This window comes from Pseudomonas fluorescens (assembly GCF_000968015.1).
Taxonomy (GTDB): domain Bacteria; phylum Pseudomonadota; class Gammaproteobacteria; order Pseudomonadales; family Pseudomonadaceae; genus Aquipseudomonas; species Aquipseudomonas fluorescens_W.
Window position 1 is genome coordinate 1 of the sequence record NZ_LACH01000038.1, and the last position, 42,271, is coordinate 42,271.

A 42,271-nucleotide genomic window follows, 5' to 3' on the forward strand; every position below is an offset into this window, starting at 1 on the left:
GTTCGGCTGCGTAGCAGTCGTAAATCCTGCATCCACGATTAACCTGAAAGACCGAGGCGTTTGATTTTACGACTGCTACGCAGCCGAACGCAGGCTCCGCCAGCTGCTACAAAATTGTGTGAAGGCTGATCTGCGCGGCACTGGCAATCCGTAATTCGCGACTATCATGAAGGCTATGGAGCTTGGCGCTGCGACACCACACCGCACGCCGCTTTTTTACTTATCGGCCCTGATCAGGCTAAATAGCCGCGCCTGATCGCCCACTCAACCGGATTTTTCCCATGTCCCGACAACGGCTCGCATTTGCCTGGATCGCCTGCTTCGCAGTGCTGTTCAACATGCTTGCCATGCCGATGTCCGGAGCGATGGCACAGACAGCAAAATCGCCAGCCGAGCAGTTGTTGTGGGGCAGTTTCTGCTCTGCCAGCGGCACGAAGATGGTGGCGATTTCCCTGGGTGATGTCGAACAGAAAACCCCGCAGAACGACGATCATTCCAACATGCAGCATTGCTGGTGCTGTTCAGGTTCCGCGCCACTGGTGGCGCTGCCCGGGCATGTGCCGCAACTGTACTTCGCGCATTTCGAGGCCAATCGAAGCCTGCCTCACGCCTCTCTCGATACACCGACACCGCGCCAGCAATGGCCGAGCCTTAACCCCCGCGCATCCCCTCTGGGGTGATTCCTTCTCGCAATTGACCTGCGTTTTGAATCGTTCTGGAGAACTGCCATGTTGAACAAACTCATCGTCCTGGCCGTGTTGCTGCTGCCTGCCTGTTTTGCCAATGCCCACGAATACAAGGCAGGGGAGCTGGAAATCGCTCATCCGTGGTCGCAAGAGTTGCCGCCCAACGCGCCAACGGTCGCGGCGTATTTCGTGATTCACAACAACGGTAAAACAGCCGACCGACTGCTCAGCGTCGACTCGCCGATTGCAGGCGAAGCCCAGCTGCACGAGCATGTGATGCAGAACGATCTGATGAAAATGCAGCAGGTGCCGAGCGTCGACATTCCTGCCAGTGGCAACGTCACTTTTGCGCCGATGGCCTACCACGTGATGCTGGTAAATCTGAAAGACCGCAGCCTGTTGAGTGACGGCAAACGCTTCCCGCTGACGATGCACTTCGAAAAGTCCGGTGACGTGACGGTCGACGTATCAGTGCAGAAGAAGCCGCCGGAAGGCATGCAGATGCACGCCCACGCCCAGTAAGCGACTGAGCAAAAACGCCCATGCGCCCGCTTAGCGCCAGGTCATCCGCACACCGTCGTCAGCCGTCAAGCCTGACGCGCGGTAGCTGTATCAGCCTGTTCGCCATGTTGATGATCTTTATCGGCCCGCTGATTTCTCAGTCGATGCCGATGGATCAACGCGCCTCCTCGATGACCATGAGCATGTCGATGGACATGAGCATGGACATGTCGGCGACGGAGCACGCCGATCACGGCGCGCAACCCGCAGCCGAACACTGCCCGCCCAAAACCTCACATCACGCGCTCTGGGAAAAATGCGGCTATTGCAGCCTGCTGTTCAATTGCCCGGCGCTGACCGGCGGCCAGTCCTTCGTCGCATTCGACACGCCAACAGCCACCACCTTCACCACACCCTCCCCTCGCCTGGGCCACGCCCGGCAAACCTTCTTCCCCGGCGCCCGCACCCGCGCCCCACCCATCGCCGCGTAAACCCTCACATCCGATCTCACACGGTTTAGAAGACAACCAAAGCAACCTGTGGGAACGAGCTTTGTGGCGAGGGGATTTATCCCCGTTGGGTCGCGAAGCGGCCCTAAAAAACGGGACTGCTGCGCAGTCCAACGGGGATAAATCCCCTCGCCACAAAGCTCGCTTCCACATGGATTGCGCAGGCTGCCGGCCGTGTCGTTTACGACTGTTCGATGGAAATTGTCATGTCCAGGTTTTCTGCTGACACACGCTTGAGCACTGCCCAAGCTTCTTTTGCCCCGAACGAATCCAGCATTCGTTTCAGGCACGCCACCGCCTTCCTTTGCGGGGCAATGCTGACACCCATGGTGCTGGCCGATGAACACGCCGGGCACAGCGAAGAACTGAGCCCGACGGTGATCACCGCCATCGCGCCGAGTTCGCCACTGACCATTGTCACCAACCCCAAGGACCCGCGCCAACCGGTGCCGGCCAGCGACGGTGGCGACTACCTGAAAACCATTCCCGGCTTCGCCCTGGTGCGCAACGGCGGCACCAACGGCGATCCGGTATTGCGCGGCATGTTCGGCTCGCGGCTGAACATCCTCACCAACGGCGGCCAGTTGCTCGGCGCCTGCCCCGGCCGAATGGACGCACCGACCTCATATATCTCGCCGGAAACCTACGACAAACTCACCGTGATCAAAGGCCCGCAAACCGTGCTCTGGGGACCCGGCGCGTCGGCCGGGACCATCCTCTTCGACCGTGAGCCGGAAAGTTTCGGCGAACTCGGCACCCGGGTAAACGCCAGCGTATTGGCCGGTTCCAACGGCCGCTTCGACAAAGTGCTGGACGCTGCTGCCGGCGGGCCATTGGGTTACGTGCGAGTGATCGGCAACACCGCGCATGCCGACGACTACCAGGACGGTAACAACAACACCGTGCCGTCGCGCTATGACAAGTGGAATGGCGACGTCGCGGTGGGCTGGACCCCGGACGCCGACACCCTGCTGGAACTCACCGCCGGCAAGGGCGATGGCGAAGCGCGTTACGCCGGGCGCGGCATGGACGGCTCGCAGTTCAAGCGCGAAAGCCTGGGCCTGCGGTTCGAGGAGTCGAACATCGGCGATGTGCTGGACAAGGTCGAGGCCCAGATCTACTACAACTACGCCGACCACGTGATGGACAACTACACCCTGCGCACGCCGTCCGGCACTGGAATGATGGCCGGCCCGATGGCCTCAAACGTCGACCGTCGAACCCTCGGCGCACGGATCAAAGCCACCTGGCGCTGGGCCGATGTGCAGTTGATCAGTGGCATCGATGCGCAGACCAGCGAACACCGCCAACGCAGCGCCATGGGCATCGACGTCTACAAGGAATTGCCACGCAACAAGGACGCCGACTTTCACAACTACGGCGTGTTCAGCGAATTGACCTGGTACGCCGCCGACCGTGACCGGCTGATTACCGGTGCGCGCCTGGACCGCGCGTCGGCCAAGGATTTCCGGCAGACCACTGGCTCCGGGATGATGGCGCGCCCTAACCCGACCGCCGACGACACCCGTGCCGACACATTGCCGAGCGGCTTCGTCCGTTACGAGCATGACCTAGCTGACAGTCCGACCACGCTGTATGCCGGCCTCGGTCACACCCAGCGTTTCCCGGATTACTGGGAGCTGTTTTCACCCAAGTCCGGCCCCGCCGGCTCGGTGAATGCTTTCGATTCGATCAAGCCTGAAAAAACCACCCAGCTCGACTTCGGCCTGCAATACCAGACCGAAGACCTCGAAGCCTGGGCTTCGGGTTACGTCGGGCAGGTGCGCGACTACATCCTGTTCAACTACACGCCAACAATGATGGGCATGACCTCGCAAGCACAGAACATCGACGCGCGAATCATGGGCGGCGAATTGGGTGCGGCCTACAAGCTGACCAGCAAATGGAAAGCCGACGCGACCCTGGCCTACGCCTGGGGCAAGAACAGCAGCGACGGTAACGCACTGCCGCAGATGCCGCCGCTGGACGCACGTTTCGGCCTGACCTACAGCGAAGACAACTGGAGTGCCGGGGCCTTGTGGCGGGTGGTCGCGGCACAAAACCGCATCGACCAGAACAAGGGCAACGTAGTCGGCAAGGACTTCGACAAGACCCCTGGGTTTGGCGTGTTCTCGCTCAACGGTGCGTACCGGATCGACAAGCACTGGAAGGTCAGCACTGGCGTCGACAACCTGTTCGGCAAGGCGTACGCCGAGCACCTGAACCTGGCCGGCAACGCCGGTTTCGGCTACCCGGCCAATGACCCGCAAGCCATCAAAGAACCGGGGCGAACGCTCTGGACCAGAGTGGACATGAGTTTCTAACAAGAAAAAGTCAAAAGATCGCAGGCTACGCCAGCTCCTACATTGGAACGCGTACCCCCTGTAGGAGCTGTGTAGGAGCTGTCGAGTGAAACGAGGCTGCGATCTTTCCAAGACAATTGAATCGCCAAAGCGGAGCACAACCGATGAAACAGCCCAAACCGAATTTCTACAACCTGGCCTGGCGCTGGCATTTCTATGCCGGTCTGTTCGTCGCGCCTTTCATGGTGATGCTGGCCCTGACCGGCATCATTTACCTGTTCAAGCCGCAACTCGACCCGTTGATGTACGGCAGCCTGCTGAACGTCCCGGCCGGGCATCACAGCGTCCCGGCCGATGACCTGCTCAAGCGGGTGAAAGAGGCTTATCCACACGCCACGATCAAGCAGTATTTGCCACCGGTCAACGCTGAACGCAGCGCACAATTTGTCGTGCTCAATGGCGGTAACGAGCTCAACGTTTTCGTCGATCCCTACCACGCGGACATCCTCGGCGAGCAAGACGCCAAGAAGAATCTGCAAGCCGTCGCGCGAGCGATTCACGGCGAATTGATGATCGGCACCGTCGGTGATCGACTGATCGAACTGGCCGCCGGCTGGGGCGTCGTGTTGGTGGTCTCCGGCGTCTTTCTGTGGTGGCCGCGCGGTCAAGCGGCCGGCATCCTGTGGCCACGCTTGAACAGTCGCGGTCGAGTGCTTTGGCGTGACCTGCACGCGGTGACCGGGTTCTGGGGCGCGTCGTTGCTGCTGGTGATGCTGCTCAGCGGCATGACCTGGACCGGGTTCTGGGGCAAGCAATACGCCGAAGTGTGGAATGTCTTTCCGGCAGTGATGTGGGACGACGTTCCCAAGTCCGATGTCGAGGCGCGTACCCTCAACACCGCCACCCGCCAGACCGTGCCTTGGGCGATGGAAAACACACCGATGCCAATGTCCGGCGACCACGCCGAACACATGGCCCACGGTGGCGCGCAAGCGGGCCCCGCCGCGCCGACCATCAGCCTGCAGGACGTGCAGAACATCGCTGCGCAACGCCAGGTCGAACCGGGTTACAGCATCACCTTGCCGACCACGGCAACTGGCGTGTTCACCATCGCGGTGTTCGCCGACGACCCGCGCAACGACGCCACGCTGCATGTGGATCAGTACACCGGCGACGTCCTCGCCGACGTGCGCTACGCCCAATACGGCACCGTCGCACGCGCGACGGAAATCGGCGTGATGCTGCACGAAGGCAAGATGTTCGGTGTGTTCAACCAGATCATCGTGCTGCTGATCTGCCTGATGATTCTGCTCAGCGCCGTCAGTGGCGTGGTGATCTGGTGGAAGCGTCGCCCGCAAGGAAAATTCGGTGTCCCGCCGCTGCGCCACGACTTGCCGAAATGGAAAACCGCGATGGTCATCATGTTCGGGCTGGCGGTGGCGTTTCCGTTGGTGGGCGCTTCGCTGGTGGTGGTGTGGCTGCTGGATCGGGTGCTGCTGTCGCGATTCAATCGGCAAACTGAATCGGCCTCACCTTCATCATGAAACAGGCGAGATGCGTGGTTTAGAGAGGCCTGTAGACTTCCCGCACTTATCTCGCGGTCATTTTTAGTGTTACTGTGTAACGCAAAATAACGTTCTGATCCAAAGGCCCCATCGCGAGCAAGCTCGCTCCCACAGGTATTGCGCTGTCCCTGTGGGAGCGAGCTTGCTCGCGATGAGGCCGTCAGCAACACCGACAATTTCAGAGTAAATGCATGACCTCGCTGAACCTCACAAACCTCGCCTGGACACCTCTGGGCCACGGCCATTGCCATCACCAGTTCCAACTGCGTGATGCAACCTTGCACGTGTCCCCCGGTGAGTTCGTCGGTCTGATCGGCCCCAACGGCAGCGGCAAAACCAGCCTGCTGCGTTGTGCCTGGCGTTTCAGCAAACCCGAGCGCGGCGAGGTCAGGCTCGACCACCACAACGTCTGGAAGCAATCCTCGCGCTGGTGCGCGCAACGCATCGCCGTGGTCCTGCAGGAATTCCCCGATGCCTTCGGCCTCACCGTCGACGAAGTCGTCGCCATGGGCCGCACACCGCACAAAGGTCTGTTCGACGGCGATACCCTGGAGGACAGAGAACTCGCAACCGAGGCCCTCGAGTCAGTCGGTCTGAAGGGCTTCGAGGATCATGCCTTCGCCACCCTCTCCGGCGGTGAAAAACAGCGCGTGATCCTCGCCCGTGCCCTGTCTCAGCAACCGCAAATGCTGATCCTCGACGAGCCGACCAATCACCTCGACCCGCGCTATCAGCTCGAACTGCTGCAACGGGTCAAACGCCTGAAGATCGGCACCCTGGCGAGCATCCATGACCTCAATCTGGCGGCGGCTTTCTGCGATCGGCTGTACGTGATCAATCACGGGCGCATCGTCGCCAGCGGCACACCCAAAGAAGTCCTGACCGCCCCACTGCTGCGCGACGTGTTCGGCGTCGAAGCGCTGATCGATGAACATCCTTTGCACGGCTACCCACGAATCACCTGGATAACCCAACCATGACTTTGCGTTCCCTGCTTTGCGCCGCTCTATTGCTGGGCAATGCCCAAGCATTTGCCCAGGCCACTCACTACCCGTTGACCGTGCAGAGCTGCAACCGCGAAGTGACCTTCAAGCAAGCGCCGAAACACGCGGTCAGCCACGACATCAACATGACCCAGATGATGCTCGCCCTCGGTCTGAAACCCAACATGGCCGGCTACAGCGGCGTAACTGGCTGGAAGTCGGTCACGCCCCAGATGCAGACCATCCTCGATGGCTTGCCGGAGTTGGCAGCCAAATACCCCTCGGTGGAAACCCTGCTCAACGCCAACGTTGATTTCTTCTTCGCCGGTTGGGATTACGGCATGCGCGTGGGCGGTGACCTGACGCCGCAAACGTTGCAGCCGCTGGGCATCAATGTCTACGAACTGACTGAGTCCTGCGCGTTCGTGATGAAGCGTCCGCCGGCCAGTCTGGAAGACACCTACAACGACCTGCGCAACCTCGGCAAAATCTTTGACGTGCAGGATCGCGCCAATGCCTTGATCGCCCAGATGCAGGCTCAAGTCACCGAGGTGCGCAAGGACCTGCCGGCAGACAAACCTCGCGTGTTCCTCTATGACAGCGGTGAAGACCGCGCCATGACCTCCGGCCGTCTCGGTATGCCGCAAGCGCTGATCGACGCGGCTGGCGGGCGCAATATTCTGGATGACGTCGAAGCGAGTTGGACCCGAGTCAACTGGGAGAACGTGGTCGAGCGCAATCCGCAGGTGATCGTGATCGTCGACTACGGCGAAGTCACCGCCGAACAGAAAGAGCAATTTCTGCTCAACAACAAGGCGCTGCAATCGGTGGACGCGATCAAGAACCAGCGCTTCATCGTGATTCCGTATGTGCAGGCCACGCCGGGTATCGACAACGTGCTGGCGGTTGAAACCCTGGCCAAGGGTTTCCACGGCGAATGATCAATCGTCGCTACGCCTTGTTGCTGGTGGCCCTCGGCGCGTTGTTGCTGGTGTCGTGCGTGGTGTCGCTGGGCTTTGGCCCGGCGCGGGTGCCGGTGGACGTTGTGTGGCGGATTTTGCTGCACAAGATTTTCGGTTTCGGCGTGCCGGACTGGGCCGCGGGGCAGGAACATATCGTCTGGCTGATCCGCGTTCCGCGCATGTTGCTTGGCGCGTTGGTGGGGGCCGGGTTGGCGCTGATCGGTGCGGTGTTGCAAGCGGTGACGCGCAATCCATTGGCCGACCCGCATTTGCTCGGAGTCACCTCCGGCGCGACACTCGGCGCCGTGATTGTGGTGCTGCATGTCGGTGAAATCGTCGGCTTGCTGACCTTGCCGATCGCGGCGTTTATCGGCGCGTTGCTGAGCATGCTGATCGTGCTGATGATCGCCAACCGCAACGGGCGGCTGGACAGTGATCGGCTGCTGTTGTGCGGCGTGGCGGTGTCGTTTGTGATGATGGCGATCGCCAATCTGCTGCTGTTTCTCGGCGATCACCGCGTGAGTTCGGCGGTGATGTTCTGGATGCTTGGCGGGCTCGGGTTGGCGCGTTGGGAGTTGCTGGCGGTGCCGGCGGCCAGCGTGTTGCTCGGTTTGGTGTTGTTGCTGGGAATGGCCCGACCACTGAATGCGTTGATGGCGGGAGAACAGACGGCGGTGACCCTTGGGCTCAATGCTCGCACCGTGCGGTTGCGGGTGTTTTTGATTGCCTCGCTGATGACCGGGGTGTTGGTGTCGATCAGTGGGTCTATCGGATTTGTCGGGCTGATGGTGCCGCACATTGCGCGGCGTTTGGTCGGGGCGGAGCATCGGCGATTGCTGCCAGTGTGCGTGTTGTTGGGCAGTGGATTTCTCGTCTGGGTCGACGTCGCCGCCCGCACCCTGATCGCCCCCGAAGACTTGCCCATCGGCGTCGCCACCGCGGCCATCGGTGGCTTGTTTTTCATCGGCCTGATGCGCCGCCGCTAGCCTCCAGTGGCCAACACTAAACCCTGTGAGAGCGAGCTTGCTCGCGGTGGCGGCAGCACATCCAGCCTATCTGTGACTGAACCACCGCTATCGTCGGATCGCCGCCCGGAGCAAGCTCGCTCCCACAGGGATTTGTGGCCCTCCGCCCCGATGTGGCGCATCCTGACGCACCGCCGCCCCAGCTCCGTCCTCTTCTGGTGCGTCGCCCAAACCGCGCAACCGCTCTAATACGACATTTCCCTGCCTTTTGCCGACCAGGCACAGCCCTTGCTAAAGACCCTTCAGTAGTCCGCATCTGCCAACCAAGAAAATTCATAAGTTCATGGAGATCGCACAATGAAGCGTCGCAGCTTGATCAAGGCTTTTACACTTTCGGCAAGCATTGCCGCGATGGGCATGACCTGGAGCCTCCAGGCCGCCGAGACCATCAAGGTCGGTATTCTGCATTCGTTGTCCGGCACCATGGCGATCTCCGAAACGTCGCTCAAAGACATGGCCTTGATGACCATCGACGAGATCAACGCCAAGGGCGGCGTCAACGGCAAAATGCTGGAGCCTGTGGTCGTCGACCCGGCATCGAACTGGCCGCTGTTCGCTGAAAAGGGTCGTCAGTTGCTGACTCAGGACAAGGTGGCGGTGGTGTTCGGTTGCTGGACGTCGGTGTCGCGTAAATCGGTGTTACCGGTGTTCGAGGAGCTCAACGGCCTGCTGTTCTACCCGGTGCAATACGAAGGCGAAGAGATGTCGCCGAACGTGTTCTACACCGGTGCCGCGCCGAACCAGCAAGCGATTCCGGCGGTGGAATACCTGATGAGCGAAGAAGGCGGCAGCGCCAAGCGTTACTTCCTGCTGGGCACTGACTACGTTTACCCGCGCACCACCAACAAAATCCTGCGCTCGTTCCTGCACTCCAAAGGTGTGGCGGACAAGGACATCGAAGAGGTCTACACCCCGTTTGGTCATAGCGATTACCAAACCATCGTGGCCAACATCAAAAAATTCTCGGCCGGTGGCAAGACAGCGGTCATCTCCACCGTCAACGGCGACTCCAACGTGCCGTTCTACAAAGAGCTGGCTAACCAAGGCTTGAAAGCCACCGACGTTCCGGTCGTGGCGTTCTCGGTCGGCGAAGAAGAACTGCGCGGTATCGATACCAAGCCACTGGTGGGCAACCTCGCGGCATGGAACTACTTCGAATCGGTCGAGAATCCGGCGAACAAGAAATTCGTCGCCGACTGGAAAGCCTACGCCAAGAAACACAACCTGCCGGGCGCCGACAAAGCGGTGACCAACGACCCGATGGAAGCCACGTACGTGGGCATCCACATGTGGGCGCAAGCGGCTGAAAAAGCCAAGTCCACCGACGTCGACAAAGTCCGCGAAGCATTGGCCGGCCAGACCTTTGCCGCGCCGTCCGGTTACACCCTGACCATGGACAAGACCAACCACCACCTGCACAAGCCGGTGATGATCGGTGAGATTCAGGCGGACGGTCAGTTCAACGTGGTGTGGCAGACCGAAGGGCCGATCCGTGCCGAGCCGTGGAGCCCGTTCATCTCGGGTAACGACAAGAAGCCGGATTATGCGGTGAAAAGCAACTAAGCCACTGGATGTCGGGCCCGAGTACTCCACTCGGGACCGACACATATCTCTGTAGGAGTGAGCCTGCTCGCGATAGCGGTGGGACAGACAACATACCTGTTGATTGATAGACCGCTATCGCGAGCAGGCTCACTCCTACATTTAGCCCGCGCAAGGCCTTACATATGCCCACCGCCCTTTACCGCTTGATCTTTGCACTCACGCTTTTACTGCCGATGGCCGTACAGGCCGGCGACGCCGAAGACTTCGTCGCCGCCAATCCCGTGCAGCAAGCCAAGCTTTTGGAAGCCTGGGCCGCGCAGCCCGATCCGGGCCGTATCGAGCTGATCAACGCCCTGCAGCAAGGCGAGTTGACCGTCGACGGCCAACCGAAAACCCTGCGCCTGAACAACCGCCTGCGGGGTCTGATCGACACCGCTCTGGCCAGTCACCAATTGCTCGCCACCGACGCCAAAACCCGTCTGGCCGCCGCGCAGCAATTGCAGAAAAGCGCCAAACCGGCGCAGTTGAAATTCCTCGACCAGCAACTGGCTGGCGAACAAGACGTAAGCGTTCGCGCGGCTTTGAGCCTGGCGTTGGCCAACCTGCAACTGGTGGACACCGACCCGGCCGTGCGCCTTGCCGCTGTGCGTCTGCTCGGTGAAACCGGCGATCCGCTGGCCCGCACTCGACTCGACAGCCTGCTGCAACCCGGTGTCGAAGCCGACGCCGGCGTACGCACCGCTGCTGAAACCAGCCTCGCTCAGGTCAAACGCAAATTGCTGATCGGCGAGATCCTCGGCCAAGCCTTCAGCGGCATGTCCCTCGGCTCGATCCTGTTGCTTGCCGCACTCGGTCTGGCGATCACCTTCGGCCTGCTCGGCGTGATCAACATGGCCCATGGCGAGATGCTGATGCTCGGCGCGTACTCGACGTACGTGGTGCAGCTGATGTTCCAGCGCTTCGCCCCGCAAGCCATCGAGTTCTACCCGCTGATCGCCTTGCCGGTGGCGTTTTTCGTCACCGCCGCCATCGGCATGGCGCTGGAGCGCACGGTGATTCGCCACCTCTATGGCCGTCCATTGGAAACCCTGCTCGCCACGTGGGGCATCAGCCTGATGCTGATTCAACTGGTGCGACTGGTGTTCGGCGCGCAGAACGTTGAAGTGGCCAACCCGGCGTGGTTGTCGGGCGGGATTCAAGTGCTGCCGAATCTGGTGCTGCCGTACAACCGCATCGTGATCATCGCCTTCGCCCTGTTTGTGGTGGTACTGACCTGGCTGCTGCTGAACAAGACTCGCCTGGGTTTGAACGTGCGTGCCGTCACCCAGAACCGCAACATGGCCGCGTGCTGCGGCGTGCCGACCGGGCGCGTGGACATGCTCGCCTTCGGCCTCGGCTCGGGAATTGCCGGACTCGGTGGCGTCGCCCTTAGCCAGATCGGCAACGTCGGCCCGGACCTCGGCCAGAGCTACATCATCGACTCGTTCCTGGTGGTGGTGCTCGGTGGCGTCGGCCAATTGGCCGGTAGCGTGCTGGCCGCGTTCGGCCTTGGCATCGCCAACAAAATACTCGAACCGCAAATCGGTGCCGTGCTTGGCAAGATCCTGATCCTCGCGATGATCATTCTGTTCATCCAGAAACGTCCGCAAGGCCTCTTCGCACTGAAAGGACGGGTGATCGACTGATGAACCAGCCCCTGATGCTCACGGCCACGCAAAAGGCCGGCCCCAAAGTCACGATTGCCATCGGCGCAGTGATCCTCTTTCTGTTGCTGGCGTTGCCGCTGCTGTCGTTGCTATCGCCGGACAGCATGTTTCACGTCTCGGCTTACACGCTGACGCTGGTGGGCAAGATTCTTTGCTACGCGATTGTCGCGCTGGCCCTCGATCTGGTCTGGGGATACGCCGGCCTGTTGTCCCTCGGCCACGGCTTGTTCTTCGCCCTCGGCGGTTATGCGATGGGCATGTACCTGATGCGCCAGGCGTCGGGCGATGGCTTGCCAGCGTTCATGACGTTTCTGTCGTGGACCGAATTACCGTGGTACTGGACCGGCACCAGCAGTTTCCTCTGGTCGATGTGTCTGGTGGTGTTGGCGCCGGGGTTGCTGGCGCTGGTGTTCGGCTTCTTCGCCTTCCGTTCGCGGATCAAGGGCGTGTATTTCTCGATCATGACCCAGGCCCTGACCTTCGCCGGGATGCTCCTGTTCTTCCGTAACGAAACCGGGTTTGGCGGCAATAACGGATTCACCAATTTCCGCACGATTCTCGGGTTTGGCATTACTGAACCGGGGACTCGCGCGGTGTTGTTTTTCGCCACGGTGGTGTTGTTGGTGGCGAGCCTGTTTATCGGCTGGCGTCTGGCGCAGAGCAAATTTGGCCGGGTGCTGACTGCCCTGCGGGATGCGGAAAACCGCCTGATGTTCTGCGGTTACGATCCACGCGGTTTCAAGCTGTTTGTCTGGGTGTTGAGCGCAGTGTTGTGCGGCCTGGCCGGTGCGCTGTACGTGCCGCAAGTCGGCATCATCAACCCGAGTGAAATGTCGCCAACCAACTCCATTGAAGCCGCGGTCTGGGTTGCACTTGGCGGTCGTGGCACCTTGATCGGCCCGTTGCTCGGTGCCGGCGTGGTCAACGGCATGAAGAGCTGGTTCACCGTGGCTTTCCCGGAATACTGGCTGTTCTTCCTCGGTGCGCTGTTCATCGTCGTGACCCTGTACCTGCCCAAAGGTGTGATCGGTCTGCTGAAAAAAAGGGGTGAACAATGAGAACCACTGCGACGGCTGAATTCATGCTTGAACCGGCGTTTTTTCCGCCACTGGAACCCAACAGGGACGCCGGCAGCAGTCGTGACGCCATCGGCCTCGGCCAGCGCGTCGGCCCCGGCCTGAACACCCGTCACGGCACCATCCTGACCCTGGAAGACATCAGCGTCAGCTTCGATGGTTTCAAGGCGCTGAACGATCTGAACCTGTACATCGGCGTCGGCGAATTGCGCTGCATCATCGGTCCCAACGGCGCGGGCAAGACCACGCTGATGGATGTGATCACTGGCAAGACCCGTCCGAGTCACGGCAAGGCCTGGTTCGGTGAAACCCTCGACCTGACGCAGATGAGCGAAGTGCAAATCGCCCAGGCCGGCATCGGTCGCAAGTTCCAGAAGCCGACAGTGTTCGAAGCCTTGAGCGTTTTTGAAAACCTGGAGCTGGCGCAGAAAACCGATAAGTCGGTGTGGGCCAGCCTGCGGGCTCGCCTGAGTGGCGAACAGAAAGATCGCATTACCGAGGTGCTGGACACCATTCGCCTGACCACGTCGGTCAATCGTCCGGCGGGTTTGTTGTCTCACGGTCAGAAGCAGTTTCTGGAAATCGGCATGTTGCTGATGCAGGACCCGCAACTGCTGCTGCTCGACGAGCCGGTAGCGGGCATGACCGACGCCGAAACCGAATTCACCGCCGAACTGTTCAAGAGCCTCGCGGGCAAACATTCGCTGATGGTGGTGGAACACGACATGGGCTTCGTCGGCGCCATCGCCGACCACGTCACCGTGTTGCACCAGGGCAGCGTGCTGGCCGAAGGGTCGCTGGAGCAGGTGCAGGACAACGAGCGCGTCATCGAGGTGTACCTCGGTCGCTAGAGCTGCAAACACCTATCCAACTGTAGGAGTGAGCCTGCTCGCGATAACGGTGGGTCAGACAACATATCTGTTGATTGAAAGACCGCTATCGCGAGCAGGCTCACTCCTACAGGGGATTTGAGGAGAATTTGAACATGCTGCAAGTCGACAAGCTGCACCAGTACTACGGCGGTAGCCACATCCTGCGCGGCCTGACGTTTGACGTGAAGGTCGGCGAAGTCACTTGCCTCCTCGGGCGTAACGGCGTGGGCAAGACCACCTTGCTCAAGTGCCTGATGGGTTTGTTGCCGGCCAAAGAAGGCGCGGTGAGCTGGGAAGGCAAACCGATTACCGCGTTCAAGCCACACCAGCGGGTTCACGCCGGGATCGCTTACGTGCCTCAGGGTCGGGAAATTTTCGGCCGGCTGACCGTGGAAGAAAACTTGTTGATGGGCCTGTCGCGATTTCCCGGTGCTGAAGCCAAGGAAGTCCCGGCGTTCATCTACGAACTGTTTCCGGTGCTGCTGCAAATGAAGCAACGGCGCGGCGGTGACTTGTCCGGTGGCCAACAGCAGCAATTGGCGATCGGCCGAGCGTTGGCCAGCCGTCCACGCTTGCTGATTCTCGACGAGCCCACCGAAGGCATCCAGCCATCGGTGATCAAGGAAATCGGCGCGGTGATCAAGAAGCTTGCGGCCCGGGGTGATATGGCGATTTTGCTGGTGGAGCAGTTCTACGATTTTGCCGCCGAACTGGCCGATCAATACCTGGTGATGTCCCGGGGCGAAATCGTGCAACAGGGTCGCGGAGAAAATATGGAGGCCGAGGGTGTACGCGGTCTCGTTACGATATAAGGCTACGATCTAATCTGTAGCGTCCTGACGATAATTAGAAACCATGAATTTACCTCTTCCCACTGCCCTGTTTACCCCCAGCTGGCACGCCGAGCTGGAACTCGGCTACGCCCGATTCGGCGACAGCACACGCCCGGTTCAGCGTCGCCACAAAGGCCCGCTGCGGGTGCAAAAGCATCTGTATGCCGAAGGGCCGGAAGTCTGTCAGCACATCATCGTGCATCCGCCGGGCGGGATTGCCGGCGGTGATCGGCTGGACATCTCGGCCAGTGTCGGCCGCGATGCCTGGGCGCAAATCACCAGCCCCGGTGCGGCCAAGTGGTATCGCGCGGCGGGGCCCGCTTATCAGCAGCTGGATTTGAAAGTGGCGAGCGGTGCGACACTTGAATGGTTGCCACAAGAGACGATCATTTTCAGTGCCGCCCAGGCTGAACTCAGCACGTGCATCGACCTTGAAGGCGATGCCCGGCTGTTCTACTGGGACGTGGTCGCGCTGGGCCGGCCGGCCAGCGGTGAGCGTTTCGACCTCGGCCATTTTCAGGCGCGACTGGACATCCGCCGCGACGGTCAGTTGCTCTGGCATGAACGCCAGCGCATTGTCGGAGGCGATGGTTTGCTTGATTCGCCGATTGGCCTGGATGGGCAACCGGTGTTTGCGACGCTGCTGGTGACCGGGGACATCGATAGCGACTTACTGGAGCGTTGCCGTTCGCTGCCCCATGACGTGCGCGGAGATCTGACCCAGTTACCGGGGCTTTTAGTCGCACGATGTCTGGCCAGTGAAGCGCTGCTGGCGCGTGGTTGGCTGATTGATTTGTGGCGGTTGCTTCGGCCTGCTTTGCTCGGCCGCGAAGCTCTCCCCCCGCGAATATGGAGCACCTGAATACGATCCCCTGTAGGAGTGAGCCTGCTCGCGATGGCGTCGGCACATTCAACCTATAAGTGGCCTGACACACCGCCATCGCGAGCAGGCTCACTCCTACAGGGATTGGTGTTTACACATCCGAATACTTTTTTAAACTGCCGATTATGGATTCCAAACGATGGACCTGACCCCACGCGAAAAAGACAAGCTGCTGATCTTCACCGCCGGCCTCGTGGCCGAGCGACGTTTGGCGCGCGGCGTGAAACTCAACTACCCGGAAGCCATGGCCTACATTTCCGCCGCGCTGCTCGAAGGCGCCCGTGACGGCCAGACCGTGGCCGAGCTGATGCACTTCGGCACCACCCTGCTCAGCCGCGAACAAGTGATGGAAGGCATCCCGGAAATGATCCCGGAGATCCAGGTCGAAGCGACCTTTCCCGACGGCACCAAACTGGTCACCGTTCACCAACCGATCGCCTGAGGCCGCGCCATGACTTACCACATCCGCGATGCAGCGCACGCCGACTTGCCGGCGATCCGCGACATCTACAACGATGCCGTGCTCAACACCACGGCCATCTGGAACGAACAGGCGGTCGACCTGGGCAACCGCCAGGCCTGGTTCAGTGCACGGCAATCCCAGGGTTATCCCATTCTGGTGATCGTTGACGGCGATAACACGGTGCTGGGCTACGCTTCATTCGGTGACTGGCGGCCGTTCGACGGGTTTCGCCATACCGTCGAGCATTCGGTTTACGTGCGCAGCGACCAGCGTGGCAATGGTCTCGGCCCACAATTGATGACAGCGTTGATCGAGCGCGCCAAAGGCTGCGACAAACACGTGATGGTCGCCGCCATCGAAAGCGGTAACGCCGCTTCTGTTCGCCTGCATGAACGAGCCGGTTTCGTGACGACCGGCCAGATGCCTCAGGTGGGCACCAAGTTCGGTCGCTGGCTGGACCTGACCTTTATGCAACTGACCCTCAATCCAGGCGCGGAACCGCCGAGCGCCAACAAGGAGTAATTTGCCATGAACGCCGCCCAACTGCGCCGCGTCAATGTTGAAAGCTTTGCGCACTATCGTCAGGGCTTGATTGATCTGCTGCTCGACGCCGTCGGCTATGGCGCCAGCGTCGGGTTCATGGCCAATCTGGACGCCACCCAGGCCCGAGCCTATTTCGATGATGTCCAGGACAACCTGAACAAGGGCAACGTGCTGCTGTGGGTGGTGGTCAAGGACGAACAAGTGCAGGCCAGTGTGCAACTGACCCTGTGCCAGAAAGCCAATGGCCTGAACCGCGCCGAAGTGCAAAAACTGCTGGTGCGTGAACATGCGCGTCGCCGGGGTCTGGGCCAACAGTTGATGAGTGCGCTGGAAGCGGCCGCCCTCCAGCACAAGCGCGGCATGCTCTACCTCGACACCGAGGCCGGCTCCCCCGCCGAAGATTTCTATAAGGCCCTGGGTTACACCAAGGCCGGTGAAATTCCCGACTATGCCTGCGACCCGAGCGGTCGCTACAAACCGACTGCCCTCTACTACAAGATTCTCCAAGGAGCCCATTGATGATTCCTGGTGAATACCAGATTCAGCCCGGCGATATCGAACTCAACGTTGGCCGTCGCACCCTCAGCCTGAAAGTGGCCAACAGCGGCGACCGCCCGATCCAGGTCGGCTCGCATTACCACTTCTTCGAAACCAACGATGCGCTGACGTTCGACCGTGCCGCCAGCCGTGGCATGCGCCTGAACATCCCCGCCGGCACCGCCGTGCGCTTCGAGCCGGGGCAGAGCCGCGAGGTCGAATTGGTAGACCTGGCCGGGCATCGCCGGGTGTTCGGGTTTGCCGGCAGGATCATGGGTGACCTCGATTAAAGATCAAAAGATCGCAGCCTCGCTTCGCTCGACAGCTCCTACAGGAAAACGCGATAGACGGGGAACACGATCCCCCTGTAGGAGCTGTCGAGCGGAGCGAGGCTGCGATAGCGAGCGACGCGAGCGGTCTCAAATTCAATTGAATCTCAAGGCGAACGAATGAAGATTTCCCGTCAGGCCTACGCCGACATGTTCGGCCCCACCGTCGGTGACAAGGTCCGCCTGGCCGACACCGAGCTGTGGATCGAAGTGGAAAAAGACTTCACCACCTACGGTGAAGAAGTGAAGTTCGGCGGCGGCAAAGTCATCCGCGACGGCCAGGGCCAAAGCCAATTACTCGCTGCAGAGGTCGTCGACACGCTGATCACCAACGCGCTGATCATCGACCACTGGGGCATCGTCAAGGCCGACGTTGGCCTCAAGGACGGCCGCATCGCCGCCATCGGCAAGGCCGGCAACCCGGACATCCAGCCGAACGTGACCATCGCGGTCGGTGCCAGCACCGAAGTGATCGCCGGTGAAGGCATGATCCTCACCGCGGGCGGCATCGACACGCACATCCATTTCATCTGCCCACAGCAGATCGAAGAAGCATTGATGAGCGGCGTCACCACCATGATCGGCGGTGGCACCGGCCCGGCCACGGGCACCAATGCAACCACCTGCACGTCCGGACCGTGGCACTTGGCGCGGATGCTCCAGGCTGCCGATGCGTTTCCAATGAACATTGGCCTCACCGGCAAGGGCAACGCCAGTTTGCCGGAGCCGTTGATCGAGCAGGTCAAGGCCGGCGCCATCGGGCTGAAGTTGCACGAAGACTGGGGCACCACCCCGGCGAGCATCGACAATTGCCTGAACGTCGCCGACCAGTACGATGTACAAGTGGCGATCCATACCGACACGCTCAACGAATCGGGCTTCGTCGAAACCACCCTCGCCGCTTTCAAGGGCCGCACCATCCATACCTATCACACCGAAGGCGCCGGTGGCGGTCATGCCCCGGACATCATCAAAGCCTGCGGCTTTGCCAACGTGCTGCCGAGTTCCACCAACCCGACCCGGCCGTTCACCCGCAACACCATCGACGAACACCTCGACATGCTGATGGTCTGCCATCACCTGGACCCAAGCATTGCCGAAGACGTGGCCTTCGCCGAAAGCCGCATCCGCCGCGAAACCATCGCCGCCGAAGACATCCTCCACGACCTCGGTGCGTTCTCGATGATCAGCTCCGACAGCCAGGCCATGGGCCGGGTTGGCGAAGTGATCACACGCACCTGGCAGACCGCCGACAAGATGAAAAAACAGCGCGGCCCATTGCCCGGTGATGGCGAAGGCAACGACAACTTCCGCGCCAAACGCTACATAGCCAAGTACACGATCAACCCCGCAATCACCCACGGCATCAGCCATGAAGTGGGCTCGGTCGAAGTGGGTAAATGGGCGGACCTGGTGCTCTGGCGCCCGGCATTCTTCGGCGTCAAACCGACGCTGATCCTCAAGGGCGGCGCCATCGCGGCCAGTCTGATGGGCGACGCCAACGCGTCGATCCCGACACCGCAACCGGTGCATTACCGTCCGATGTTTGCCAGCTACGGTGGTTCGCTGCATGCCACCAGTCTGACCTTTATCAGCCAGGCGGCGCAGGAGGCCGGCCTTGCTGAAGCACTGGGTCTGAAAAAGAAAATCGCTGTGGTCAAAGGTTGCCGCGAGGTGCAGAAAACCGACCTGATACACAACGATTACCTGCCGAACATCGACGTCGATCCACAGACTTATCAGGTCAAGGCCGATGGGGTTTTGCTGTGGTGTGAACCAGCGGATGTGCTGCCGATGGCTCAGCGTTACTTTCTGTTCTGAGCCATCAGCGTCCTCAATGCGAAGCATGACGCCTTCGCATTGAGGCTGAACGTGCAGTGATCAGCTGCCCGCATCGACCTTGAAAGGTATCTCCACCCGATTCAATTTGGCCCGATCCATGGCGTTCTGAGTCAGTTGCAGTAACAAGGCTTCACGCTCGTTTCGAATCAAGGCCAGCGCTTGCTCATAGGCCTCGTCCGTCATGACCTGGCCCGCAGCGATAGCACTTTCCGGCTGGCCGAGTTCAGCGGCCAGGACGCGGATTTGCTCTTTCAATCCGGCTTTCTCCTCCGGTGCCAGATTCGCGCTGTGCGCTCTTGTATCCAGGGCTTCCTTGAACTCGGTCGTGGCAACTGTCTTGCGATCAATAGCTCGGAAGCGTGCCCGGTTGGAACTCTCGACAAAAGAATTCCAGAATGGCTGCTCGGCAATCGAATCACGCAGCAGATTGCCCTCCTCCAGCCCCAGAATCCTCTGATAGGCATCTTCGATCATTTCACTGGTGACGCCTGCCATATTGCGAAACTGCATGCCGCGAGCCTGCCACGGCAGGTCCAGCCGTTCTGTCAGATCCGTCATGAAGGCCAGGTGAACTTCGACCTCATCAATCGTTCCGGTGATATCACCGGCGGCATTTTCACGTCGAAATCGCTCCCCCTCGGCCTCTCGGGCCTCGATATGACGCCTGGCGATTCTCCCGAGCTCATCCAACCGCGACTTGCCCTTTGCCAGGCTCACCAGCTCGGCTTCGATCAAACCGTTGTTGCCCAGTTTTTTAGCTTCTTGAACCAGCACATCCACACCCAGAACGTTGAAAAGCTGTGTGGCTCCGTCGACGCAGCTAGATCGTGCGTTGGCTTCCATGAAGAATTTTTGTCTTGACGGGGCGTCCTCAGCCATGGTCTCCAGCATTCGCCAGACCTTGGCCGTCAAATCGGCCCGATAGGCCCTGCTGGCTGTGAAATCTTTAGACCGGGTAAGGATTTCGATCTCTTCGAAAAAATCGGTCGAATTGAATTCATCCTCAACCTCGTTCCAGAGCTCTTGCTTCGCTACCCACTCAGGCCGGCTCATGCCTGCCTCCCAATCGATGCTGGCGCGCACACCTCGGGGCGGGTACGCACGATCAGGATCCATGCCCGCCGACCGAACATAGTCTTTGAGAATTTCCAGGTTTTCAGCTGACATCCATCCAGGTTCGCGGCTCAGCCACGTACGCCCCAACAGCTCGGCGTCCCATGTCCCCCGAGTAACCCGCGGAATAGTCGTCAACGGGTTGTTGCGCAGATCCAGGAAAAAATGCCGAAACCGTGGCCAGGTAAACGTCCCGGGCGGCCAGGTAGTGGCCCCTGTGCCCGACAATATCAGGGTATGCAAATCGGGCATGCGACTGATGTCCGGCAACAACCCCAGCGGGTTGTCACCCAGACTTAAAGTGGCCAGTCGAGTACGGTTCCTGAGCATTGCGACGTCCGTGGGCCGCAGCACGATGCGGTTTCTCGAGAGGTCCAGGTCAGTCAAGTACGGCATCCGGGTAATACTCTGCGGCAGCGCCGTCAGGGAATTACGCGCCACGTCCAGCGTTTGCACGTTGCGAAAGGACTCAAGAAACGGTTGCTCGATACTTGATAACCCTGTGTTGCGTAACCATAGATGTGTGACGTGATCGAAGTTGGCCTCCAGCTGGGGCATGCGATCGATGTGCAGGTACAAATTGAAGTTACTCAGGTCCAGCGTCTGACCAAGAACGTTCCCATACGCATCTATATGCCTGGGGCCGGTGCGCTGCCAACACCGCCTGATTTTTGCGGCGATGGTGTTCCTGGCGCGCCACTCGGCAACGGCACTGGGACCGAAACGAAAATCCTGGGTCGGCCCGTTTACCCACCGCTCCAGCGTTGAAGCCAGTTGGTCGAACTCGATCTCAAGCGCGTGAATCTGTGGGCCCAGCGATGTGTTTCGCTGGCGCAAGGTCTCGATGAACGTATCGAGTTCGGCATCGCTGAGCGTTGGATAAAGGCTGCGCACGCGAAGCCGTGCAGTCCTTTCCCCAGACGCACGATGGTAACCGTCCATACCCCCGAGCAGCTTCATGGTTTGCGGGTCGTAAGTCGGCTTACGAATCGGATGTTCAAGCAATGTCGGGGCGAACTGCTCATGGCTCAGAGGTGAGCGATGTACATCAGCCTTGAGCCGTGCGCCATCGTGAATGCCATACCCCAGCGCGTCACGCTGCGCATCCGGCAAGGCGTGCAAGACTGAAGCGTAGAGCTCATCGGTGCCGTGCAGGTCCTGATCTTCGGCGTCTCGCGTCTGGTAGCGCCCGTCCTCATCAAGAATCAGTACTTTGCGGATGGACGCCTCTTGCGGCCCCACGCTGGCATGCAGTTTCCCGTTGAATCCCAGCTCGCGAATTTCGATGCGCACCTCGTCGGACCAACCTGGCAGGTTGGCCAGCGAGCCCAGCTCGAGCCTGCGCGAGTCGGCACCGGCCAGTTCCTCAAGGTATAGGCCCTCATACGCACGGTTCAATCGCACCCGGTCGCGCATGTGTCGTGCCTGTTGGCGCAAACGCAGCGAGAGGCGCTGTTTTTCGGCCAGGTGCCGCAGATCTTCCGGTTCGGCCTGTTCCAGCAGTTCCTGAGCAGCGCTGGCCGGCAGCTCCGGAACCTCATTGAGTACTCGCTGCACACGTGGATCGCTGGAAACGTCGCGTTTTTTATAAAGTGCCTCGAACAGGCTTTTTTTCTGTTTGCCTGCCTGCATGGCCATCTGCTGGTGCAGCGTTTGGATACGCGTCGGTTGATCGAGTGCGATCTCATAGCCCAGCAGGGTGCGCGTGTCGGCTTCATTCAACGACTCAAGCACCCGCTCTGGCAGTTTCCCGGCCGCCAGCTCGGAACGGCTGATCTTGATCGTCATCGGGTCAGTGGCCATTGCATTGCCGTGTCTGACCGAAGGCCCGGTGCGATTCTCTGCCTGAAACACTTCAATGGCGCGACTCTCAGGCCAGCGCGGCAACGCGACCATGGCGGCCGCTTCAACGCCAATCATCTCGTCGGGCACCTGATTTGCCAGGATTTGCTGCGGCAACCGTTCCGCCTCGCCGTAGGCGTCGAAACGGGTGATGGTATCGCGCAGCAACGCGGGTGGGGCTTCATGTTCGACATGTAGCCTGCGCAGCACGGTTTCATGGACACCGCTCACTCGCTGAATCTTGGCCAGCGTTTGCGCGGAGTGGTTGGCGAGTCGGCTGTCCATGCGTCGCATCACCCCCTCCGCGTCCCATTCCAGCGGTTGTTCGGTTTCGACCTTCCAGGCGCCAGCGTGGTTGTGTTCCACCCGCGGTTTGTAAGCCGTGGGGCGCTCCGGGTGTTCCAGCCGATGCTGACCGGTCACGGGGTCCTGGCCCACCTCGTAGTGCTTGTCCTCCATTGGCAGCCATTGCCTGGCGTCCTGCTCAACCAGGCCGATGGCATTGGGTTTGGCATTGGCGGGCAGTTCTACCCGCTGCGCATAAGGTGCAATGTCGGGTTTCCACAGGCGGGTCTTGCCGTCGGGCATGTCCACCGTTTTGAGATTGTCCATCAGGGGGCTGGGCCTGATCGTCCTGACTCCCCGAGGCAGGACGTAACCGCCCCCCATCAGCGCCAACTGGGCAGAATTGATCAGCACACTGTTGATGTGAGACGCGGCCTCTTCCCGATCCCCTTTGCTCCAGTCTTCGATGCCTTCCACCAGCTCATCGACGATTTGCGCAACCATCACCCCCAGCAGGACTTCCCCCAGCACGGGCACCAACATCCCGACAAAGTTGAACACGTTCCAGCCGATGTTCAGGTAAGAACTCAGGCGCTTCCACCGTGCGGCCTCATCCTCGTCCCCTGTCGGCACCGCGATGACCCGCGCATCGGCAATGGCTTTGTCGCGTTTGTCGACACACAGCCACTGCCACACGTCATCGGCAATCAGGTTGGTGACCGGTTCGGCATTGGGATTTTCGAGCGCGGTTTCCCGCCACCAGGGGCCCATGTCGAACGGCTCGCGTTGCTGCCAGACGACACGCGACAAGCGCTCGTTGACCCGCGCGAAGAACTGTCCTTTGTCCTTTTGCCTCACGAAACGGCTGAAATACTCCTGATAAGACTTATCGCGAAGCTGGCCGAGCAGTTCCTTCATAAAGTCGGCAAGGGAGTTGTACTCTTTCAAGGGGTGCAGCGGATCGTCCGGTACATAGGCAATCAGCGGGCCGTCGAGACGGCTTTGCTGATAAAGGTCCTCGCGACGCATCATGTCCTCCCGGACGCCGGAAGGACCGTTGGTGAAAAACGACAGCAGCAGTTTGAACTTCCCGTAATGATCCCCTGGCATCACTGGCGCGCGATGCGACAAGTCGCTCCAGAACTTCACTCCGTCAGGGGTCAATGCGTCGACCAGCGGCTTGAGCCGGGACGGCTGGCTGACGGAGCTGAACAGCACGATGCCGTGCAACGCAAAGCCCATCAGCGTTAACCGATGTGGGTGCAGCGGCTGGCCATGGAAGTTGATTCCACGCTCGCCATCGTGCACCCGCTGAAGGCTGTTATATGAATACGTTCCGATGTCTTTTTTAACGTACGCCATCAGCGCCGCCAGATTGAAACTGGCTCTTTCTGTCGCCAACCAGTCCCGCTCAAGCAACTTCCTGGCGTTCAGATCGGGCGGCATCAGGATATTTTTTATATGAGCCTGATACTTCGCACCCACGTCCAGGTTACGACATAAAGTGGTAACTTTCTCGACGGTCATAGTGCGTTCTAGCTGCAACTCCCCTCTGGCATCCATCGAATACACACCGGAGCCCGTCCTGAAATAATCCTTAGCGGTTTCGGCGGCTTCAAAGTTATGCAATGCGGCTTCCAGCAGCGAGTCATTGCGCTGATAACTGGCGCCCCTGTCGATGAACTGGAGAATCCTGTCCGGCACATACAGCTTCAGCGTCAGCTCGCTGACGTCGGCATTTGAGTTGAAATTCAAGCGGATCGCCTCGGCCAGCAAAGGCTTGGCAAACGCCTGAATGTCGTGCTGCAAGTCTTTCAGGGAAGCGTCCACCTTTTCCTGCAACCGCCAGCGCACGTCAATCAGCTTTTTGAGCTGTTGCCGATGGGTGCTGGACATTTCCATGTACCAATCGGGGAATTCTGGACTTGCAATATCCAGCGACAACAGACGGCTCATTGGCGCTTGCGTTATTGCGCGGGGCAGTGACTGGAGAATAAGTTCGCGGGGCAGTTTTTTATCAACGCCCGGACGGATCACCGTCAAACCAGCAGTTCTATTAAATTCTGATTCAGACATTAGATACAACCAAACTATTACAATAGGAGCGAACAGCTTAAATCGTACCGTCTAAAACAAAAGTCTAAAAAGCTGCTCGACCGCCCGCGTAAAAAACAGAGTGAACGTTCGAATATTGCAGTGCGAAAAATACATATATAACACCCAGCGTCTACTGCAACACGAGCGGGTCAATATTGGATATTGTTTAACGCCCGACGAGCATTAAAAAGCCCCAAACACTGCACAATTGGCAATATGTGGGGCCTATAAAGAAAACCTATATTTATTCGAACGCGACGCGTATCAATCCTGCCGCAGCCTCACTGTCCGGCGTTGAATCGGGGTAATTCCACCTTTGTCTTGCGCTCAATGAATGCGTGCTCCATCGCGTTGAACTCGCTCTTGAGTTCGTCGCTTTTGAGCTTGTATTCCTGACTCGTCATGCCCTGTTGTACGTCATCCAACGCTTGCTGACGCACCCACAGTGGACCCTGATCCAGCAGCAGTTCATCGGAGTATTTGTCTTTCAGGAACGCTCTCCAGAAATCACGCTGAGTGGTCGCCAACAGCTCCTGCGCGGAGTTGTCCAGATTCAGCACCCGCTGCTCGGCGGCATCAAGCATCGGCGTCGTCACATTGGCAATCCCTGTGAACATGGCCTGTCCAGGTTGCCCCGGCAAGCCCAGCCGGTCCTTCAAGCCGATGCGATAGGCAAGTCGGATCTCCACTCTATCGACCTGCAAGGCTCGTTCAACTTTCTTCAGGAGGGTATCGGTTGATTGCGCAATGACACGAAGGCGAGCGTCGATATCCTGCTGCGCGATTCGCTCGACTTCATCCAGTCTGAACAGTCCTTTTGCCAATATCGAAAGCGCCTCTTTGGCCTGCACGGCATTGACGCTCTTCAAACCTTCGCTGGCGAGGTTCCTGACCTCCAACCGACTGAAAATCAAACTGGCCCCATCGGCACAAGTCTCTACATCGCCTGCCAGAAGGAACAAGTCGGTACGCAGTTCCTCGGAGTGCGTGGCGGCATCCAGAATCTTCCACACTCGCGCCTGTAGATCCGGATAAGCATTTCTGTACTCGGCCGTTTCCCTCAGGTCTTCCAACAACGTGAAGAACTCGGCCGACGTTTGCTGACCATCGTCTACAAGCCGCCATTGCGTTTCCCTGATGGCACGCTCGCTGTCCGGTATGCCTCGCATCCAGCGCTCAAGCCTCGCACCGGAATTCACCAGAGGGTCGCGAACCCCATTCGGTGCCATTGGCACATGCACCACTTCGGGCGGCCGGAAAAAGCGCATCCACGCCTGCGCATAGTCATCCAGGGCAGAAGGCGTGAGCGGGTTACCGTCCAGAGAGCTGCGTTTGAATGCCCGCTCGGCAGCGGCTGCATGCTCTTCGGAAGGGTTGAGGATGTCGTCTGCGACCCGGGTGATCAGGTTATCGCGCAAATCGACGCGTTGAAGATCCGGCAAGGTATCCAGCCCTGTCGGCCACTCGGTGAGTGCGGTGCGGCGCAGGTCGATTTGCCGCAATGTCGGCATGCGGCGAAAGTCAGGTACGCGGCCCAGTGGGTTATCACTCAAGTACAGGTGTTGTAATGCAGAACATTCTTCGAGGACCGCAACCGTCTGCGGCGTTAACGCAATCTGGTTTCTGGAAACGTCAAGCGCCTCGAGCCAGCGCATCTCCCGCAGCTCCGCCGGCAAACGTGTCAGTCGATTATCCTCCAGGCTTATTTCGCGCACGCTGGGGAACGCTTCCAGAAAAGCATCCGGCACCGCCCCAAGCGCCATAGCGCTGAGGTCTAGCGAGGGGACATGAAAAAACTGCGCCCTGGAAATCACCGGCAGCTCGCCAACCCGCAGACCACCCAGGCTGAGCAAGCCTGCGGAGTGAAATCCCACCCCTGCCCCTTCCGGTACGTCCACTCTTTGCCAGCACTGGCGGAGCAAGTCCGCCACTCGCTGTTTGTCCTGCTGGCTGACCACCTCAGTACGGCCATCGGGCAAGACGTGCGTACTGGGCGTTTCCACCCAGGTTTGTGCCTCGTTTTTCAGGCTTTCCAGCTCAAACTCAAGATTGAACAGATAGTTATCAATCGTCATCGGGAGAGTCGGATGAGCCTGCGCATTCGCCGCCTGAGCCAGAACAAGTTCGATGTCTGCGTTGCCATAAGAGGGGTACAGCCTGCGAACCCTGTCGCGGCGCTCTGCGAGCAATCTTTGCCTGTTTTGCCCACGACCACTCAACGGATAACCAAAACGACCATCGCCCCCACGCGCCGGCTTCTTGAAAAAGGGCTTGACCGGCTGCATCTGCAGAACCTGGCGCAACGCCGTACGTGACAGGGCATGCCGTCTGATCAGCAATTTGAGCTGCGCCCCCTGGCCCACATGAGGCAGGCCCAACGCGCTGCGATGGGCATCCGGCAGCGCATGCTGCAATGCCGCATACAGGTCGTCGTCACCATGCAAATGGTTGTCTTCAGCATCACGCGTTTCGTAGCGCCCATCGTCCTTGCGCATTAGAACCTTGCGCTCGGTGGCCTGCTCGGGCCCGACACTGGCGCGCAGCTCCCCGTGCAAGGAACCCTCCCGGACTTCAATGCGCAAGCTGCCTGGCCAACCCGGCAATGCTTCCAGGGTGTTGAGGGCAAGGCGCTCGGTGTCCTGGGTCAGCAGCGCATCCAGATAAAGCCCCTCATAGGCCCGCGACAGGCGCACTTCACGTTGAGCGTGACGTAATGCCTCTGCCAGACGCAGCGGGATGGGCTTGGTTTGTCGAGTGTCCGCAAAGTCCCATTTGGCCATTTGTTCGCGCTCCGCACTCGATGCACCGGCCAACAGGTCTTCGGCCATACGGGTGGGGATACCGGAAAAACGACTTCTAATCAGATTGACCTGTGGGTCTGCGCTCGCGTGCTGGCTGGCATAGCGATCATTGAACAGCACACGCTTTCTGCTCGCAGTAACCGTTGCAGACTCATCGCTGTTCATCTGAGCGATCAAGCGCTCGGCCTGTTTATAGGCGTCAAACCGGCTGAGCGTATCGGCCAACAACGCCGGCACGGGTTCGTTTTCGACGTGCATTTTGCGCAACACACCTTCATGTGTGCCGCTGATGTCCAGGATCTGCGCAAGCTCGGCATCGCTGAACGCGTCCGCCGAGTAACCCAGGCGCCGCATCAACCGCTTCGCGTCCCATTCCAGCGGTTGCTCGGTCTCGACCTTCCAGGCGCCGGCGTTGTTGTGTTCCACCCGCGGTTTGTAGGCCGTGCGGCGCTGCGGATGTTCCAGTCGGTGCTGCCCCGTCACCGGGTCCTGGCTCACCTGATAGGTCTTTTCCTCCAGCCGCAGCCACGGCTTGCCGCGGTGCTCATACAGGCCGATGTCGTTGGGCACGGCATTGGCCGGCAGCGCCACCGGGTGCTCGTAAGGTCCGACGTCGGGCTTCCACAGGCGGGATTTACCACCGGGGAGCTCCACCGGTTTGAGGCTGTTGATCAGCGCGCTGGGCTTTACTGCGACGGCCCCCTGGGGCAGTACGTGCCCGGCGCCCATCAGCGCCAACTGGGCAAAATTGATCAGCGCCCCGTTAATATGGGACGCCGCCTCGTCCCGATCGCCCTTGCTCCAGTCTTCGATGCCTTCCAGCAGTTCATCGGCGATCTGCGCCACCATCACGCCCAACAGCACTTCACCCACGCCCGGAATCAACATCCCGACAAAGTTGAACACATTCCAGCCGATGTCCAGGTAGCTGGTCAGACGCTTCCAGCGTGTCGCAGCGTCCTCATCGCCGGTCGGCACTGCAATGACCCGCGCATCGGCGATGGCTTTATCGCGTTTGTCGACATACAACCATTGCCACAGATCTCCGGCAATCAGGTTGGTGATGGGCTCGGCGGCAGGATTTTCGACTGCGGTTTCCCGCCACCAGGGGCCCATGTCCAACGGCTCGCGTTGCTGCCAGACGACACGCGACAGGCGTTCGTTGACCCGGACAAAGAATTTGCCCTTGTCCTTTTGCCTCACGAAACGGCTGAAGAACGCCTGATATTGCGCCTCGCGCAGTTGGCTGAGCAGTTCTTTCAGGAAGTCGGCGAGGGAGTTGTACTCTTTCAACGGATGCAGGGGATCGTCCGGCACGTAGGCAATCACCGGTCCATCCAGTCGGCTTTGCTGATAAATATCCTCGCGACGCAGCATGTCCTCATGGACGCCAGAAGGACCATTGGTGAAAAACGACTGCAGTACTTTGAACTTGTCGTAATAACTATCCGGCAGCGCTGGCACGCGTTGCGACCCGTCGCTCCAGAACTTCACTCCGCCAGGGGTCAATGCGTCGACCAGCGGCTTGAGCCGGGACGGCTGGCTCAAGGCGCTGAACAACACGATGCCGTGCAACGGGAAGCCCATCAGCGAGAGCCGATGCCGGTGCAGCGGCTGATCATGAAAGGTGATATCGCTTTTGTTATCGCGCACCTGTTGAAGTTTGTTGTACGCATGCTCGCTGATATCTTTTTTCAAGTAAGCCGTTAACGCATCCAGGTTAAAGGACGCCTTCTGCGCGGCCAACGCATTATCTTGCAATAACTGCCTGGCGTTTGGATCGGACGGTAGCAGAATGCTTTTTATATGAGTTTGATACTGTGCACCCAGGTTCAACCGCCGACACAGGGTGGCGATCTTGGTGATCGTCATTGCTTTCTCAAGTTTCAGTTCGCCCCTGAAGTTCTTCGAATACACACCGGAACCGGTCCTGAAATAATCGTTTGCGGTTTCCGGCTCTTCGAAGTTATGCAACGCCGCCTCCAGCAGGGTGGATTCACGCAGATAACTGGCGCCACCGTCGATCACCCGCAGAATCCTGTCCGGCACATACAGCTTTACCTTCAACTTGCTGACGTCGGCATCGGAGTTGAAATTTGACCAGATGAGCAAGGAAAGCAGGGGTTTGGCAAACGCCTGAATGTCCTGCTGCAAGTCTTTCAGAGGGGCATCCACCTTCGCCTGCAACCGCCAGCGCTCATCAACCAGCGCCTTTAGGCGCTGCCGATCGAGGCTGGACGCATTTATGTACCAATCAGGGAACGCTGGACTTGCGATGCCCAGTGATAACAAGCGGCTCATGGACGCTGCTGTTATTGCGCGGGGCAGTGCCCGGACAATACGTTCGTGGTGAGGGCCTTTATGGGGCACTGGATTAACCGGCTCTTGTTCAACGCCTTCCAATCCTTTTAATTCAGACATTTTGTAACAACCAAAGATAACGATAGAAGTTATCAGCTTAAGCGGCACCCCCTGAAATAAAAGACTAAAAAACTGTTCGACCGACTGCCGATCAATAGAGTGATAGATCAACTATTAAAGGGTTGAACATATATATATAACACCCTTGTTTTCCGTTGGACTTATGCCCTCGCCACGCGCTGTTTTACCTGCAGATCATGGCGTTATGATGTTCACTCACTGCCTTGGGACATGGGCCGACTACTCGATCACCAACCGAGCCAACCGCTGCTTGAGCATGCGGTTCTCGGCGCGCAGTTGCTGCACTTCTTCAAGCAGGTCGAGCGCCAGGGCGACGCCTTCCCATTCCAGTTCCAGATCGTGCCGCAGCTTCGCGGCACGTTTGGCCAGCGCCAACTCATAATCGTTGAAACGCCAATCCTTGGGCTGCTCGCCCTGAGGTTCGAGGATGCCGTGTTCGACGATTTCGATCACGTAGACGTCCGACAGGTCGGTCGCCTCACAGAATTCTGCCATGTCCAGTTGAACGATCAGGGGGTTGCTCATGATGGGCTACTCCGTCTCTTGGATCAGAAGTTTTCTCTGGGGTTGAAAGCCGCTTTTTTCGCCAGTTCCTGCCACAACGCCTTGACCTCGTCGTCCGAGGCTTTAGGCATGACGGCCTTGAGTTGCACAAACAGATAACCGCGATGACCGGCCTTGTTCATCAAACCGTGGCCCTTGGCGCGCATGCGCTGGCCGTTCTGGCTGCCGGCGGGAATCTTGAGGTTGATCTTGCCTGTCAGTGTAGGCACTGCCACCTCAGTACCTAACGCCAACTCCCAAGGAGCCAACGGCAAGGTAATGATCAGGTTTTCGCCTTCGACGTCGAACTTGGGGTGCGGCGCAAAGCGAATGATCAAGAACAAGTCGCCATTGGCCCCGCCACCCGTGCCCGGTGCACCCTGGCCCTTGAGGCGGATGCGCTCGCCGTCGGTCACACCGGCCGGGATCTTCACGTTCAGGCTTTTGCTGGTGTTGCTGACATGCTGGCCGGCAGCGTTGTACTGCGGCACCTGGAAGGTGACCTTCTTCGATTCGTTCGAGAGGGTTTCTTCCAGAAAAATCCCGAGTTCCATTTCCACGTCTTGCCCTCGACGCCCGGCGCTACGGCCCGACTGTCCACCACCAAAACCAGGGCCACGGTTGCCGAAAATCGAACTGAAGAAGTCCGAAAAATCGCCTGTGTCCTGACCACCGCCGAAACCGCCTGCACCACGACCCTGCCAACCCGGCGGGCCCTGGAACGGTTGGCCGTGCTGGCCGTATTTGCGCAAGTCGTCGTATTCGGCGCGCTTGTCGGCGCTTTTCAGCGCTTCATAGGCTTCCGAGGCGTCTTTGAATTTGGACTCGGCGTCCTTTTCCTTGCTGACGTCCGGGTGATACTTGCGCGCCAGCTTGCGATAGGCGGCCTTGATCGTCTTATCGTCCGCGGTCGGTTCCACACCGAGAATCTTGTAATAGTCTTTGAAGTCCATCTAAGGATCACCATCCGTTATCAAAATCGCGCCACCACCGGCAGCATGCGCTTATTGGCAGCCGCGAGGTTGACCGATCTCAAGGTTGTGACCGGGGCGCGCATCAGAAGTTTATCGGCAGCAGTCGGCGGTTCTTTCGCCCGTCCTGTGGCTGCCAGGGTCGATGCAGACAAGTTTGGGGCATCGGGCCAGCTTATCAAGGCGCTAATCGTTGAGATTTAGCGGATAGTCGGCCTTCGAATCTGCGCCGCACTGACATACACTGCGCGGCCGTTTTTTAACCGGAACTCGAAAGACATGAAAAACGCATCTCCAGCCCGTGCCTGTGGTATCGACTTCGGCACGTCCAACTCCACCGTCGGCTGGCTGCGCCCCGGCATGGAAACGCTGATCGCGCTGGAGGACGACAAGATCACCCTGCCGTCGGTGGTCTTCTTCAACATGGAAGAACGCCGTCCGGTGTACGGCCGCCTCGCGCTGCACGAGTACCTGGAAGGCTACGAAGGCCGGTTGATGCGCTCGCTCAAGAGCCTGCTCGGTTCCAAGCTGATCAAGCACGACACCAGCGTCCTCGGCACGGCGATGCCGTTCAAGGACCTGCTCGGACTGTTTATCGGCCAGTTGAAGAAGCGCGCCGAAACCGCCGCCGGTCGCGAGTTCGATGAAGTGGTGCTCGGCCGTCCGGTGTTTTTCGTCGATGACGATGAATTGGCCGACCAGGAAGCCGAAAACACCTTGGTGGACGTGGCCCGCGCCATCGGCTTCAAGGATGTGTCGTTCCAGTACGAACCGATTGCGGCGGCCTTCGACTATGAGTCGACCATCGAAAAAGAAGAGCTGGTACTGATCGTCGACATCGGCGGTGGTACATCCGACTTCTCGCTGGTGCGCCTGTCCCCTGAACGACGTATGCACGACAACCGTCACGACGACATCCTCGCCACCGGCGGCGTGCACATCGGCGGGACCGATTTCGACAAGCAGCTGAGCCTGCAAGGCCTGATGCCGCTGTTCGGCTACGGTAGCCGGATGAAGAGCGGCGCCTACATGCCGACCAGCCACCACATGAACCTGGCGACCTGGCACACCATCAACTCGGTGTATTCGCAGAAGTCGACCCTGGCGCTGGGCAGCATGCGCTACGACATCGAAGACACTGGCGGCATCGATCGCCTGTTCAAGCTGATCGACCAGCGCGCCGGCCATTGGCTGGCGATGGAAGTGGAAGAAACCAAGATCCAGCTGACCCACGCCGACAGCCGCCATGTGCCGCTGGACCGCATTGAACCGGGCTTGAGCGTGGAATTGAGCCGGGCACTGTTCGAATCGGCCATCAACAACTTGCTGGAGCGCGTTCGCAACAGTGTCACCCAGCTGCTGAACGACGCCAACGTGCGTGTCGATCAGGTGGATACGGTGTTCTTCACCGGCGGTTCGAGCGGGATTCCAGCACTGCGCAACAGCGTCTCGGCAATGTTGCCGAATGCGCGGCATGTGGAAGGGAACATCTTCGGCAGCATTGGCAGTGGCTTGGCGATTGAGGCGATGAAGCGCTACGGCACGATGGACTGATCCGAAACCTGGGTGCCCCCATCGCGAGCAAGCTCGCTCCCACAATAGACTGCGTTCGCTCAGGCAACGCCGATCAAATGTGGGAGCGAGCTTGCTCGCGATGACGTCAGACCAGGCACTGCATCTCCTGGATCAAACCATCCCCACCTGCTTCAACTCACTCTTCAAATACGCGTAATAAATCGGCCCCGCCACCACCCCTGGCAGGCCGAACGCGGCCTCGAACACCAGCATCGCCAGCAGCAACTCCCACGACTTGGCACTGATCTGCCCGCCCACGATGCGCGCGTTGAGAAAGTATTCGAGCTTGTGGATAAAAATCAGGTAACCCAGCGCCGCCACGGCCACCCAGATCGACAGCGACAGTCCGACGATGGTGATCAGGGTGTTCGACATCAGGTTGCCGATCACCGGCAGCAGGCCGAGCAGGAACGTCAGCACGATCAGGGTTTTGGTCAGCGGCAGCTTGATCCCGAACATCGGCAGGACCACCGCCAGGAAAATCCCGGTGAAGAAGGTGTTGAGCAGGGAAATCTTGATCTGGGCGAACACGATGTTGCGAAACGCCTGGACCAGCAGGTGCAAGCGGTCGAACAGCGCGGCGGCCAATGGCTTGCGCTTGGTCACGTCCGGCACGCGCTGCAAGGCAATGATCGCCCCCAGCACCATGCCGATCAGCAGCGTCACAAACATGTGCGCCGCGTCCTTGCCCACCAGCTGCAAGTCGCTGAGGTGCTTGCTCACCCACTCGCCAATCGCCACGCGGAACTCGGCGGCGCTGGCGGGCAGATAGGCGTCGATGAACGGCGGCAATTGCCCGCGCGCCCGACCAACCACACCCATGAACTTGTCGAGAGAAGCGCCGGGGTTTTCCGCTTCATGCAGCAGAAAGCTGAAGGCTCCGGCAAAGATCAACGTCAACACACTGACCACTAGCGTTCCCAACAGCGCCACCGCCAGCCAGCGTGCACGCCGACCTTCGATCAGCCGCTGCAGTTGCGGGGTGAGCATGTTGACCAGTTCGAATACCAGCAGCCCGGCCAGCAGACTGGGCAACAACCGCAGCGGTAGCACCAGCAACAAACCGCCGAAAATAATGACCCAACTGATGACTAGCAAGACGTGACGTTGAGAAAACGTTGGCATACAGCCTCAAAACGAACGGCGTAAAAGGATTGGCAGTCTGCCAGCGTTCCGATGCCAGCACTAGGGATTGTGTAGGTCGACCTTAGTGGGGGCACTGGCGACTTTTTTCAGTGCCCTTATTGGCCCCATCGTCGGAACGCCGCCCGACGATGGGGCCAGCACAGCCGCCGCAAATCTCCCCCCGCCATGACCCTGTTGTTTATTTTTTCTTCAGGCAATCGCTCATGAAGGTTTTGCGCGCATCACCCTTGAGAGCCTTAGTGGCGGCATCGGCGTTGCAGGTTTTCATTTTCTCTTGCTGAGGCGTCAGGGGTTTGGCGGCATCGGCGGCGGGTGCCGCTTTGAGGCAATTGCTCATGAAAGCTTTGCGTTCATCGCCCTTGAGGGTTTTTGCGGTAGCGTCAGCATTGCAGGTGGTCATCTTGTTCTGTTGCTCAGTGGCGGCGAAGCCCTGGGCGCAGAGCAGCAAACCGATCATCAACAAAGGGACACGCAACATCTTCATGGAGTTTTCTCCTTGTTGCCGCACCGACGAGCACGGCCTCGCTCTGGAGTGTAGACAACACCTGTTACACCTTCCTGCTCTCAAGGTGGCTGCGTCGATACTGTTCCGGTGTGCACTGCGCCTGGCGTTGAAACATCGCGATAAACGCTGAACCGGTGCTGTAGCCCATGTCGAAGGCGATCTCCTGAATGCTGCGTTGGCTGTCCAGCGCTTCGATCGCCGCCAGAAACCGCAAGCGCTGCCGCCACTCACCAAAACTCATACCCAACTCACGCACAAACCGCCGCGCCAGGGTGCGTTCGCTGACATGGATCTGTGCGGCCCATTCCGCCAAGGGCCGGTTATCACCGGGCTCGGCCTGCAAGGCTTCGAGTATCCCGAGCAAGCCGGGGCTGCTGGCGTAAGGCAGATAACACTCATGCACTGGCGCCTGCTGCAGCTGATCCACCAACACCTGAGCCAGACGTTTGTCAGCGTCGAGCTCGGGAATCTTCACATCGCGTGCGGCGAAGTCTTTGAGGATCGCTTTGAGGATGTCGCTGATGGCCAGGGTGCAGGCCTGTTGCGGCAGGTCCTGGCACATCGGCGGCGCCAGGCAGACCGCGCGATAGTTGATGGGCTGATGGCTGTAGAAGCTGTGCTCGGTCTGCGGCGGCACCCACACCGCGTATTGCGGCGGTGACATGAAGCGGCTGCCGCCGATTTCCATGTGCAATACGCCGTGGGCCGAATACTCCAGCGTTCCCCATGGATGACGGTGCGCCGAGGCATAACGATGCGCATCAAAGTCGGCATAACGGAAGTACACCGGGGCAGGCAGTTCGCTGAAGTCGAGCAGATCGATATGTTTACTGTTCATGCTGTCCGTCATCAGGGGTAGGTTGTCTGGATCGAAGTATAGGCTTGTATCCAGACAGGCGATAATCACCCCTCATTAACGCTCTGGTTTTCTCTGATGCAATACGCTTATCCCCTGCTGGCCATTTTCATTTGGGCCGGCAACACCGTGATCACCAAAATGTCGGCCGGGGCGATCTTCCCCGCCGAGATCGGCTTTTACCGCTGGCTGCTTGCCGGACTGCTGTTCACACCCTTTATGCTCAAACCGGTGATCGCCCATTGGCCAGCGATCCGCCCGAACCTGGGCAAGATTTTTGTACTCGGTGTGCTCGGCATGGCTGTTTACCAAAGCCTGGCGTACTTCGCTGCGAGCCTGACCTCGGCCACCAACATGGGCATCATCCTGTCGCTGATGCCACTGATGTCGCTGGCCATGGCGATCATCAGTCTCGGCCAGCGCCTGACCATCGGGGCCCTGGTCGGAGCGGTGCTGTCGCTCGCAGGGGTTTTGGTGGTCGTCTCGTCCGGCAGCCTGGGTGCGCTGCTCGAGCACGGGGTGAACCTGGGTGACGCGATGATGCTGATCGCCACCCTGGCCTACGCGATTTACAGCACGCTGCTGAAAAAGTGGCAGCTGCGTTTGCCGCCGCTGGTGTTGTTGTACTTGCAGGTATGGGTGGCGGTGGTGGTGCTGTTTCCGATGTTCCTCGCGTCACCGAAGATCGGCCCGACGCTGCAAAACATTCCGCTGGTGCTTTACGCCTGCCTGCTGGCCTCGATGGTTGCACCATTGGCGTGGATGCAGGCCGTGTTGCGCCTGGGGCCGAGCCGGACCACGTTGTTTTTCAATCTGCTGCCGCTGATTACTGCGCTGATTGCGGCGGTGGTGCTGCATGAGCAGTTGGCGATGTATCACCTGGTTGGCGGGGTGTTGACGTTGGGTGGGGTGATTCTTTCCGAGCGCTGGACCACGGTGTTGGGCCGCAAGATCAGGGTTGCCTGAGCTGACGCTATCGCGAGCAAGCTCGCTCCCACAGGGATATCACCGTCCTTGTGGGAGCGTGGCTTGCCCGCGATGAACGATAACGCGGTCTAAACCCCAGCCGCTTTCAGCCGCGCCGCATGCTCGACAAACAACCGGATCGGCTCCGCGCCCTTGCCCACCCAACCCAACGACTGATTGACGATGTCGAAGTGATCCAGCGGATACTCATCGCCGATCACTGTCCCCAGATGCGAGCTGTAACGCCCGACCATTCCGTCGCAATGCCCGACCTCTCGAACGAAGGTCCTGGCAAACAGCCGACAGCTGCGGTTGGTCCCATCAAACAGGTTTCGCCCGCGATCGGTCCTGCCCGGCTGCAAGGTCCCGGACCAGGAGTAATACCGCACGCCATTGACCTCTTCCGGCCCATGCCCGCCCCAGGTTTCAGGCAAGCCCTGTGGATAACGCTGGTTGAACAGCGCCACGCCTTCCGTCGTCAGGGAATGATGAGAGGCATGGATATCCACCGGCAATTTCGGTCCGCGATAACCGGTTTCCAGCAGGCACATCAGCGCACTGATCCAGCGCAGCAAAACGCTGAGCAAACGCCCCATGGCGCTGTCTCCCGGATAGTGTTTGTGCAGGTAATCCGCCAGCTCCGAACCGTGATTGGGCCCTGCCACCGACGTCACCGACGCCACCCAATCCGGGCGTTTGGCAGCGGCGTAACGGGCAGTGAGCGAGCCCTGGCTATGGCCGATCAGGTTGACCTTCTCGGCCCCGGTTTCCCGCAGAATCTCCTCGATCCGCGCCAGCAACTGCTCGCCACGTACCTCGTTTGAATTGAGCGGCGAGACCTGCACCGCAAACACCAAAGCCCCACCCCGGCGCAACGCCGAGATAATCCCGTACCAATACGGATAGATCAGTAGACGGATAAACCCGAGCATTCCCGGGACCAACACCAACGGATAACGCGTGGCGGAACCTTGCGACATGGGCGAACGTCCTTGTGATCGGTGAGGTAACGCAAGGCTGAATGCAAGACATCAGCCAAGCATCGGCATCGAAGATGACAACTCGACGACCAGTCTATGACATCCCGCCCTACTTCAGTCCCACCACCCCCGCCACGATCAATCCGACCGACACCAGTTTGACCGCCGTCAGGCTTTCGCCGAGCAGCGCAAACCCGAGAAACACCGTGCCCAGTGAGCCGATGGCGGTCCAGATCGGGTAAGCGATGCTCACCGGCAACTCGCGCATGGCCAGGGTCAGGAAGTAAATCCCGCCCACCGCGGCCACCACGGTGATCATCGACGGCCAGAGCCGGGTGAAGCCCTCGGCGTACTTCATGCCCATGGCAAAGGTGACTTCGAAGCCGGCGGCGATCAGCAAAAACAGCCAGGCCATCTAGAACTCCCTGGCCAGCGCCCGCAAACGCTGCTCGGCTTCGGCGGCGGAGATCTGGAAGGTGCGCGCCTCGGATTCTTCGCCTTCGGCGGCCACGACCGTGATGTCGGTGATGCCGATGAACCCCAATGCCGTGCGCAACAACGGATCGGCATGGTTCATCGCCTCAAGTTCTCCACCGGGCCCGAAACCGAATCCACCGCGACTGGTGACGATCAACGCCTTCTTGCCCTGCACCAGCGGCTCGTATTGGGCGACGCCATTGTCCAGGGTGTGATTGAAGGTCAGCCCCAGTCGCACAATCTGATCGATCCAGGCCTTGAGGCCGCTGGGCACGCTGAAGTTGTGCATCGGCGTGGAAATCACCAACAAATCGTGACCGAGTAACTCGCCCACCAGTTCATCGCTGAACGCCAGGTCGGCCTGCATCGACAGCGGCCGCGCATCGGGTTCGGGGTAAAACGCGGCGGCCACAAAAGCCTCGTTGACCGGTGGAATCAACGCTCGACCGACTTCGCGACGGGTCAGGTGCGACTGAGGATTGGCCGCCTGCCAGGCTGAAAGAAACACCTCGGCCAAGCGCCGGGAGTGAGAACGGTCGCCACGGGGGCTGGCATGTACGGCAAGAATTGTGCTCATCTGAATCTCCTGAAGGACTAAACTCAAACTGCTTGTGGCTAGCAGCTTGAAGCGCTTAGCCGCCCCTCTTCAAATGAGCAAAAATCAGTCTGGATGAATTGGATTCATCCATGGAGCTTTCAATGTTTGCATCGCTGCCGCTGACCGCCCTGCGCGCCTTTGAATCCGCCTCGCGCCTGCTGAGCTTCAAGGCCGCCGCCGAAGAACTCTCGGTGACGCCGACGGCGGTTTCCCATCAGATTCGTTCGCTGGAGACCTGGCTCGGTGTGCCGTTATTCGAGCGGTTGCCACGGCAAGTTCGCCTGACGGACTGCGGTGAACGGCTGTTCCACAGCTTGCACGGTGCCTTGCTGGAAGTGGCGCAAAGTGTCGATACCTTGCGCCCGCAACGCAGCGGCGCGAGCCTGACGATCTCCACCACCGCCGCTTTCGCTGCGTTGTGGCTAGTGCCTCGGCTGGGTCGGTTCTACGCCCGGCACCCAAACATCAGCCTGCGGCTCGATACCCATTGCGAAGTCATCGATTTGCATCAGGACGCCAGCGTCGATCTGGTGCTGCGCTACAGCCTCGACGATTACCCGAACCTTTATGGCCTGTGCCTGTTCGACGAATCCTTCGGCGTCTATGGTTCGCCGGAGCAAGTCGCCCTGGCCGCCAGCCGAGCGCCGACGCTGATCAGCGTGCGCTGGCACAACTCCAAACTGTATGCCCACGGCTGGGAGGCCTGGTGCGCACAAGCCAACGAGAACTGGCTTGCAGGGAAGCCAGCGATCCGCGAATACGACGAAGAGCATTACGCCCTGCAAGCGGCGATTGCCGGACAAGGCCTGGTGTTGGCGAGCAATATTCTGGTGTCCGAGAGCGTGGCCAGTGGCTTGCTGGTGGCTTACAAGGGTGAGGTTCAGGTCGATGGTGCCGGTTACGCGGCACTGTGCGTGCCGGGGCGCGAACGACATCCGCCGGTCCGGGCGTTTTTTGCGTGGTTGCAGGAGGAAGCAGCGTTGTCAGGGTTATTACCAAGATCGCGGCCTTCGGCAGCGCCTGCGGGGAAACGCATTCCAAGGTAAGACATCCTGAAAGATATGTAGCGCCTGCTGAACCGCCATCGCGAGCAAGCTCGCTCCCACATTTAGTCCCTTGGTTGCTCACAATTAGTGTGGCCAAAGAAGATCCACTGTGGGAGCGAGCTTGCTCGCGATGGGGCCCTTTGAGACACCCTATTACTTGGTCGGTTTGACGGTGACTGGCGCCTTGCCGGCCTTCATCTGCTCCAGCAACGGCGCGCACTGATTCGGTTCGCCACCGCTCGGTGCCACCAGCGCCAGCAACCCCGCCGCCGGTGCGGCAATCACACCCAACGCCACCATCCCCGCCCCGCGCAGTATCAGCGGCACAGCCTTCACACCCGCATCAGGTTTGATGAACTTGCCCCGCACGTACAGCGGCGAACGCAGCGAAATCAAGCGCCAGCCCTTGGATTCCGGGGTGATGGTCAGGTCCAGTTGCTCAGTCGCCATGTTGGCGGTGCCATCGATGTAGATGATCGCGTTTTCGGTATCGAAGACGAACAGACGCGTGGTCGCCAGTCCGGTCTTGATATCGAAGTCGGCGGCAGCGCAGTTGATCTTCACTTCCTTGTCGCCAAAGATCTTGCCGACCACATAGTTGCCGACGTTGAGCCCTGCCAGCTCCATAAGTTCGCGGCTGATGGCGCCGTCATTGATCAGCATCTTCAGATTGCCATTGGCAGTGCCCAGCAGTTTGGCCACCGAGTTGCCACGACCGGTGATGTCGGCATCGCCATTGAGCTCGCCGAAACTGGTTTTCATCGGCTCAAAGGTCGGGAACAGCTGCTTGAGTTTGAATTTGCGTGCGGTGAGTTTGGCCCGGCCTTCCAGCGGTTCGGTTCGGCCATTGAGGCGAATCTGAGCATCCAGGGTGCCGCCGGCCACGCCGAAGCGCAGGGGTTCAAGGCTGAGCACGCCGTCGGTGAGTATCAGGTGGGTGTAGAGATCGTTGAACGGCAGTTTTTCGCTGTGGACGATGCGCTTGCCGGTGAACTCGACGTCAGCGTCCATATCGCGCCAGCGCTCGGTTTTGAACTCTTCGACCGGCAATACCTTGTCGGCCGGCTGCTTGCTTTCGCCGCCACGGGCCTTTTGTTTGGCGTTGGAGTCGGCACCGATCAGCGGGGCCAGGTCGGCAAACAGCAGTTGATTGGATAGCAATGAGCCGCTGAGTTTCGGTCGCGGCTGGCTGGCGACATAGGCCAGGCTGCCATGGATGTCGCTCTGACCGATCTTGCCGTTGAATTCTTCGTAACGGAACACCGCGCCATCTGCTTCATGCAGCTTGGCGATCAGATGCCCGTCAGTCTCGTAAGGCGGAGTGTCCGGCAGGGTTACGCCGGTCAGCGGGTAGAGATTGCCCAGGCTGGTGCCGGCCAGTTTCAGGCGCAAGTCCAGGGCGCCGAGGTTCAGTGGATCAGTGAGGGTGCCGGCCAGTTCGACACTGGTGTCGGCGATCTTCAATTTTGCTTGAAGCGGGAACGGTCTGGCCGCGTCCTGCAACGCCAGCAGGCCGCCGATCTTGCCTTCGCCCGCGAGTTTCTGGCCGTGGTATTGGCCTTTGACCTTCAGCGCGAATGCGTAATCCTGCGGCGCAGCGCCCTTCTGCGACGCGGTTTTCGCGGCTTTGTCACCGACGATGTCACTGAACGGAATCGGTTTGCCCAGCGGGTCGATGATCAAGTCGAGCTGAGTTTTCAGGTTTTGGTCGTCGAGGGTGACGTGGCCTTTGTCGAAGCCGATCGCACCGATGTCCACCACCCAGCTTGAACGCTCGGCGTTCGGGTCTTTGGGGTCGAACTTGAAGGCCCAGTTAGCGCGCCCATCGGCCAGGCGTTGGAGATCAGCATTCGGTTCGGTCAGGTCAATACGCGGGATCACCACGCGCTGCGCCAGCAAGGCCAAGGGCGAGAGTCGCAACTCGACGCGTTTGAGGGTGACCATCTGCGGCGTCTTCGACCAGTCCGGGTTGCCCAGGCTCAAGTCCTCCGCCACAACATGCGGCCACGGCACCCACGCGCGCCAGCCGCCCTCGTCGGGTTCACGCTGCCAGATCACCGCGAGGTTGCCGTTGATGGCGAACGGGCGGTGCAGCTCTTCGGAAACTTTGGCGTTAAGCGATGGTTTGATCCGGTTCCAATCGAAGAACGCGATGATCAGAACCAGTGCGACCAGCAGGACAACAAGGCTGGCGAGGGTCCAGGCAAAAACTTTACGAGTGCGCGTCATTGCACAGGGCTCCTGATACGACTGAGCGCCCTGACTGCGACGCACGTTTGAAACGTTAGGGCAGAACCGGCCTGCCATGGAGTCTACGACTGGGAAATGGCGCGCAGGTTTAACAGAAATACCGCTTAACGCTCAAATAATCGGTCGGCGCCAGGATGCCCCCTCAATCCAGCGTTACCGGACCCGCACTTTTGCAAGGCGCAAGTGAGTGGAAAATACCCATCTCAGCGCAAAAACGTCCGCCGGAAACGCCCGATTTAGAGCCGTTTCACGGAACAATCAATTCCGTTGATTATTACCATTGCGTTTATGAACTTTTATATCGACTTATCGAGAGTAGCATTGCCCTCGTACCCACTTTATCGCCCTCCTACGGAGCACCCAATCATGAAACGCCAATTACTGTTTAGCCTTACCCTCTCGATGCTGGCCAGCACGGCTTTCGCCCTGCCAGCGGCTGACCAGGCCACACCGCAAGTGAAATCCACCCACTCGGTGTTCAGCCAAACCGTCGCCGAAGGTGGTAATGATCGCCTGAAAGAAAAAGGCCTGATCACCCAGGATGGTTCGGACCGTACTCCACAAGGCCAAACCCTGGCTGCTGATGGTTCCGATCGCACTCCACAAGGCCAAACC

33 protein-coding genes and 1 pseudogene are annotated in these 42,271 nt (G+C 59.6%); 23 read left to right on the top strand and 11 right to left on the bottom strand.

Annotation, left to right across the window (positions count from 1 at the left end; all coding sequences use genetic code 11):
- The first annotated feature begins 281 nt into the window (after positions 1-281).
- The 19 genes from VD17_RS17525 (at position 282) to ureC (ending at position 19,142) form a co-directional block, all read left to right on the top strand.
- On the top strand, positions 282-680 hold the full coding sequence (locus tag VD17_RS17525; protein WP_046054879.1) for a DUF2946 domain-containing protein: 399 nt from the start codon (positions 282-284) through the stop codon (positions 678-680).
- A 48-nt stretch (positions 681-728) separates the two neighbouring features.
- Complete coding sequence (locus VD17_RS17530; protein WP_046054880.1) at positions 729-1,208, top strand: copper chaperone PCu(A)C; 480 nt, start codon at positions 729-731, stop codon at positions 1,206-1,208.
- A gap of 20 nt (positions 1,209-1,228) precedes the next feature.
- Complete coding sequence (locus VD17_RS17535; protein WP_046054881.1) at positions 1,229-1,678, top strand: DUF2946 domain-containing protein; 450 nt, start codon at positions 1,229-1,231, stop codon at positions 1,676-1,678.
- Between the two features lie 224 nt (positions 1,679-1,902).
- Positions 1,903-4,020, top strand: a complete 2,118-nt coding sequence (locus VD17_RS17540; protein ID WP_046054882.1) for a TonB-dependent copper receptor — start codon at positions 1,903-1,905, stop codon at positions 4,018-4,020.
- A 143-nt stretch (positions 4,021-4,163) separates the two neighbouring features.
- A complete protein-coding gene (locus VD17_RS17545; RefSeq protein ID WP_046054883.1) occupies positions 4,164-5,543 on the top strand; it encodes a PepSY-associated TM helix domain-containing protein in 1,380 nt (459 codons plus the stop codon).
- 212 nt (positions 5,544-5,755) lie between these two features.
- Complete coding sequence (locus VD17_RS17550; RefSeq protein WP_046054884.1) at positions 5,756-6,544, top strand: ABC transporter ATP-binding protein; 789 nt, start codon at positions 5,756-5,758, stop codon at positions 6,542-6,544.
- On the top strand, positions 6,541-7,488 hold the full coding sequence (locus VD17_RS17555; RefSeq protein ID WP_046054885.1) for an ABC transporter substrate-binding protein: 948 nt from the start codon (positions 6,541-6,543) through the stop codon (positions 7,486-7,488). The genes VD17_RS17550 and VD17_RS17555 overlap by 4 nt, the downstream gene beginning before the upstream one ends.
- A complete protein-coding gene (locus tag VD17_RS17560; protein ID WP_046054886.1) occupies positions 7,485-8,495 on the top strand; it encodes a FecCD family ABC transporter permease in 1,011 nt (336 codons plus the stop codon). Before VD17_RS17555 ends, VD17_RS17560 begins: the two co-directional genes overlap by 4 nt.
- 336 nt (positions 8,496-8,831) lie before the next feature.
- Positions 8,832-10,097, top strand: coding sequence for an urea ABC transporter substrate-binding protein (gene urtA / locus VD17_RS17565; RefSeq protein WP_033055613.1), 1,266 nt, complete (start codon positions 8,832-8,834; stop codon positions 10,095-10,097).
- 164 nt (positions 10,098-10,261) lie between these two features.
- Entirely contained in the window at positions 10,262-11,764 is a 1,503-nt protein-coding gene (gene urtB, locus VD17_RS17570; RefSeq protein WP_046054887.1) for an urea ABC transporter permease subunit UrtB, read from the top strand.
- The gene (urtC, locus tag VD17_RS17575) at positions 11,764-12,843 is read left to right on the top strand and encodes an urea ABC transporter permease subunit UrtC (RefSeq protein ID WP_046054888.1); all 1,080 of its coding nucleotides are present in this window, start codon (positions 11,764-11,766) and stop codon (positions 12,841-12,843) included. The genes urtB and urtC overlap by 1 nt, the downstream gene beginning before the upstream one ends.
- Positions 12,840-13,712, top strand: coding sequence for an urea ABC transporter ATP-binding protein UrtD (gene urtD, locus VD17_RS17580; RefSeq protein ID WP_046054889.1), 873 nt, complete (start codon positions 12,840-12,842; stop codon positions 13,710-13,712). Before urtC ends, urtD begins: the two co-directional genes overlap by 4 nt.
- Positions 13,713-13,846: 134 nt before the next feature.
- Positions 13,847-14,545: an urea ABC transporter ATP-binding subunit UrtE gene (gene urtE, locus VD17_RS17585; protein ID WP_046054890.1), complete on the top strand. Its 699-nt coding sequence runs from the start codon at positions 13,847-13,849 to the stop codon at positions 14,543-14,545.
- 43 nt (positions 14,546-14,588) lie between these two features.
- Entirely contained in the window at positions 14,589-15,428 is an 840-nt protein-coding gene (locus VD17_RS17590; protein WP_046054891.1) for an urease accessory protein UreD, read from the top strand.
- Between the two features lie 160 nt (positions 15,429-15,588).
- The gene (ureA, locus tag VD17_RS17595) at positions 15,589-15,891 is read left to right on the top strand and encodes an urease subunit gamma (protein ID WP_007907366.1); all 303 of its coding nucleotides are present in this window, start codon (positions 15,589-15,591) and stop codon (positions 15,889-15,891) included.
- Positions 15,892-15,900: 9 nt separating this feature from the next.
- Positions 15,901-16,434 carry a GNAT family N-acetyltransferase gene (locus VD17_RS17600; protein ID WP_046054892.1) on the top strand — a complete coding sequence of 178 codons (534 nt, stop codon included), beginning with the start codon at positions 15,901-15,903 and terminating at the stop codon, positions 16,432-16,434.
- A gap of 6 nt (positions 16,435-16,440) precedes the next feature.
- Positions 16,441-16,974, top strand: coding sequence for a GNAT family N-acetyltransferase (locus VD17_RS17605; protein WP_046054893.1), 534 nt, complete (start codon positions 16,441-16,443; stop codon positions 16,972-16,974).
- Positions 16,974-17,282, top strand: a complete 309-nt coding sequence (locus tag VD17_RS17610; RefSeq protein WP_008011171.1) for an urease subunit beta — start codon at positions 16,974-16,976, stop codon at positions 17,280-17,282. The genes VD17_RS17605 and VD17_RS17610 overlap by 1 nt, the downstream gene beginning before the upstream one ends.
- Positions 17,283-17,441: 159 nt before the next feature.
- Complete coding sequence (gene ureC / locus VD17_RS17615; protein WP_046054894.1) at positions 17,442-19,142, top strand: urease subunit alpha; 1,701 nt, start codon at positions 17,442-17,444, stop codon at positions 19,140-19,142.
- A gap of 60 nt (positions 19,143-19,202) precedes the next feature.
- On the opposite strand, the gene VD17_RS17620 is transcribed toward ureC, so the two are convergent.
- The 4 genes from VD17_RS17620 to VD17_RS17635 all read right to left on the bottom strand — a co-directional run bounded on the left by VD17_RS17620 (position 19,203) and on the right by VD17_RS17635 (position 31,239).
- The gene (locus VD17_RS17620; protein ID WP_259674568.1) at positions 19,203-24,359 is read right to left on the bottom strand and encodes an NEL-type E3 ubiquitin ligase domain-containing protein; all 5,157 of its coding nucleotides are present in this window, start codon (positions 24,357-24,359) and stop codon (positions 19,203-19,205) included.
- 422 nt (positions 24,360-24,781) lie between these two features.
- The gene (locus VD17_RS17625) at positions 24,782-29,602 is read right to left on the bottom strand and encodes an NEL-type E3 ubiquitin ligase domain-containing protein (RefSeq protein ID WP_052962702.1); all 4,821 of its coding nucleotides are present in this window, start codon (positions 29,600-29,602) and stop codon (positions 24,782-24,784) included.
- 360 nt (positions 29,603-29,962) lie between these two features.
- Positions 29,963-30,268 carry a chaperone modulator CbpM gene (locus VD17_RS17630; RefSeq protein ID WP_008157348.1) on the bottom strand — a complete coding sequence of 102 codons (306 nt, stop codon included), beginning with the start codon at positions 30,266-30,268 and terminating at the stop codon, positions 29,963-29,965.
- A gap of 23 nt (positions 30,269-30,291) precedes the next feature.
- Positions 30,292-31,239, bottom strand: coding sequence for a DnaJ C-terminal domain-containing protein (locus VD17_RS17635; protein ID WP_046054896.1), 948 nt, complete (start codon positions 31,237-31,239; stop codon positions 30,292-30,294).
- A 297-nt stretch (positions 31,240-31,536) separates the two neighbouring features.
- Here VD17_RS17635 and VD17_RS17640 point away from each other — a divergent pair, with 297 nt between their 5' ends.
- Complete coding sequence (locus VD17_RS17640; RefSeq protein ID WP_046054897.1) at positions 31,537-32,811, top strand: Hsp70 family protein; 1,275 nt, start codon at positions 31,537-31,539, stop codon at positions 32,809-32,811.
- 132 nt (positions 32,812-32,943) lie between these two features.
- On the opposite strand, the gene VD17_RS17645 is transcribed toward VD17_RS17640, so the two are convergent.
- The 3 genes from VD17_RS17645 to VD17_RS17655 all read right to left on the bottom strand — a co-directional run bounded on the left by VD17_RS17645 (position 32,944) and on the right by VD17_RS17655 (position 35,321).
- Positions 32,944-33,957, bottom strand: coding sequence for an AI-2E family transporter (locus VD17_RS17645; protein ID WP_046054898.1), 1,014 nt, complete (start codon positions 33,955-33,957; stop codon positions 32,944-32,946).
- Positions 33,958-34,156: 199 nt separating this feature from the next.
- The gene (locus VD17_RS17650) at positions 34,157-34,462 is read right to left on the bottom strand and encodes a PsiF family protein (protein WP_033055593.1); all 306 of its coding nucleotides are present in this window, start codon (positions 34,460-34,462) and stop codon (positions 34,157-34,159) included.
- Between the two features lie 64 nt (positions 34,463-34,526).
- Positions 34,527-35,321, bottom strand: coding sequence for an AraC family transcriptional regulator (locus VD17_RS17655; RefSeq protein WP_046054899.1), 795 nt, complete (start codon positions 35,319-35,321; stop codon positions 34,527-34,529).
- A gap of 96 nt (positions 35,322-35,417) precedes the next feature.
- On the opposite strand from VD17_RS17655, the gene VD17_RS17660 reads away from it, so the two are divergent.
- Complete coding sequence (locus VD17_RS17660) at positions 35,418-36,305, top strand: DMT family transporter (protein ID WP_046054900.1); 888 nt, start codon at positions 35,418-35,420, stop codon at positions 36,303-36,305.
- An 89-nt stretch (positions 36,306-36,394) separates the two neighbouring features.
- Here VD17_RS17660 and VD17_RS17665 read toward each other — a convergent pair whose 3' ends face one another.
- The 3 genes from VD17_RS17665 to VD17_RS17675 all read right to left on the bottom strand — a co-directional run bounded on the left by VD17_RS17665 (position 36,395) and on the right by VD17_RS17675 (position 38,339).
- Positions 36,395-37,285 (bottom strand): esterase/lipase family protein, encoded by an 891-nt coding sequence (locus tag VD17_RS17665; RefSeq protein WP_046054901.1) that lies wholly within the window; start codon positions 37,283-37,285, stop codon positions 36,395-36,397.
- Positions 37,286-37,394: 109 nt separating this feature from the next.
- The gene (locus VD17_RS17670) at positions 37,395-37,700 is read right to left on the bottom strand and encodes a DMT family transporter (RefSeq protein ID WP_008157366.1); all 306 of its coding nucleotides are present in this window, start codon (positions 37,698-37,700) and stop codon (positions 37,395-37,397) included.
- Positions 37,701-38,339, bottom strand: a complete 639-nt coding sequence (locus VD17_RS17675) for an FMN-dependent NADH-azoreductase (RefSeq protein WP_008157367.1) — start codon at positions 38,337-38,339, stop codon at positions 37,701-37,703.
- A 110-nt stretch (positions 38,340-38,449) separates the two neighbouring features.
- On the opposite strand from VD17_RS17675, the gene VD17_RS17680 reads away from it, so the two are divergent.
- Positions 38,450-39,406 carry a LysR substrate-binding domain-containing protein gene (locus VD17_RS17680; RefSeq protein ID WP_185753172.1) on the top strand — a complete coding sequence of 319 codons (957 nt, stop codon included), beginning with the start codon at positions 38,450-38,452 and terminating at the stop codon, positions 39,404-39,406.
- Between the two features lie 153 nt (positions 39,407-39,559).
- Here the strand turns inward: VD17_RS17680 and VD17_RS17685 are convergent, their stop codons facing one another.
- Positions 39,560-41,635, bottom strand: a complete 2,076-nt coding sequence (locus VD17_RS17685; protein ID WP_046054903.1) for an AsmA family protein — start codon at positions 41,633-41,635, stop codon at positions 39,560-39,562.
- Positions 41,636-42,022: 387 nt separating this feature from the next.
- Here VD17_RS17685 and VD17_RS32635 point away from each other — a divergent pair.
- A pseudogene (locus tag VD17_RS32635) lies at positions 42,023-42,271 on the top strand (hypothetical protein); the annotation flags it as partial.

What these genes read in the sequence shown, in the direction of transcription:
- VD17_RS17525 (WP_046054879.1), top strand. Translation starts at nt 282, where the DNA reads ATGTCCCGACAACGGCTCGCATTTGCCTGGATCGCCTGCTTCGCAGTG.
- VD17_RS17530 (WP_046054880.1), top strand. Translation starts at nt 729, where the DNA reads ATGTTGAACAAACTCATCGTCCTGGCCGTGTTGCTGCTGCCTGCCTGT.
- VD17_RS17535 (WP_046054881.1), top strand. Translation starts at nt 1,229, where the DNA reads ATGCGCCCGCTTAGCGCCAGGTCATCCGCACACCGTCGTCAGCCGTCA.
- VD17_RS17540 (WP_046054882.1), top strand. Translation starts at nt 1,903, where the DNA reads ATGTCCAGGTTTTCTGCTGACACACGCTTGAGCACTGCCCAAGCTTCT.
- VD17_RS17545 (WP_046054883.1), top strand. Translation starts at nt 4,164, where the DNA reads ATGAAACAGCCCAAACCGAATTTCTACAACCTGGCCTGGCGCTGGCAT.
- VD17_RS17550 (WP_046054884.1), top strand. Translation starts at nt 5,756, where the DNA reads ATGACCTCGCTGAACCTCACAAACCTCGCCTGGACACCTCTGGGCCAC.
- VD17_RS17555 (WP_046054885.1), top strand. Translation starts at nt 6,541, where the DNA reads ATGACTTTGCGTTCCCTGCTTTGCGCCGCTCTATTGCTGGGCAATGCC.
- VD17_RS17560 (WP_046054886.1), top strand. Translation starts at nt 7,485, where the DNA reads ATGATCAATCGTCGCTACGCCTTGTTGCTGGTGGCCCTCGGCGCGTTG.
- urtA (WP_033055613.1), top strand. Translation starts at nt 8,832, where the DNA reads ATGAAGCGTCGCAGCTTGATCAAGGCTTTTACACTTTCGGCAAGCATT.
- urtB (WP_046054887.1), top strand. Translation starts at nt 10,262, where the DNA reads ATGCCCACCGCCCTTTACCGCTTGATCTTTGCACTCACGCTTTTACTG.
- urtC (WP_046054888.1), top strand. Translation starts at nt 11,764, where the DNA reads ATGAACCAGCCCCTGATGCTCACGGCCACGCAAAAGGCCGGCCCCAAA.
- urtD (WP_046054889.1), top strand. Translation starts at nt 12,840, where the DNA reads ATGAGAACCACTGCGACGGCTGAATTCATGCTTGAACCGGCGTTTTTT.
- urtE (WP_046054890.1), top strand. Translation starts at nt 13,847, where the DNA reads ATGCTGCAAGTCGACAAGCTGCACCAGTACTACGGCGGTAGCCACATC.
- VD17_RS17590 (WP_046054891.1), top strand. Translation starts at nt 14,589, where the DNA reads ATGAATTTACCTCTTCCCACTGCCCTGTTTACCCCCAGCTGGCACGCC.
- ureA (WP_007907366.1), top strand. Translation starts at nt 15,589, where the DNA reads ATGGACCTGACCCCACGCGAAAAAGACAAGCTGCTGATCTTCACCGCC.
- VD17_RS17600 (WP_046054892.1), top strand. Translation starts at nt 15,901, where the DNA reads ATGACTTACCACATCCGCGATGCAGCGCACGCCGACTTGCCGGCGATC.
- VD17_RS17605 (WP_046054893.1), top strand. Translation starts at nt 16,441, where the DNA reads ATGAACGCCGCCCAACTGCGCCGCGTCAATGTTGAAAGCTTTGCGCAC.
- VD17_RS17610 (WP_008011171.1), top strand. Translation starts at nt 16,974, where the DNA reads ATGATTCCTGGTGAATACCAGATTCAGCCCGGCGATATCGAACTCAAC.
- ureC (WP_046054894.1), top strand. Translation starts at nt 17,442, where the DNA reads ATGAAGATTTCCCGTCAGGCCTACGCCGACATGTTCGGCCCCACCGTC.
- VD17_RS17620 (WP_259674568.1), bottom strand. Translation starts at nt 24,359, where the DNA reads ATGAGCCGTCTGTTGTCGCTGGATATTGCAAGTCCAGAATTCCCCGAT.
- VD17_RS17625 (WP_052962702.1), bottom strand. Translation starts at nt 29,602, where the DNA reads ATGAGCCGCTTGTTATCACTGGGCATCGCAAGTCCAGCGTTCCCTGAT.
- VD17_RS17630 (WP_008157348.1), bottom strand. Translation starts at nt 30,268, where the DNA reads ATGAGCAACCCCCTGATCGTTCAACTGGACATGGCAGAATTCTGTGAG.
- VD17_RS17635 (WP_046054896.1), bottom strand. Translation starts at nt 31,239, where the DNA reads ATGGACTTCAAAGACTATTACAAGATTCTCGGTGTGGAACCGACCGCG.
- VD17_RS17640 (WP_046054897.1), top strand. Translation starts at nt 31,537, where the DNA reads ATGAAAAACGCATCTCCAGCCCGTGCCTGTGGTATCGACTTCGGCACG.
- VD17_RS17645 (WP_046054898.1), bottom strand. Translation starts at nt 33,957, where the DNA reads ATGCCAACGTTTTCTCAACGTCACGTCTTGCTAGTCATCAGTTGGGTC.
- VD17_RS17650 (WP_033055593.1), bottom strand. Translation starts at nt 34,462, where the DNA reads ATGAAGATGTTGCGTGTCCCTTTGTTGATGATCGGTTTGCTGCTCTGC.
- VD17_RS17655 (WP_046054899.1), bottom strand. Translation starts at nt 35,321, where the DNA reads ATGAACAGTAAACATATCGATCTGCTCGACTTCAGCGAACTGCCTGCC.
- VD17_RS17660 (WP_046054900.1), top strand. Translation starts at nt 35,418, where the DNA reads ATGCAATACGCTTATCCCCTGCTGGCCATTTTCATTTGGGCCGGCAAC.
- VD17_RS17665 (WP_046054901.1), bottom strand. Translation starts at nt 37,285, where the DNA reads ATGTCGCAAGGTTCCGCCACGCGTTATCCGTTGGTGTTGGTCCCGGGA.
- VD17_RS17670 (WP_008157366.1), bottom strand. Translation starts at nt 37,700, where the DNA reads ATGGCCTGGCTGTTTTTGCTGATCGCCGCCGGCTTCGAAGTCACCTTT.
- VD17_RS17675 (WP_008157367.1), bottom strand. Translation starts at nt 38,339, where the DNA reads ATGAGCACAATTCTTGCCGTACATGCCAGCCCCCGTGGCGACCGTTCT.
- VD17_RS17680 (WP_185753172.1), top strand. Translation starts at nt 38,450, where the DNA reads ATGGAGCTTTCAATGTTTGCATCGCTGCCGCTGACCGCCCTGCGCGCC.
- VD17_RS17685 (WP_046054903.1), bottom strand. Translation starts at nt 41,635, where the DNA reads ATGACGCGCACTCGTAAAGTTTTTGCCTGGACCCTCGCCAGCCTTGTT.